At 60.5% G+C, this 57,671-nt stretch carries 44 protein-coding genes (2 of these 44 cut by a window edge); 23 read left to right on the top strand and 21 right to left on the bottom strand.

Annotated elements, in window-relative coordinates:
* A protein-coding gene (locus tag HXS66_RS13645) for a thioesterase family protein (protein WP_176503832.1) crosses the window boundary here: on the top strand, window positions 1–261 show its 3' portion. 207 nt of this gene lie to the left of the window's left edge; 261 of the gene's 468 nt are visible here — the last part of the coding sequence; its start codon lies off the left edge, out of view; the stop codon is at window positions 259–261.
* Window positions 262–379: 118 nt separating this feature from the next.
* Entirely contained in the window at window positions 380–1,300 is a 921-nt protein-coding gene (locus HXS66_RS13640; RefSeq protein WP_176503831.1) for an alpha/beta hydrolase fold domain-containing protein, read from the top strand.
* A gap of 168 nt (window positions 1,301–1,468) precedes the next feature.
* Here the strand turns inward: HXS66_RS13640 and HXS66_RS13635 are convergent, their stop codons facing one another.
* The 10 genes from HXS66_RS13635 to HXS66_RS13590 form a co-directional block, all read right to left on the bottom strand.
* Window positions 1,469–2,377: a hypothetical protein gene (locus tag HXS66_RS13635; RefSeq protein WP_176503830.1), complete on the bottom strand. Its 909-nt coding sequence runs from the start codon at window positions 2,375–2,377 to the stop codon at window positions 1,469–1,471.
* 100 nt (window positions 2,378–2,477) lie between these two features.
* Complete coding sequence (locus HXS66_RS13630) at window positions 2,478–3,176, bottom strand: PEBP family protein (protein WP_176503829.1); 699 nt, start codon at window positions 3,174–3,176, stop codon at window positions 2,478–2,480.
* A 75-nt stretch (window positions 3,177–3,251) separates the two neighbouring features.
* On the bottom strand, window positions 3,252–3,878 hold the full coding sequence (locus HXS66_RS13625) for a YbhB/YbcL family Raf kinase inhibitor-like protein (protein WP_176503828.1): 627 nt from the start codon (window positions 3,876–3,878) through the stop codon (window positions 3,252–3,254).
* Window positions 3,875–4,996 (bottom strand): YHYH protein, encoded by a 1,122-nt coding sequence (locus HXS66_RS13620; protein ID WP_218015187.1) that lies wholly within the window; start codon window positions 4,994–4,996, stop codon window positions 3,875–3,877. Before HXS66_RS13620 ends, HXS66_RS13625 begins: the two co-directional genes overlap by 4 nt.
* Before the next feature lie 135 nt (window positions 4,997–5,131).
* Window positions 5,132–5,683 carry a hypothetical protein gene (locus HXS66_RS13615; RefSeq protein WP_176503826.1) on the bottom strand — a complete coding sequence of 184 codons (552 nt, stop codon included), beginning with the start codon at window positions 5,681–5,683 and terminating at the stop codon, window positions 5,132–5,134.
* Window positions 5,680–6,270, bottom strand: coding sequence for a HupE/UreJ family protein (locus HXS66_RS13610; protein ID WP_084208408.1), 591 nt, complete (start codon window positions 6,268–6,270; stop codon window positions 5,680–5,682). The genes HXS66_RS13615 and HXS66_RS13610 overlap by 4 nt, the downstream gene beginning before the upstream one ends.
* 268 nt (window positions 6,271–6,538) lie before the next feature.
* A complete protein-coding gene (locus HXS66_RS13605; RefSeq protein WP_176503825.1) occupies window positions 6,539–7,561 on the bottom strand; it encodes a YHYH protein in 1,023 nt (340 codons plus the stop codon).
* A 171-nt stretch (window positions 7,562–7,732) separates the two neighbouring features.
* Window positions 7,733–8,023, bottom strand: a complete 291-nt coding sequence (locus HXS66_RS13600; protein ID WP_176503824.1) for a hypothetical protein — start codon at window positions 8,021–8,023, stop codon at window positions 7,733–7,735.
* A 100-nt stretch (window positions 8,024–8,123) separates the two neighbouring features.
* Window positions 8,124–9,170 (bottom strand): YHYH protein, encoded by a 1,047-nt coding sequence (locus HXS66_RS13595; protein WP_176503823.1) that lies wholly within the window; start codon window positions 9,168–9,170, stop codon window positions 8,124–8,126.
* A gap of 215 nt (window positions 9,171–9,385) precedes the next feature.
* Window positions 9,386–10,342, bottom strand: a complete 957-nt coding sequence (locus HXS66_RS13590) for a GlxA family transcriptional regulator (protein WP_176503822.1) — start codon at window positions 10,340–10,342, stop codon at window positions 9,386–9,388.
* Between the two features lie 483 nt (window positions 10,343–10,825).
* On the opposite strand from HXS66_RS13590, the gene HXS66_RS13585 reads away from it, so the two are divergent.
* From HXS66_RS13585 to tdh, 9 genes are all read left to right on the top strand, one after another.
* Complete coding sequence (locus HXS66_RS13585; protein WP_255303263.1) at window positions 10,826–12,532, top strand: BCCT family transporter; 1,707 nt, start codon at window positions 10,826–10,828, stop codon at window positions 12,530–12,532.
* A gap of 369 nt (window positions 12,533–12,901) precedes the next feature.
* Window positions 12,902–14,587, top strand: a complete 1,686-nt coding sequence (locus HXS66_RS13580; RefSeq protein ID WP_176503821.1) for a BCCT family transporter — start codon at window positions 12,902–12,904, stop codon at window positions 14,585–14,587.
* A 280-nt stretch (window positions 14,588–14,867) separates the two neighbouring features.
* Window positions 14,868–16,340: a BCCT family transporter gene (locus HXS66_RS13575; RefSeq protein ID WP_176503820.1), complete on the top strand. Its 1,473-nt coding sequence runs from the start codon at window positions 14,868–14,870 to the stop codon at window positions 16,338–16,340.
* Window positions 16,341–16,994: 654 nt separating this feature from the next.
* Window positions 16,995–22,478, top strand: a complete 5,484-nt coding sequence (gene hhe / locus HXS66_RS13570) for a DUF4011 domain-containing anti-phage protein Hhe (RefSeq protein WP_176503819.1) — start codon at window positions 16,995–16,997, stop codon at window positions 22,476–22,478.
* A 142-nt stretch (window positions 22,479–22,620) separates the two neighbouring features.
* A complete protein-coding gene (gene hsdR, locus HXS66_RS13565; protein ID WP_176503818.1) occupies window positions 22,621–26,124 on the top strand; it encodes a type I restriction-modification system endonuclease in 3,504 nt (1,167 codons plus the stop codon).
* 34 nt (window positions 26,125–26,158) lie between these two features.
* Window positions 26,159–27,754 (top strand): N-6 DNA methylase, encoded by a 1,596-nt coding sequence (locus HXS66_RS13560; protein ID WP_176503817.1) that lies wholly within the window; start codon window positions 26,159–26,161, stop codon window positions 27,752–27,754.
* Complete coding sequence (locus HXS66_RS13555; RefSeq protein WP_176503816.1) at window positions 27,751–29,100, top strand: restriction endonuclease subunit S; 1,350 nt, start codon at window positions 27,751–27,753, stop codon at window positions 29,098–29,100. Before HXS66_RS13560 ends, HXS66_RS13555 begins: the two co-directional genes overlap by 4 nt.
* 326 nt (window positions 29,101–29,426) lie before the next feature.
* On the top strand, window positions 29,427–30,665 hold the full coding sequence (locus HXS66_RS13550; protein ID WP_176503815.1) for a glycine C-acetyltransferase: 1,239 nt from the start codon (window positions 29,427–29,429) through the stop codon (window positions 30,663–30,665).
* Window positions 30,662–31,687 (top strand): L-threonine 3-dehydrogenase, encoded by a 1,026-nt coding sequence (gene tdh, locus HXS66_RS13545; RefSeq protein WP_176503814.1) that lies wholly within the window; start codon window positions 30,662–30,664, stop codon window positions 31,685–31,687. Before HXS66_RS13550 ends, tdh begins: the two co-directional genes overlap by 4 nt.
* Window positions 31,688–31,746: 59 nt before the next feature.
* Here tdh and HXS66_RS13540 read toward each other — a convergent pair whose 3' ends face one another.
* The gene (locus HXS66_RS13540) at window positions 31,747–32,688 is read right to left on the bottom strand and encodes a LysR family transcriptional regulator (protein ID WP_176503813.1); all 942 of its coding nucleotides are present in this window, start codon (window positions 32,686–32,688) and stop codon (window positions 31,747–31,749) included.
* A gap of 131 nt (window positions 32,689–32,819) precedes the next feature.
* Here HXS66_RS13540 and HXS66_RS13535 point away from each other — a divergent pair, with 131 nt between their 5' ends.
* From HXS66_RS13535 to HXS66_RS13520, 4 genes are all read left to right on the top strand, one after another.
* Window positions 32,820–33,281 (top strand): DoxX family protein, encoded by a 462-nt coding sequence (locus tag HXS66_RS13535; RefSeq protein ID WP_176503812.1) that lies wholly within the window; start codon window positions 32,820–32,822, stop codon window positions 33,279–33,281.
* Window positions 33,282–33,330: 49 nt separating this feature from the next.
* The gene (locus HXS66_RS13530; protein ID WP_176503811.1) at window positions 33,331–34,056 is read left to right on the top strand and encodes a pirin family protein; all 726 of its coding nucleotides are present in this window, start codon (window positions 33,331–33,333) and stop codon (window positions 34,054–34,056) included.
* A gap of 219 nt (window positions 34,057–34,275) precedes the next feature.
* Window positions 34,276–34,680 (top strand): YkvA family protein, encoded by a 405-nt coding sequence (locus HXS66_RS13525; protein WP_077377519.1) that lies wholly within the window; start codon window positions 34,276–34,278, stop codon window positions 34,678–34,680.
* 196 nt (window positions 34,681–34,876) lie between these two features.
* A complete protein-coding gene (locus HXS66_RS13520) occupies window positions 34,877–35,566 on the top strand; it encodes a hypothetical protein (protein ID WP_176494151.1) in 690 nt (229 codons plus the stop codon).
* 144 nt (window positions 35,567–35,710) lie between these two features.
* Here HXS66_RS13520 and HXS66_RS13515 read toward each other — a convergent pair whose 3' ends face one another.
* Complete coding sequence (locus tag HXS66_RS13515; RefSeq protein ID WP_176503810.1) at window positions 35,711–36,691, bottom strand: DMT family transporter; 981 nt, start codon at window positions 36,689–36,691, stop codon at window positions 35,711–35,713.
* Window positions 36,692–37,082: 391 nt separating this feature from the next.
* Between HXS66_RS13515 and HXS66_RS13510 the strand changes: the two genes are divergently transcribed.
* Window positions 37,083–38,777 (top strand): L-lactate permease, encoded by a 1,695-nt coding sequence (locus tag HXS66_RS13510; RefSeq protein ID WP_176503809.1) that lies wholly within the window; start codon window positions 37,083–37,085, stop codon window positions 38,775–38,777.
* A 122-nt stretch (window positions 38,778–38,899) separates the two neighbouring features.
* Here HXS66_RS13510 and HXS66_RS17550 read toward each other — a convergent pair whose 3' ends face one another.
* The 3 genes from HXS66_RS17550 to HXS66_RS13495 form a co-directional block, all read right to left on the bottom strand.
* Entirely contained in the window at window positions 38,900–39,520 is a 621-nt protein-coding gene (locus HXS66_RS17550) for a cold shock and DUF1294 domain-containing protein (protein ID WP_304363346.1), read from the bottom strand.
* Between the two features lie 44 nt (window positions 39,521–39,564).
* Complete coding sequence (locus tag HXS66_RS13500) at window positions 39,565–40,101, bottom strand: DUF2628 domain-containing protein (protein WP_176503808.1); 537 nt, start codon at window positions 40,099–40,101, stop codon at window positions 39,565–39,567.
* 201 nt (window positions 40,102–40,302) lie between these two features.
* Entirely contained in the window at window positions 40,303–41,235 is a 933-nt protein-coding gene (locus tag HXS66_RS13495; RefSeq protein WP_218015186.1) for a LysR family transcriptional regulator, read from the bottom strand.
* 137 nt (window positions 41,236–41,372) lie between these two features.
* Between HXS66_RS13495 and HXS66_RS13490 the strand changes: the two genes are divergently transcribed.
* Together HXS66_RS13490 and HXS66_RS13485 are read left to right on the top strand one after the other, a co-directional pair.
* Window positions 41,373–42,293: an NAD(P)-dependent oxidoreductase gene (locus HXS66_RS13490; protein ID WP_176503806.1), complete on the top strand. Its 921-nt coding sequence runs from the start codon at window positions 41,373–41,375 to the stop codon at window positions 42,291–42,293.
* Between the two features lie 3 nt (window positions 42,294–42,296).
* Entirely contained in the window at window positions 42,297–43,862 is a 1,566-nt protein-coding gene (locus HXS66_RS13485; protein ID WP_255303262.1) for an aldehyde dehydrogenase family protein, read from the top strand.
* Window positions 43,863–44,025: 163 nt separating this feature from the next.
* Here the strand turns inward: HXS66_RS13485 and HXS66_RS13480 are convergent, their stop codons facing one another.
* Window positions 44,026–44,997 carry a LysR family transcriptional regulator gene (locus tag HXS66_RS13480; protein ID WP_176503805.1) on the bottom strand — a complete coding sequence of 324 codons (972 nt, stop codon included), beginning with the start codon at window positions 44,995–44,997 and terminating at the stop codon, window positions 44,026–44,028.
* Between the two features lie 246 nt (window positions 44,998–45,243).
* Between HXS66_RS13480 and HXS66_RS13475 the strand changes: the two genes are divergently transcribed.
* Entirely contained in the window at window positions 45,244–46,653 is a 1,410-nt protein-coding gene (locus HXS66_RS13475) for a sodium:solute symporter (RefSeq protein ID WP_176503804.1), read from the top strand.
* A gap of 244 nt (window positions 46,654–46,897) precedes the next feature.
* Window positions 46,898–48,184 carry an FAD-dependent oxidoreductase gene (locus HXS66_RS13470; RefSeq protein WP_176503803.1) on the top strand — a complete coding sequence of 429 codons (1,287 nt, stop codon included), beginning with the start codon at window positions 46,898–46,900 and terminating at the stop codon, window positions 48,182–48,184.
* A 175-nt stretch (window positions 48,185–48,359) separates the two neighbouring features.
* On the opposite strand, the gene HXS66_RS13465 is transcribed toward HXS66_RS13470, so the two are convergent.
* Window positions 48,360–48,548, bottom strand: coding sequence for a CopG family transcriptional regulator (locus HXS66_RS13465; protein ID WP_084208379.1), 189 nt, complete (start codon window positions 48,546–48,548; stop codon window positions 48,360–48,362).
* Between the two features lie 295 nt (window positions 48,549–48,843).
* Here HXS66_RS13465 and dauA point away from each other — a divergent pair, with 295 nt between their 5' ends.
* Window positions 48,844–50,646, top strand: a complete 1,803-nt coding sequence (gene dauA, locus HXS66_RS13460; protein ID WP_176503802.1) for a C4-dicarboxylic acid transporter DauA — start codon at window positions 48,844–48,846, stop codon at window positions 50,644–50,646.
* Window positions 50,647–50,767: 121 nt separating this feature from the next.
* On the opposite strand, the gene HXS66_RS13455 is transcribed toward dauA, so the two are convergent.
* The 4 genes from HXS66_RS13455 to HXS66_RS13440 form a co-directional block, all read right to left on the bottom strand.
* A complete protein-coding gene (locus HXS66_RS13455; protein ID WP_077377578.1) occupies window positions 50,768–51,469 on the bottom strand; it encodes a FadR/GntR family transcriptional regulator in 702 nt (233 codons plus the stop codon).
* A 161-nt stretch (window positions 51,470–51,630) separates the two neighbouring features.
* Window positions 51,631–53,151, bottom strand: a complete 1,521-nt coding sequence (locus HXS66_RS13450; protein WP_255303261.1) for a tripartite tricarboxylate transporter permease — start codon at window positions 53,149–53,151, stop codon at window positions 51,631–51,633.
* Window positions 53,151–53,621 (bottom strand): tripartite tricarboxylate transporter TctB family protein, encoded by a 471-nt coding sequence (locus HXS66_RS13445; protein WP_084208377.1) that lies wholly within the window; start codon window positions 53,619–53,621, stop codon window positions 53,151–53,153. Before HXS66_RS13445 ends, HXS66_RS13450 begins: the two co-directional genes overlap by 1 nt.
* 76 nt (window positions 53,622–53,697) lie before the next feature.
* Window positions 53,698–54,663 carry a tripartite tricarboxylate transporter substrate binding protein gene (locus HXS66_RS13440; protein ID WP_176503801.1) on the bottom strand — a complete coding sequence of 322 codons (966 nt, stop codon included), beginning with the start codon at window positions 54,661–54,663 and terminating at the stop codon, window positions 53,698–53,700.
* 647 nt (window positions 54,664–55,310) lie between these two features.
* Between HXS66_RS13440 and HXS66_RS13435 the strand changes: the two genes are divergently transcribed.
* Together HXS66_RS13435 and HXS66_RS13430 are read left to right on the top strand one after the other, a co-directional pair.
* Window positions 55,311–56,087 (top strand): SDR family NAD(P)-dependent oxidoreductase, encoded by a 777-nt coding sequence (locus HXS66_RS13435; RefSeq protein ID WP_054557138.1) that lies wholly within the window; start codon window positions 55,311–55,313, stop codon window positions 56,085–56,087.
* Between the two features lie 222 nt (window positions 56,088–56,309).
* A protein-coding gene (locus HXS66_RS13430) for an aldehyde dehydrogenase (NADP(+)) (RefSeq protein ID WP_176503800.1) crosses the window boundary here: on the top strand, window positions 56,310–57,671 show its 5' portion. Its footprint extends 234 nt past the window's final position; only the first 1,362 of its 1,596 coding nucleotides appear in the window; the start codon lies at window positions 56,310–56,312; its stop codon lies beyond the right edge, outside the window.

Below are 57,671 nucleotides of genomic sequence, written 5' to 3'. Positions count from 1 at the left end.
CAGACACTCAAGGTCAAGGTCCTGCTGCTGGATCACGACCCCAAGCGTCAGCACGTGCTGTTCACTCTGACCGATGCCGACGGCGGCGAGATTGCCACCAGCGAGCAGATGTTGATGGCGATGAGCCTCAGTGGCGGTCGTCCGACCCCCTGCCCGGAAGCGGTGGCGGAGCGCATCGCCGCCCTACCCCAGCCGGCAGGCGACGATGACTGGCCCAAGGCCGCCGGCCGGCGTATCGGTATCCGTCGCAAGACGGCCTGATACGCGCACCGACAGCGTCAAGAGGTAGCCCGTCCTTTCGAAGGATGGACCGACACCCCGTCAGTTTCTGGCGGGGTGTTATCGTATGCATGACATTTTTCCTTTCGGGCCAGACACCATGACACACGAGACATCTTCACCGCTGCGTTGCCAGGCGTTCATCGACGCCTTCGCCGACGGCATGGCCGAATTGGCAGGCCTGTCAGTCGCCGAGAGCCGGCCTCAGTGCGAAGCCCTCTACGCGCGCCTGGCCGCACCACTCGCAGACGGCGTCACGCCAAGCGACGAGACACTGCATTCCGATGATGGCCACGTCATTGCCCTGCGACGTTTCCGCCCGACGCGTGAGGCGCCACGCAAGGACGGCTGTGTCGTCTATCTGCACGGCGGCAGCTGGCAGGTCGGCTCGCTGGATAGCCATCAGGGCGTGGCCTCAAGCCTGGCGTCACGGCTCAATCGTGAGGTCATCAGCGTGGATTACCGGCTGTTGCCAGAAGCGTCCTATCAACAGGCGCTGATGGACTGTGAGGTTGCCGTGCGTGAACTGACCCCTGTCGCAGTCGTCGGCGACAGTGCTGGCGGTCGCCTGGTCATGGATGTCTCACGCCTGCATCACGAGACACACTCCCCCTATGTGCTGGGCCTCATCTACCCGCCGATGGACCCGGTACTGAGCCTCGACAATGAAGACCTCGCCACACTGGGGCCGACGGCGCCACTGCTGAGCCGTGAAGAAATCGTCGCCATGTGGCAGCTGGTGGCCGAGGGTGACCCCTCGCACAGTTACGCCATGACGCCACCCCATTCACGGCAGGCACCGGCGCAGGTCATTGAAGTGCTCTCGGTCGAACATGACCCTCTCACGGCGCCGCTGGAGGCGGCCGTCGCCACCTGGAAGGCCCAGGGGACGGAAGTCGGCTATCACTGCGCGACGGGGATGGTCCACGCCGCCCTGCACGCTCATCATGAATTGCCTGAGATGGGCATCGCCTGGCGTGATTTCTGTGACGCCTTGACGCGCCGTCTTGGCGAGGCATGATGCCGCCCCGGGCGGTCGTGCCATGAAAAGAGGCCCGTACCAATGGCATCGGTACGGGCCTCTTATCGTCGTGATCCACCTCAAGCACTGGCCGGCCCGAGGTGCACCCTCATCTGCCGTGTCTGGACGAGACATTCTCATGGCTACGGTGGATCACGCTTAAGCACATCACGCTGCCTCACAGCGCACGTCATCGCGTCGAAGGACACGCAATTCGACATCCGCCGGGCAGTGTGAGACCCGCGGCTGCCAGCGGGACTGTAGTCGCTCACGCAGGTCCGCGTCGCCGTAGATCACGACCACGACCACCAGACGAAAATCATCCTCCAGCGCCCGCTGTGCGATGAGAGCTTCATAGAGAATGCTGTCGAGAATACGCTCGGCCCTGGCGTGATGCTTGAGCACTCTGACATCCACGAAGGTAGTCGTGGAGGCCTTGCCGGCAAACACCGCATCGAAGCATGCCCGCGTATCCCCTACCTGGACATCATGACGTACCTCGCCGGACGGCTCTGCCCCGGACTCGCGGACGATCTGTCCTACCAGTGCGGTCTTCAATGCGCGCAGCTCATGGCGATGCTCTCGCGTCATCTTCTCCCGCGACATCTCATGCGGTGTCACCGCCCCACCGGCGGGTGACGCCATCGACGTATCGTCACTGTCGTCGTGGAGCAGTTGCGCCACGTCGGCATCATCCACGGGTGGCTGGGCAGACGACGCCTTGGCTGGCGGCATCTCGATGCCAGGCTCTCCGTCCAGTGAGTCCTGTACCTCGGCCGTCAGGCGCTCCTCCTGCTCGGCGGGCGACAGGGTGCGCATGAAGGAGCGGTCCTTGTGGTAATCGCCGGGGGCATAGAGCTTGCCATGATGCCTGGTCACCAGACGATAGAACACGCCCAGCACCAATAGCGGAAAGATGACGATGAAGGCGATCAGCGGCCAACGCTCGACCTCTGTCAGCTTGTCTGCGGATGAATTCAGCAACAGGCTCGCGAAGCCGTAGATCAACGAGATGAACAGCGCGATGATGCCGAGCGGATTGCGCGCCAGTTCCTTGGCATTCTTCATGAACTGCATAAGTGCTCCATTCCTTGAGATCTCCCTGCCCCTCCCTCAGGGATGGGGGAGGAACGGGCACAATGCAATGTCATGGCGCTCACGCCTTTCGCGTGTCTTCTCAGCCGTCGAGGGTCATGCGGCACAGCAGGGTGTTGTCCTGCTTGAGGCTTTTCCCCCACACGAACCTGGCACTGTCATCCCAGTCGATATCGTCGTAGCCGTCCTTCGGGCTGACATCGCTGTACTGATGCTCGATGGCAGCCGGCCAGGCGCTGTCATCGAAGTCCGGGGCCGTCCAGTCACCGTCCACCGTGGTTTCCTCGAAGTCACAGGCGCCCTCGCCTGCCTGAGGGTCGCTCTCATCGGCACAGGAAGCCTCGACAGGCGCGTGTTGCACCACCAGGCAATGCATGTCGCGGTTGGTGACCCCGATGACCTCGCCTGTTCTGGCATCACGGAACTGGGCAATCATGCCGCCATCGCCCATCTGCTGCCGGTCCGTGCCGATGTACTCAAGGCCTGTGTCATTTTCCTTGAAGTCCTTGGCCTTGATGGCAATCGTCACCGGGAATCGCGTCTCGATGATGGCGGTTTCTGAATTGAAGGAACGCTCCGTGGTGATCGGCACGCTGTCTTGCATCGCCTTCTCGCCATTGACGTACATCTCGAACCAGTTATCGACCCAGACCTCGGCCTTGAGCCTGGTGCCACTCTGGGGGCCGGCCTTGGGCTTGACCGCATGCTCATCCTTGGCATGTGAATCGGCAAAGGCAGGTGCGGCAGCCAGAATGAGGGCGGCGGTCAGCAATGTGCGCATGGAAAAAATCCTTTCGTGGTGAATGGCGATCGCACTTCCTGGCTTGCAGGGGGGTGTCTTGCGTCCATCATCTGCTCAGTTACGGAAAGTGATGGAGGAGGAATCCAGCACCTTGCCCTGCAGTGCCTCGGTCATCGTGTCCCAGTTCACGCTCATGTCGTCATGATCCGGCAACGCCTCCAGCGGTGCCTTCAAGGCATACAGCGTGATCGTGTAGTCGTGATATGAGCCCTCAGGACCGGGAGGTGAACAAGGTGGCGTATACCCGATACGTTTCTTGTCCTTGTCGGCGCCCTCATCCCCCAGCGACGCCGGGTTGCCGCGCGGCAGTGCCCGGGTGTCTGCCGGAAGATTCCACAGCAACCAATACTGGCTGGGTGCGTCACGACCTTCGACGGTGCCTTTGGGATAGTGATGCATGATGAGGGCGAGGCTCTGTGTGCCGTCAGGCACATCACCCCATGTCAGCGGCGGCGTGACGCCATCGCCGCCGTCACGAGTGCATTTCAGGTCATCCGGCAACCAGCCATCATCATTGAAGGCAGGGCTGGTGAGCGTGAAGTCGCCTTGTGCCAGCGCCGGTGTGGCCAGGGCCATCGCACCAAGCCCGACGACCAAGCCACGTGCTAGACGCGCCTGCCATGCACTTGAGAACTTGCCCGCCAGATTGCTCGATAACTTGCTCGACCATGCCCGAATCATCGGCAGTACTCCCCGGTCTTGACGTCGCCACCATCCGTCACGGTACGCGTCTCGAAGTCATAGCAATTGGGCGTATCGGTGGGCGTATAGCGAATGTAATAGGCTTCACCGTGATAGGTGTAATCCATGCTGCGCTTGCCGTCTGCCTGCTGGGTAAAGACCAGGTCTTCCACGCCCCCTTGCGGCGGAGTGCCGGCAGGCCGCCCACGACTGTCGGCCTGCGTATCGCCACTCGCGGCCTTCAGCGGCGGAACACGCGGCAGGTCTTTCGCCTCTGGCACCTCGCCCATCAGACACTGAATGATGTAGGGCGCCTGTTCGGAGGTGTGATAGCGATACCCGAAGGTGTCATCAGGCTGTCCGTTGCAGACATCCAGCACATCCATCGCGATAGGGGAGCCATCCGGGTTGTCATCGCCATAGATGGGGTAACCATCGAAAGCCCAGCCAATGATGGGGTTGTCATCGGCATTCTTCATCTTGTCGATCATGCACACGGGTTTGACATGATAGTGGTAATCATCGCCGCGTCCGGCGTGCCCACCACAGGCATCCAGCTGTTTGGTGGCCAGGGTGTCATTCTTGGCCTGATAACTTGAGAGGTCATCCTGAGACATCTCCCCGCCGCCGGTGTAGTCATAGATGGGCACACCATTGACGGCGACGCCCAAGGCCGCGTCTCGCGTCTGGGGGGTGTCTCCCAGCGTGGGTTCGAGCATGACGGGCGAGGTGTAGTGACTGGCGGGCACCGGCACCTGCTCATTGGTGCCCACGATACCGGTCATCATCTCGTGATCCGGGTAGGTATCCGAGGTGATCAGCGCCTTGCCGTCCTGGCAGGTGACAGACACCGAGTCGGCGAAACCGGCATCTTGCACGGAAGCCTTCACGGCGGCGCAATGCGCCTCGGCGGCGGACCTGCCCGTACGCTGCGCCGCTGCCTCCGACGTGGACTCATCTGAGCCGAACTGGGCCTTCGCGAGCGAGGGTTGATCATTGGCGACTGACTGCGCGACATGGAAGAACACTGGCACCATGAGAACGGATACCACCGTCAGTGCCACGATGGGCTTCACGATACGAGGTCGTCCCCGAGACGTCAGGGAATGTGGGCGCATGGGCTTTCCTGTATGTCGGACGATGAATTCATGAGGCATTCGCGCATGGCCGGGTGGCCTGAGGTGTCAGCCAGTCAGATGCGGACGCAGGAAGGCCGACAGGGTCTCCGAGTTCTTCTCGTCATGCCGGGACGGCTACCACTGCATCACGATGAAGGTCAGTGACATGGCACCGATCGCGACCATCCAGGCGCCCAGCACTCGCTGCGCGATCACGAAGGCCGCACGAGGCAGAAGGCGACCGATCAACGCGAATATCGCCCAGCAAAGCAGGACACCCCACATCACCGTCATCATGACACCGAGAAGGATGGCAAAGGGTGTCGAGGCCACCTCGTGGCCCAGAAACAGCAGCGCTACCACCAGCCCGGCCAGCAGCGCCGGCACCCGCTGGAAGATGCCCTGACCGAAGGCATGGCGCAGCGGTACGTGAATCGCGACGAGCAACGACACCAGCATGGCCAGTCCCATCACGGCCATTACCAGCCTCTGTGGCGCAAAGAGTGACAGGGTGATCCCGAGCAGCAGGCCATTGATGAGCCGCAGCAGAATTCGCCCGCCCGCCTTCCAGGTGAGCGTGTCCTGACTGGCGACTCCGACAAGACCCGCCGTGACGATGAGATACAGGATCACCGGGCTGCCACAGACGGCGCGAACGCCGATCATCCACTGTTCCGGCCACATCATGACAATGCCTCGACCAGGAAGTAGACACCCAGCAGTGCCGTCAGAATCCCCAATCCGCGCAGCAGCATACCCTGACGGAAGCGCTCCGCCATGATGCCAACGCCGATACCCGCGGCATGCAGACTGCCGGTGGCCACCATGAAGCCCATCGCAAAGGCAAAGGGATCAGACGCCAGGGGCAACTCCGCCCCATGGGCGTAGCCATGACAGACGGCAAAGACGGAGATCACCGCACAGGCCATCCACAGCGGCAGGCGCACGCGCCCCGCGATGAAGCCGCCGAGCACCAAAGCCGACAAGGCAATGCCGATCTCGATTCCGGGCAATGTCACCCCCACGATGCCCACCACACTGCCCAGCGCCATGATCATCGGGAATACCACCGGCAACAGCCAGGAAGCAGGACGCCCCAGAATCACCCCCCACAGCCCCACGGCTGCCATGGCGGTAAAGTGATCCAGGCCCGTGAGGGGGTGCAGGAAGCCCGCGGCAAAGCCGCCGACGCTATCCGTATCGACATGCGCGCTGGCTGTCTGGGTGAAGAGCACCGTCAACATGCCGACAATGACAGCCGTCAGACGGGGCATGCGGCAAGGCCGCGAGTCACGACGCCGAGCGGAGTGAGCCGCGAGAGGCGCAATGCGAGAAGAGGTGTGAGATGTGGTGCGAGATGAGGTGCATGAAGAGGTGCGAGAAAGCGACATGAAGGCAAATCCAGTGAAGAGATCTCTCGGTTGGGGGGAGACGGCAGCAGTGTGAAACACGCACCGAGACGCGAAAGTCTTGGAAAAGACCATGACATTCGTGCAGACAGCAGGGTATGGCATGGCACGCAGCGCCGGACGCCGGCGCTGTTCAAGTCGCCCCGACCCCGGCGCTGTCATCATCATTTCCCGGCATTGGCCCGCCCGGATGTCCGTCGCCTGCATGGCCGGGCATGGGGCCCTGACCCGGCTTGCGTGGAGAGCCGATCCCCATCCTGGCATTGGTAGTGAAGTTGTCCTTCGCCACCACACCCGTCAGACATGCGGGCAGGTTGGGGAATTCCTGAGTGGCGTGATAGTGATACTCGCCTTCCGGGTGACGCTCGGTCGGGCCGAAGTGACCATTGCAACTGTCGAGATCGGTCGGCACCTCGCCCGTCGGGTCTTCACTGCCGAACATCGGATAGCCATCGAAGGCATAGGCGAACTGGGCGCTCTTGCTCTGCGGTTGCTGACAATGGGCATCCACGCCTTGCGTGTCATAGACGCTATCGATATCCGTGGCCGTCGCGTGCCAGTGATACCAGCCACCCGGGTCCACATGACCGCCGCAGGTATCCAATGCCGGAAGATTGCCGGTATCCAGCACCGAGGGAGCATCGGCGAAGATGGGCACGCCATCCAGTGCCAGGCCTACCTTGGCGACAGTGCCAAGCGACGTCGGCGAGTCGGCCGGCACCGGGACGACAGGCAGCAGAATGCTCATCTCGACGCTGTCATCTTCCGCCACGTTGAGGCAGTTGTTGGCCTCTTCCTGACGCTTGCTCAGGTCCGTCATGATGTGAAGCGTCTCGTCCTCATCATGAAAATGAAACCCGAGCGTATCGAGCATCTCGAAGAAGGCACGATCCAGCCGATATAGACCGGGGTGCTGGCCATCCCACTGCCAGATACCGCCTTGATCATCCAGCGTCGGTGGGCAGAAAGGGCCGATCTCCAGGTCATCAGGCTGGTACTTCACGACAAGTCGGGTGCACTGGGCAGCGCTGCCATTCTCCAGCGTACAGCTGACGGTCTCCGGCGCCTTGACCAGCGCGGCCGTGGAGAATTGGCCCGGCACCACTTCGGCATGGGCCACCCCTGCCATCAACAGGGAGGCCGGCAACCAGGCCATGATCGATGCGGTCTTTCGCACAAGGCGTGCCGTCTTCATGAGTAGGCTCCAAAGAGAGAACACCCGCCACGCTGTTGCTCTCTCGAGTGATCAGCGTGGCGGGTGTCGATGGGCGGGACAGCCGTGAGGGTCAAGCTCGGCCTGGACTCAGGCTTGGCTCAGGCCCTGACCTCAGTGCTTGGGCCCCTGCTTGGCATCATCCGGCAAGCAGGCCGTCTCGCCACCCTGGGGCGGAGCGACACAATGTCCCGGCACCAGCGAGTCTGCCTCAGGCACCGCGATCTGGCACTGGTCTCCCACCTGCTTGCTGGCACAGGCATCGAAGGCTTCCTGCGGCGGCTTGCCACCCGGAGGCTGCGCCATGCTCATCCCGCTGATGGCCAGCAGTGCGCCCGCCATCAAGGCCAGGCTGCCACGACGACGAAAGGTCACGCGAGCGGAGGGAGTTTCAGAGGCTTTCATGTCAGTATTTCCTTGTGTCATCACTCAATGACGACAAGCTTGCTGACGCAATGTGCAACGAATATGTCAGAAAACGACAGGTGTTCAGGTGCCTGCAGGCTCACTCCTTCCCGGACGGCGGACGGTCTTCCTCACCGGGAGGTGGCCCGCGATGTCCCATGTCATCTGCGGTGCAGACGGCATCCGGTGAGTCGAGTGCGCAGCCTATCTCGCCATGGAAACATCCCAGAATCTCGTTCTTTTCGGCGCTGTTGCCATGATAATGGTATCCGATGCCTGCACCGACATGGCCACTGCAGGCGTCGAGTTCTGCCTTCTCGGCCTCGTCACCGGTCAATCTGGCCAGGATCGGATAACCATCCATGGCAAAGCCGATCATCGGGGCATCCGCCGCGACGTTCTCCTTCGCGGGACTGCAGCCATTGGCACCGTGATAGTGATAGCCGACATGCAGATTCACATGCCCTCCGCAGTCATCGAAAGGCGCCAGGGTATGGGCGGCAAGAATCGCATCCTGAGGCGCTGCCGCATCGAATCTGACGCCATTGAAGGCGATTCCCCGCGGAATTGGCGGAGTGCGCCCTGATGCCGCTTCCTGACGGGCAACGGGAACCAGTGGCAGCACATAGGTGGTCTCGACGACCTCATCCATGTATTCCGTGCGGCATTCCACGCAGTAGTTGTGGTACGCCTCGGCCACATCCGGCCGCGCCGCCTGATCACAGGCCGTCCTGGTATCCGTGACGTGAACCTTGCCGGTGGCCTCGTCGAACAGCTGCCACTCGGGGTCATCATAGAAGGTGGCCAGATTCTCGATGAAGGCACCATCCACGTCGTACTGCTTGCCGTCACGCACCCAGATACCCCCCTCGTCGGCACCGTCCGAGAGCTTGCCGGGACACCAGGGGCCCATCTCGCTGGACTCCAGCGAGTTCTTCAGCGTGATGCTGAAGCACTGGGTCTCGGTCCCACCAGACAGCGTGCAATCCACTACCTCAGGGCCAGCCACGATGCTCCGGGCATCGAACAGGGAGGCGATCTGCGCCAGTCGCTCCGAGACATCCCCCTCGTGGGCCATCGCGGACACGGGGATCAGGCTGGCGACCCCCGCGCTGAGCAACGAGGCCAGTGCCATTCGCTTCATCATGTTTCCTCTTGTGATCACCAGGGCATCAGCACGTCATCTGCACTTCACCTGAACGGCCCACCCATCGCGAGGCCAAGCCTATGGAAAACACGTCCCATAAGGAAAGACGCGCCGCTCATTTGCACAAAGCTGCCTTTTTCACGAGAACTGACTTTTTCACAAGAACTGAGTTTTCACGAGTGCTGTCATTTCACAAAGACGGCTCCACGGTAGCCCTAGCGCTCGGCTCGCGGGGAATGCCCGAAGTGATTGCGATAGGCCCGCGAGAAGCTTGAGCTCGACGTGAAGCCGCTGGACAGTCCGATGGAGAGAATATCGAGATCCGTCTCCTTGAGCAGATGCCGAGCACGCTCCAGCCGCAGCCTCAGGTACCAGGCTCGCGGCGACGTGGCGAGTTCCTGCTCGAACAGACGCTGCAACTGTCTGAGCGAGATGCGACAGCGTCGGGCCAGCTCCTCCAGCGACAGGGGGGTGTCCAGATGCTGCTCCATCAAGGCGACGGCATCGACCAGCTGGCGCTTGTGAGTGCCGAGTCGCCGCGCCAGCGTCATGCGCTGCTGATCGGTACGCGTCCGCATGCGGTCATGGACAAGCTGCTCGGAGACATCGACTGCCAGGGCCGTGCCGTGCCGCCGGGCAATCACGTCCAATGCCATGTCCATCGCCGCCGCTCCCCCGGCACACGAGAAACGACGTGCGCCCAGCTCGAACAATTCATCCGAGGTGCTGATGGCAGGGAAACGCTCGCGAAACGCCGGCAGACTCTCCCAGTGCAGCGTGACGCGTTCACCATTGAGCAGCCCGGCCGCGGCGAGCAGGAAGCACCCGGTATCCAGCCCGCCCAGCACACAGCCACCGGCATCGAGGCGATTCAGCCAGCCAGCGAGAGCGCGATTCAGGTGAGCTTCCGGCTCGAAGCCACTGCATACCGCAAGCGAAGGCAGCGAGCGGATATCCAGAATGCTGTGATCCGCCACCAGCGTCATGCCACTCGATGCCGTGACCGGCTGGCCATCCTCACTGATCAGCAACCAGCGAAACAGCGGCTTGCCGCTGATGCGATTCGCGATGCGCAACGGCTCCACCGCCGCGAAGAAGGCCATCATCGAAAAACGCGGCAGCAGCAGAAATCCGATCGTTTCGGGCAAGGGGCCGGAATAGTCGAGACGCATGACGCGAGAGCCTCCGTGACAGGGAAAGAGAGGTGTCATGGGTCATCACCCGAGAGCGTGACATGACGACGACCGTCAAAAATGACGCATTACGTTAACAATAATTCGCCTTACGACAAAATAGCCTGTTGAAATTTACCTGTCGTCGAGACTTCACCATGCCGCCTCCCGGGCATCCCCGGGGCCTCAGTACGAGCGCCTGGTGATCATGTCGTGGTGATTCGCGTCCCGCTTGCCCGACCCGCTTCTGGCGTAGCGTGATTTTTCCAGAAGCTGTAGCCATCAAAAACAATTCCATCCATAATATATCGTAATGTTTTTAGGCAGTTAGCCAAGAACTGCTCTTTCCAAAATGCGTTCCTCATCTCTTCTCGTTGCCAACACGACAACAATAATGGTGCCGGATGAGCGGTCGATATCCCCGATGCCTCGACCGAGACAGGGATCGCTGGCCCTTTGACCAGCTCGAACAGGAGTTACTGCGTGACCCCTTCCCAATCCGACCCCGCGTCCTCTCCCGATTCCACGAATACCGCCCCTCTGCCCTATCCCGACGCCAGTTCCAGCGCGCAGGTCGAGACCTCAGGCTGGCTGACCGGCATGCACAAGGGCATGACCCTGACCTCAGCGGGCCTGCTGCTGCTCTTCGTCCTGGCCACGGGCCTGGCACCCGACATGTCCGCGAGTCTGTTCGGCGCCGCCCGCGCCTGGATCGAGTCCACCTTCGGCACCTATTATCTCGTCACCATCGTCGGACTGATCGGGCTGTGCATCGCCCTGGTGTTCTCTCCCTGGGGCAACCTGCGCCTCGGCGCACCGGACAGCCGTCCCGAATTCTCTCGCTTCACCTGGGTCTCGATGCTGCTCTCGGCAGGCGTCGGCATCGGCATCCTGTTCTTCGGGGTCGCCGAGCCGCTGTTCTACTTCGATGACTCCGGCGGCTTCGGCTACCCGAACAACCCGCACGCGGACCTCGCCGGCCACACCGCCATGACCCATGCGCGCGCCGTGGATGCGCTCAAGCTGGCCTTCTTCCACTGGGGCCTGCATGGCTGGGCGGTCTATGTGATCGTCGGCATGACCCTGGCCTACTTCGCCTATCGCCGCGGCCTGCCGCTGGCCCTGCGCTCCGCGCTGTATCCGCTGATCGGCAATCGCATCTATGGTCCCATCGGCCACGCCGTCGACATCATGGGGGTACTGGGCTGCGTGTTCGGTATCGCCACCTCGCTGGGCCTGGGCGTCAGCCAGATCGCCGTCGGCCTCAATCGTCTGACCGGGCTGGATTCCGGCATCTACACCCAGGTGGTGCTGATTGCCGTGATCTGCGCCATCTCCATCGCGTCTGCCGTCTCGGGGGTCAGCCGGGGTATCCGCATCATCTCCGAACTCAACGTCGGCGTCTCCGTCATCGTGGTGGGCAGCTTCCTGATCGGGGGGCCGACACTGTGGTTGATCAGCATGTTCGGCGAGACGCTGGTCTCCTATGTGCGTGACGTCATTCCCATGGGTCTGTGGGTGGCGGGCACGCCGCTGGAACGCGACTGGCAGGATGCCTGGACCATCTTCTACTGGGCCTGGTGGCTGGCATGGGCGCCGTTCATCGGCCTGTTCATCGCCCGTATCTCCAAGGGCCGCACCGTGCGTGAATTCGTGCTGGGCGTGCTGATCGCACCGCCGCTGATCATCTTCATCTGGCAGGCGCTGTTCGGTGGCACCGCGTTGCACCAGGAACTGACCGCAGCCATGGGCCCGGGAACCGGCGAACTGATGGGCATGATCCGCGACTGGAACCTGCCGGAGGCGCTGTTCGCCACGGCGGATACACTGGTGGCCAATGACACCCTGAGCGTCATCCTGTCCTCACTGCTGATCTTCCTGCTGATCAGCTGGTTCGTGACCAGCTCCGACTCCAGCACCCTGGTCATCACCACCATCCTGTCGATGGGCGATGAGGAGCCGCTGGCGCGCCACCGGATCTTCTGGGGCGTCTGCATCGGCTCGGTCGCTGCCGTCCTGTTGATGGCCGGCGGCCTGAAAGCCCTTCAGACCGTGCTGATGGCGGCGGCATTGCCGGTCAGCCTGGTCATTCTGCTCATGACACTGGGTCTTCTGATCGCCCTGATCGAGGAATCGCGCATGGCGCTCAAGGCACGTCGCCGCGCCTCCCCCGACACGGGCCTGAATTGATCCGCCGGTCAGTCTGACCGATGCCGGTCACGGCTCCTGCCATGACCTGATGCCGGCACCCGCATGACACCAATCCCCGCTTGAGGCCACAAGGCCCGGCGGGGATTGGCGTTTCTGGCTCCCGGACATCCTCTTCCAGCCTCTCTCGGAGGGCCCCTGAGCGCCGAGGCACTGCAGGCTTCCAGCGAGAAAATATCCGAAAAGCCGGCCTGACGCTTGCCGCATGACGCGTTCAGCTAACTGGACTTCGTTTGGGGAGAAAATGATCGGGGACGACGCTCTAGCCTTAGAACGTGTCGATGTCTGATGTCCAGAACGTTCCACACAGGTAGTGCGAGACAACAATCACAACAATAAAGGAGTGTTCCCATGACACCCGCCCAACAGGACTCGCAAGAGCCCGCTCACCGCGGCATCCCCCCTGATTTGACGCAGCGCCTTGAGACCCGCGGCCCGCTCAAGGGCATGCACAAGGGCATGACACTCACCGCTGCCGGCCTGCTGCTGGCCTTCGTGGTCGGTGCCGGCCTGAGTCCGCAGGCCTCTTCTGCCCTGTTCGGCGCCGCCCGCGCCTGGATCGAGAACACCTTCGGCACCTACTACCTCATCCTGGTCGTGGGCATGATCGCCCTGTCACTGGTCATGGTGGTGTCTCCCTGGGGCAGCCTGCGACTCGGCCCCAGGGACAGCAGACCCGAGTTCTCGCGTTTCACCTGGATCTCGATGCTACTCTCGGCAGGCGTCGGGATCGGCATCCTGTTCTTCGGGGTCGCCGAGCCACTGTTCTACTTCGACGACTCCGGTGGCTTCGGGTACCCCAACAACCCGCACGCGGATCTGGCCGGCGCTACCAACATGGACCATGCCCGCGCCGTCGAGGCCCTCAAGGTGGCCTTCTTCCATTGGGGCCTGCATGGCTGGGCGGTGTATGGCGTCGTCGGCATGACACTCGCCTACTTCGCCTACCGCCATCACCTGCCCCTGGCGCTGCGCTCGGCGCTCTATCCGCTGATCGGCGAGCGCATCTACGGCCCCATCGGTCACGCCGTGGATATCATGGGCGTACTGGGCTGTGTCTTCGGAATCGCGACCTCGCTGGGTCTCGGCGTCAGCCAGATCGCCGTCGGGCTCAACCGCCTCACCGAACTGGATGCCGGGCTCAGCACTCAGCTGGCGTTGATCGCCCTCATCAGCGCGATCTCCATCGCGTCAGCCGTCTCCGGCGTGAAGCGCGGCATCCGCTTCATCTCCGAGCTCAACATCGGCGTCTCGGTGCTCGTGGTCGGCAGCTTCCTGATCGGCGGCCCCACCCTGTGGTTGATCTCGCTGTTCGGCGAGACGCTGCTGGCCTATCTGCGCGACGTGGTGCCGATGGGACTCTGGGTCGCCCAGACCCCGGGCGAGAGCAGCTGGCAGGAAGGCTGGACCATCTTCTACTGGGCCTGGTGGCTGGCCTGGGCCCCGTTCATCGGCCTGTTCATCGCGCGCATCTCCAAGGGACGCACCCTGCGCGAGTTCATCCTCGGCGTGCTGATCGCCCCACCGCTGATCATCTTCCTCTGGCAGGCGCTGTTCGGCGGTACCGGTCTGCATCAGGAGCTGACGGCCGCCATGGGCCCGGGGACCGGCGAGCTGATGACGCTGGTGCGCAACTGGAACCTGCCGGAAGCCCTGTTCGCCACCGCCGATGCCCTGGCCGGCAACGGCGTGCTGGGAGTCATCCTTTCCTCGCTGTTGATCTTCCTGCTGATCAGCTGGTTCGTGACCAGCTCCGACTCCAGCACCCTGGTGGTCACCACCATCCTGTCGCTGGGCGATGAGGAGCCGCTGGCGCGTCACCGCATCTTCTGGGGCATCTGCATCGGACTGGTGGCCGGTACCTTGCTGATGGCAGGCGGCCTCAAGGCACTGCAGACCATCCTGATGGCCGCCGCCTTGCCGATGAGCTTCGTGATCGTGGCAATGACGATGGGCCTTTTGGTGGCGCTCTATCAGGAATCCGGCAACGCACTGAAAAGGTTCAAGAAACCCGCCCAGCATCACACAGGCCCCTGAGCCCGCTCTAAGCCCCTCACTCGACCCGGGCCCGTCGTGCCAACAGGCAACGGCGGGCCTTGAAGCATGTCTTTCACGTCAGGCGTTCCACGAGACACATAATGTCGTGTTATGGCAAATACTGGTCGCCAATAACCAAAAATTAACCAGAGGGCAAGATAGGCTTATGAGGTCCTTGCCACCCACAGGAGTCAGCCATCGTTATCTGCCCTCTCTTGACGACTTCTTGCTGCCGTCAGCTTGCCAGTTCGACAACAACAACTTCAGGAATCGCGCTCTCATGACGACCGACACTTCCTCCTCCCGCCAGCCCGAGGCCACCACGGATTCCGTCTGCGGCCTGGGGGACACAGACTCCGCCAAGGGCAAGTACCTGACCTCGATCGCCACCGTCGCGGTCATCATGCTGCTGATCGGCGCCGCCGCCCTCTTCCCGACGGGATTCCTCGCGGCCCTCGACACCGTCAAGACCTCGGTGATCGGCAATCTCGGCTTCATCTTCACCTGGCCGGCCTTCGCCATCTCGCTGGTGATGGTCGCGGTGTGCTTCACGCCGCTGGGCAAGCTGCGCTTCGGTGAAGGCGAACCGGAATTCCACACCCTGAGCTGGATGGGCATGCTGTTTGCCACAGGCATGGGCATCGGCCTGCTCACCTGGGGCGTGCTGGAACCCAAGTACCATACCGATGCCGGACAGAGCACCGACATGGCACTGCTCAATGCCTTCAATCATTGGGGCCTGCTTGCCTGGGCGGGCTATCTGGCCATCGGCGCGCTGTTCGCGCATGCCATGTACAACATGAAGATGACCAAGCCCGCCGAAGAACTGCTGGGCAATGGCCTGTGGAGCAAGCTCAACCTGGTCAGCCTCGTCGTTTCCACCGTCATCGGCCTGTCGCTGTCCTTCACCTACGCGACCACCCCGATCCAGCAGGGACTGGTCAAGCTGGTCGGCATCGAGTTCAGCCCGACCCTGATCATCTGCGTGCTGGCCGTATGCGCCATCATCTCCTCCGCCTCTGGCCTCAAGCGCGGCATCAAGTGGCTGAGCAACTACAACACCCTGTTCGCCATCATTCTGATGATCGGCGTGCTGGTGCTGACCGTCCCCGGCGACATCCTTTCCACCTTTGTGCGTCTGGTGCCGGAATACCTGCTCAAGTACCCGGCGATGGCCACCGACATCGGCCTGGGTGATCCGGAGCGCAAGGCGTGGCTGGCCGACTGGCTGTATGCCTTCGAGGCTGCCTGGTACGGCTGGTTCATCTTCACCGGCGTCTTCGTGGCGCGCATCTCCAAGGGCCGTACCCTGCGTGGCATGGTGCTGGGGGTGATGCTGGTGCCGACCCTGTTCTCGTGCCTGTGGTTCGTGGTGTTCGGTCTCGGCAGCCTCAGCCTGGGCGTCGAGGACGTGTTCAAGCTGATCGATACCATCGATACCACCGGCATCCTCTCGGTGATACTGACGCTCAACATCCTGCTGTTCTTCATCACCAGTGCCGACTCGGCAGGACTGGTCTGCGAGATGCTGACCGTCAAGCGCTCACGCGCCTTCTGGATCATCGCCATGGCCGCCCTGGCCATCGTGGTCAGCTGGCTGGGCGGCGATGTCTACAAGACTCTGCTGAGCCTGATCTCGGTCGCCGCCATCCCGGTCGCCTTCGGTATCTTCGCCCTGGTGATCGCCTTCGTGATCCGCGTACGCCGTGATCGCGCCTCCCAGGCCATCCCGACATCGGCGCCACTTACCTAGCGCTGAACCGCCCTGGTGTGTGATGCGCCGCAGCGCGTGCCGACGCAATCCGGGACAACGATCTGGCGCGACGCAATCTGTCGCAACGCAATCTGTCCAGCACAACGGCCCTGCCCTCTAACGAGGTGCAGGGCCGTTGTGTATTACGAAGTAGCGAAGAATGATTGTGCCCTACCCGCCTCCGCTTCCTTCTGCACTCTCCTCTTACGTTACAAGCTCTGGAAGGGCTTGCAGCAAGGCAGCTATCCCAGCTGCGTACGAAGTGAAATCGGCGCCAGGCGGCTGAGCTATGTCACTCAGCAAGCGAGTCCGGTGCTGGCGCTCCCAAGGAATAATTTACGCCTCCTGGGAACCGCTACTACTGCGCTCACTGTATTAGCTCAGAAGTTTCAGCCAAACATACTCAAATTATAATATATGCTAGTATTGCTCCAATTTGTCATGCGCAGACAGGCCTGCTGCCTAATCCAGCGACATCGTCAGCCAACTATCAACCATCGCTAACCATTCCCAATAGTGTTCAGAATCATATGGTTATCCCCACTTCAAGCTAGCTCGCAGAAGCCGGCGGTCGACAAGACGCATATCCAGCCATTAAGAAGATGGCTGCCAACCGTGGTAAGCGAGCGCGGTTAACTACTTATGGTAGAGCAGATGACAATGACTCAATTCGAGAAATTCTCACAAGACGTCGATCCTTTTGTTCTCGAGTCGCTCGAGAATATGCGCAGAAAGCTGCTAGACATTACCAGCAGAAATCGACTACTTAACTTTCCAATTGATCAAAAAGGTAGCTCACTTCGTATCGTGAATGAGCTGCCAGATCAATTGTATCAGAACTTGATTGATGAAAAGGGTATGCAGTTTGCTGCCGTACCCGACCCACAATATAAACAGCTGCTCAAACATGGATACCTCACGACTGAGGAAGATGGCAGCGAGAAGCGATTGAAGCCGGACCCGACTGCACGCGAGTGGGCAAAGGTATTGGGCATTGATAACAGTTACGACCTGCCCCACCCAGACAAGCATCACACCAAGCCCGAACATTGTGATAGTGACATCCAGGTCCTGTTGTTTCCTCAGGAAATGGAATCCAGACTACGTGGAATCCGAAACAAGTCCCAAACTGCAATTGAAGAAACCGGTACGGGTGTGCTGTATCTTGCGCTGGGTTTCCTGGAATGGTTTGAATCACCGAATTCAGACAAGAGTCGACTCGCTCCGTTGTTTACCATTCCAGTGATGCTGGAAAAAGGCAAGCTGAATGCCAACGCTGGAGTGTACCGGTACCAGATCAAATATACCGGCGAAGACATCATTCCCAACTTGTCATTACAGGTAAAGCTAGCCAATGACTTTGGTATTGATTTGCCAGATCTTGAAGAAAATATGTCACCCGAGAAATATCTTTCATGGGTAGAAGACATTATCTCGAAAACTCATCCTAGGTGGTCAGTCAAGCGCTATGCCTCCTTGGCTTTACTCAACTTTGGCAAGATGCTGATGTACCTGGATCTTGATCCGGCACGCTGGCCTCTGGACGGTCGCAATATCACTCAACATCCAGTGGTAACCCGGTTCTTTACCAGCGTAGAGACAAGTGCCAACGAGGGTGGAGGTGGCACTGGACTGGAGCATGAAATAGATGAGCTTGGTGACATTCATCAGCGTTTCCCGCTTATTGATGATGCTGACAGCTCACAACATAGTGCTTTGATCGATGCTGTGGACGGTCATAACCTGGTGATTGAAGGCCCACCGGGCACCGGTAAATCGCAGACCATTACCAATCTGATTGCTGCCGCCATGCTAAGCGGCAAGAAAGTATTATTCGTTGCCGAAAAACTGGCGGCACTGGAAGTCGTCAAGCGTCGACTCGACAAAGCCGGCTTGGGCGATTTTTGTCTGGAGCTTCACAGCCACAAGTCGCAGAAGCGGAAAGTCCTTGAAGAGATAAATTCCCGCATCGTGGGTCAGTCAAAGCTACAGAGTCCCCAAAAAATTGATGCCGAAGTAGCTCGCTATGAAGAACTGAAAAATCAACTCAATGATTATGCCAAAGAAATAAACGGGATCTGGGGTGCCACAAACAAGAGCATCCATGATATTTTCAGCGGGGCTTCACGCTACCGCCGCCAGCTGACTATTGATCCTACACGCTTACATGTGACTGGCCTTTCTGGGAAAAGCCTTGATGAGGTGAAGCTACTCAGACTACGCGATCAGATAAAAACATTCACGGGGATTTATGCTGAAGTTCGCCAACAAGTCAGTGAAAATGCAGCTATATATGATCACCCTTGGAGTGGCGTGACCAATACCGACATTCAGATCTTTGATAGCGAGAGAATAGTCCTGTTACTGAGTAGCTGGCAGAAAACGCTGGGTCAGCTTATCGACACCACTGAACACTTGGTATCACGCTGGCAGCTTGACTCGAATACACTACAAACGCTGCCAGAAATTGACTGTCTTAATCAAGATTTTTCAATATTGCCGGAACTGAAAGGCCAAGAGTGCTTCCCGGCCTTGAGAAGACTGAATCAAGAAACCATAGATGATGTTGAGCGCAATATAAATGACTTCATCACTCTCCAAACCCTGTATAAAGAGTTAGATCCAGAACTGGTTCGGGATAAACTGACTTTGCTTATGAACGGGGAGATACCACCGGCATTCACTGACCCTGTAACTGCTTTCGGAGCATCAACGCAGTTATTGCTATCGGATATAGTGAAGTCCGTAATCCACCTAACCAAAGTCTCAAACGAGCTAGATGAATATCTCGTCAAGCAACAAGAGTTGAAGACTGCGCTGCCGGAGCCACTTGCTGCTCTCCTAACCAACAGCAAGGAAGGACTGTCTGCTTTCATCGAACTGATAGAGCTTACCGATGAACTTCCAGGCGAGCTTGTCAAACTTCGGTCAAGTCGTTTCGACGATGATGAAATGGATGCGATTCTTGCAAATTTGAAGCAGCAACTGCAGGAGCTCCTCCCACTACGAGCTACATTGCGCAACACTTATCGTCTAGACGCTCTGCTCCCGCAGGAAGATTTGCAAAACATGCAACATCATCTTGCCAATGCAGGCATGTTCAAATGGTTCAATAGTGACTGGCGTACTGCTCGAAAAAACCTAAAGAGCATGGCGAAGAGTCCTGACACAAAAATAGCGGAATTGGTCGAAAAGCTGGATACCTTGATCAAATATTCTGAGCAGGTCGGGCATCTGGAAAGAAGCAATTTCAGCAAGCTTCTAGGAGAGCTCTATGCCAGCCTGGATACAGATATTGAATCACTGCTGATACTCAGAAGTTGGTATCGCCAAGTTCGAGAGGTTTATGGCATTGGCTTTGGCCCAAGAGTCATAGCAGGGACTGCTTTGCTCGACCTTGACGCTCAATTGATCAAGGGCATCCAGCAACTTCATAAACAAGATGTCGTCACTTCCATTCGTGACACCATGACCGGCCTCGAGCAGACATTGGGACTCTACTCAAAACTGCAACAATCATTCAGTGACAGGGAACAGCTGACAGGTGCCTCGGGGCAAATTCAACAGGTCATCATGTCTCTTTCGACAGTGCTGGAAACGACTCTGGCCTGGGTGTTGAAACAGGATATTTCTTTACTAGAGCTGCAGCAGAGAGTGTCGCAGCTAAAGCAATTATCCTCGCTGCAACAGCACCTCAGCCATGACCCGCTGGTCTCCTCTCTATTTGGAGACGTAGCCCCATTGTACTGGGGGGCGAGCAAGGACAATCAGGCTGCTCTCACCACGATTCAAAGCACATTGTCCTTTGCCAGAAAACTGCAACATCTCTCGGCAAGCTCGCTGGTTCATGCCATTAAAGAGATGACATCAACTGAAGAATTCCAGCAATTACAGCGCGATGCGCTTGACTATCAACAACAATGGCAACAGCAGGAGTCGGCCTATCATAATTTTGCAGAGGCCACTCAACTTGATAACAAGCTCTGGCTTGAATCATCCGACTCTACCCTCATTGGCATTACGAAACGTAACGATAGAGCCATCTCAAATCCTCGCTGGCTGAATGGCTGGGTCAACTTTGTTCGCTCAGAGCATGAGATGTTCGCTAATGGCCTGGAGAAAATCTGGAAGGAAGTCATGGCAGGCAATCTCCTCATCGATCAGGTCGATGAAGGTCTGTCGCTGGCAATCCATGATCAGTTGGCCAGAGAGATCATTGCGGCCAAACCGCACCTGGCAAGAATCTCCGGTCTCAGCAAAAATCAGGATCAGAAAACATTCCGTCATTACGACAAGAAGCTTCAAAAGCTCCAGCGAAAGCGTATTGCCAGCATCATCGCCCATAGAAAGATTCCCGAAGGAGTATCTGGTGGACGAAAGTCGGAGTATACCGAGCTTGCATTGATCAAGCATGAGCTGGGCAAGAAGGCGCGGCATATTCCTATCCGGCAATTGATCAACCGTGCTGGTAGAGCTCTGCAGGAGCTCAAACCTTGCTTCATGATGGGACCCATGTCTGCAGCGCACTATTTGCAACCGGGTGAAATACAATTTGATCTGGTAGTGATGGATGAAGCCTCTCAGGTAAAACCTGAAGACGCCCTGGGTGTCATTACTCGAGGCAGTCAGTTGGTGGTCGTGGGAGATCCCAAACAGTTACCGCCTACCAGTTTCTTCGACCGCTCCGATGTATCAGGTGAAGAGGAGGATGTGGCGGCAATGGTGCAGACTGACAGTATTCTGGATGCTGCTCTCCCCTTGTTCCCCATGCGGCGCTTACGCTGGCATTACCGCTCGCAGCATGAGCACCTGATTGCTTACTCCAACCGCCACTTTTACGACAGTGACCTGGTGGTATTCCCATCACCACATGCACAGTCGGAAGAGTTCGGCGTCAAGTTTACGCTTGTCAAGCAGGGGCGATTTGTCAACCAGCACAATATCGAAGAAGCCCGAGTCGTGGCAGAAGCCGTTGCCCGGCATGCGGTGCACAATGCACATGAATCACTGGGCATCGTCGCCATGAATTCCAAGCAGCGCGAGCAGGTTGAGCGAGCGGTGGATGAACTCTGCAAGACAAGCTCAGAGATCAGCAACGCCATTGATGCTCTGCGCAATCAGGAGGATGGGCTATTCATCAAGAACCTGGAAAACGTTCAGGGGGATGAGCGGGATGTCATCTTCATCTCCTTCACCTATGGCCCGGGTGAAGTCGGGGGGCGAGTCTATCAACGCTTTGGCCCGATCAACTCCGATGTTGGCTGGCGTCGACTGAATGTCTTGTTCACTCGCTCGAAAAAGCGCATGCATGTGTTCAGCTCCATGAAGTCTGAAGACATTCTAGTGAGTGAAACCACCAAAAGCGGTGTACGTGCCTTGAGTGGTTTTCTGCATTTCGCTGAAAAGGGGAATATGGAAGGCATCAGCTATTCCACCGGCAAGGCACCTGACAGTGATTTCGAGGTTGCAGTCATGGAGTCACTGCAAGCAGCCGGCTTCCAGTGTGAGCCTCAAGTGGGCGTAGCGGGATTCTTTGTGGATATCGCGGTCAGAGACCCAGGCAACCCGGGGCGCTATCTCATGGGCATCGAATGCGACGGCGCGACTTACCACTCAGCGAAGTCAGCCAGAGACCGAGACCGTCTGCGCCAGGAGGTGCTGGAACGCCTGGGATGGCGCATTCGACGCATCTGGTCCACCGACTGGTTCAGTAACCCAGATGGCGAGCTGGGACCGATCATTCGTGAGCTTGACCAACTGAAAACCGCAATTGAACAGCGGCCATTTACTACTGAAGCGGTTGCTGTCGAAGTGAATGAGCAGCTCGAATCAGTTGCTCAGAGTCCAGGGTCGCAAGCGGTTGATTCAGGAGATCAGCCCTTGAGCCTGCGCCTTAAACGCTTCGCCGAACAAGTGATTGAAGAGGCTTTCCCAGATACACCGGCCGAGCGCCGGCTATTGAGACCAGCAATGATAGAAGCGCTGGCCGAGCACCAGCCCTGCTCACGTTCAGAGTTTGTCGAGATGATCCCCAAGTATCTGCGTGATGCTACCGAGCCCAAGGAAGCACATCGTTTTCTCGATAATATTCTGGAGATACTGGAAGGTAGCGAAGCAAGCACGAAGCTACTGCAATAACCCTACGCGACGGGCCTGTCATTGGCAGGCCTGCAATGGTATTGCTGGCGCTTCACCCTTCTCTGACAATCCGGATGATTGATTTTCACACGCGTTTTAGCCAATAAATCAACGTTAAAACGCCAAGCCTCGCAGGGAGCCCATGGAACACGACTCCAACTTCTATTTTCTCAGCGAACATGATCCGCTGTTCTTTCAACTGGCTCGAGCCGCCGAGCAGACCTTTGCCGGGGACCCCAACACCACACTCATCAAGCTGCGTCAGCTGGGCGAGGCGTTGGCCCAGCATATGGCCGCCCGCATTGGCCTGGAGCTGGAAGAACGCACCACCCAGGCCGACTTGCTGCACCGGCTCAGTCGGGAGCTGGGACTGGATCAGTCGGTGCGGCAGATGTTCCATGTGCTGCGTATTGAAGGTAACCGCGCCACCCACGAGTTTCAGACCAGCCACAAAGAGGCGATGGATGCACTCAAGCTGGCCCGTGAACTGGCCGTCTGGTTCCATCGCGCATTTGGCACCGAAGGCGAAGAATTCAAGCCCGGTGCCTTTGTACCGCCCAAGGACCCCAGCGCCGAGCTGCGCCAGCTAACAGTGCAGATTGCTCAGTTGAACAGCCAGCTTGAAGGCACCAGCGAACAGCTGGAGCATCAGCAGCAGGAAACGGAAAAGCAGCAACAGCTGGCTGAGCTGAAGGCCCAGGAAAGCGCCGAATACGCTGAGCTTGCCAACCTGATGGACCAGGAAGCCAGATCCATGGCGGAGCTGGCCCAGCATCACGAGCAAGAACTGGCACGCCAGCAGGCGGCCTTTGAGACTAGGCTCAAGGCCGAGCTGCAACAACAGGCCGAGCAGCACAAGGCTGTGGCAGAAGTTTCCCGCCGCACCCAGCAAGCCAGCAAGCAGCTCAACCTGAGCGAAGAAGAAACCCGCATTCTGATCGATATGCAATTGATCGAGGCCGGCTGGGAAGCCGACACCGAGCTTTTGACCTGGGGCAACGGCACTCGCCCGGAAAAGGGCAAGAACCTGGCCATTGCCGAATGGCCTACTCAGGGCAAGCAGGCTGCCGACTATGTGCTGTTTGCGGGCTTGACCCCGATTGCAGTGGTGGAAGCCAAGCGCAAGAACGCCGATGTGGCCGGGAAGATCCACCAGGCTGAGCGTTATTCCCGTGGCCTATCCATGCATCAGGGCTGGGAGTCTCCCTGGGCGATCGCGAAGTTGCTCAAGCCTTGGGATGACGGCAAGGGAGGCACTTTCCAGGTGCCTTTCGTGTATTCCTGCAATGGCCGCCCTTTCGTCAAGCAGTTGGCAGAAAAGTCCGGCACCTGGTTTCGTGATGTACGCGCCGTGGCCAATCTGGCCCGCCCTCTGCAGCAATTCCACAGTCCAGAAGGGTTGCTCGACAATATTACCCGCAGCAAGGGCGATGCCGAGGCCCGACTGGAGCAGGAGCCCTATGGCTACCTCAAGCTGCGCGACTATCAGCAAAAAGCCATTGAATCAGTAGAGCATGCTCTGTCACACGGCCAGCGCCAGTGTCTGCTGGCCATGGCGACCGGTACCGGCAAGACCCGCACCATCATTGGCTTGATGTATCGCTTCCTGAAGGCAGAGCGTTTCAAGCGAATTCTGTTCCTGGTGGATCGCACCGCCCTGGGCGAGCAGGCGCAAAACGCCTTTGACGATATGCCGCTAGAGCAGAACTTCCCCCTGAACAAGATCTATAACGTTGCCGAACTGGGCGACATGGCCGCCGCAAGCGAAACCCGCATTCAGGTTGCCACGGTGCAAGCCATGGTGAAGCGGGTATTTCAGTCCGACACTCCCCCGGCCATCGATGACTTTGACTGCATCATCATCGACGAAGCCCACCGCGGCTATACCCTGGACCAGGAAATGAGCGAAGGCGAGCTGGCCACTCGAGATGCCAGCCAGTATCTGTCCAGCTATCGACGGGTGCTCGATTACTTCGACTCGGTACGCATCGGCCTGACTGCCACCCCGGCCAAGCACACCTCTGACATCTTCGGTCGCCCGGTATACACCTATTCCTATCGGGAAGCGGTGGCCGATGATTGGCTGATCGACCATGAGCCCCCCATTCGCTATGAAACCTTGCTCAGCCAGCAAGGCATTCATATCGGCAAGGGCGAGCAAGTGGAGGTCATCAACACCCACACCGGTGAGGTGGAGCTGGCCGAACTGGAAGATGAGCAACACTTTGACGTGGAGGCCTTCAACCGCCGGGTCATCACGGAAGATTTCAATCGCGTGATCTGCCAGCAGCTGGCCAAGGAGCTGGACCCCCTGGGCGACGAGAAGACGATGATCTTCTGTGCCACCGACCTGCATGCCGACATGGTCAAGCGTCTGCTTGATGAGGCCTTCAAGGAGCAGTACGACGATGCCTACCACGAGGCCGCCGTTCGCAAGATCACCGGCCAGAGCGACAAGGTCAGCACTCTGATCCGCCAATACAAGAATGAGCGTTTTCCCAACATTGCCATCACCGTGGACCTGCTCACGACCGGCATCGATGTGCCGCCCATCTGCCATCTGGTGTTCCTGCGCCGGGTGAAAAGCCGCATTCTGTTCGAGCAGATGATGGGACGGGCCACCCGCCGCTGCGATGATATCGGCAAGACGGTATTCAAGATCTACGATCCGGTAGACATCTACGCCACCCTGCAAGACGTGAATTCCATGACGCCCCTGGTCAAGAATCCCAATGTCAGCCTGGAGCAGCTGGTGATGGAACTGACGGATGATGAGGTCATGGAACACGCCATGAGCGCCCCCGGCACCCTGGCCGACCAGTCTCATGCCGATGACCTGCTCAACACCCTCTGTCAGAAGGTGATGCGCATTACTCGCAAGGCGACCAGCAAGGCCGAAACCCAGCCCGAACTCAAGCAAAAGCTCATGGAACTGGGTGACGAGTGGGGTACCCAACCTGATAAACTTCACCAGCATCTCCATGAGCTGGGCCCGACCGGTGCTGCAGGTTTCATACGTCGTCACGTCGGCCTGCTCAATAGCCTGGCCGAAGTCAAGATACTGCTGGGCTCAGAGCGCAGTCCGATTGTCTACTCAGGCGCTGATGAATTCAGATCCCGCACTCAGAGTTATGGCTTGCATGAAAAGCCCGCCGATTATCTGGACAGCTTTGACGACTTCATTCGCCAGCAGCTCAACCAGTCGGCCGCCCTGGGCGTGGTGGTGAACCGGCCAAAGGATCTGACCCGCGAGCAACTCAAGGAAGTGCGACTGCTGCTCGACGAGAACGGCTTCAGCGAGGCCAGCCTCAATAGTGCCTGGAGCAACAACAGCAACCAGGACATTGCCGCCAGTATCATCGGCCATATTCGCCGAGCGGCCATGCGCGAAGCGCTGGTGCCCTTCGCCGAACGCGTGAACCAGGCCATGGCGCATATCTATAGCACCCACGACTGGACCCCGAAGCAGCGCAAGTGGCTTGACCGGCTGGCCAAGCAGCTCACTCACGAGGTGGTGATTGATGAGCAGTTCATCAATCAGGCCTTTGCCCGTGATGGGGGGGCCAAGGTGCTTGACAAGCAGCTCGACAATCAGCTGACGAGCGTGCTCGATGAGCTGTCCGAGCAGCTGTGGAAAGTGGCCTGAGCGTCAACATGAATCATTCAAGACAGAGAACTCGATGACCAACAACGAAATTGTCCAGAAGCTGTGGAATCTGTGTGATGTGCTGCGCGATGACGGCATCAACTACAGCGACTATGTCACCGAGCTGGTGCTACTGCTGTTCATCAAGATGGAACACGAAAACACCGAGGCTGGCCTGCTCAGCAAGCATGCCCTGCCGGAATACTGCCGCTGGCCGGACCTCACCAGTCAGAGCGGCCTGCCTCTGCTCAACGATTACAAGCAGATATTGCTGGATCTCTCCAAGAGCCGTGACAGCCTGATCGCCGCCATTTACGCCGATGCCCAGACTCGGCTGCGCGAGCCTCGCCATCTGGAGCAGATGATCACCACCCTGGATGCCATCGACTGGTTCAGCGCCCGCGCCGATGGTCTGGGGGATCTCTATGAAGGCCTGCTGGAAAAGAACGCGGGTGAAACCAAGTCCGGTGCCGGACAGTATTTTACCCCCCGCGCCCTGATCGACAGCATGGTGCGTTGCCTCAAGCCCCAGCCCGGTGAAGTGATTCAGGATCCCGCTGCGGGGACCGGCGGTTTCCTGATTGCCGCCGACCGCTACATCAAGGACCAGACCGACGATCATTACGACCTGAATGCCAAGGCCCAGGCATTTCAGCGCAATCAGGCTTTTGTTGGCGTCGAGCTGGTGCCGAGCACCCGTCGATTGGCGCTGATGAACTGCCTGCTGCACGGCATGGAAGGCGATGACGAAGGCGTGGTGCATCTGGGCAACAGCCTGGGACAGGTGGGCATGCAGCTGCCCAAGGCCGATATCATGCTGGCCAACCCGCCGTTCGGCACCGCCAAGGGTGGCGAGGCCAGCATCAGTCGAGATGACCTCACCTACCCCACCAGCAACAAGCAGCTGGCCTTCCTGCAGCATATCTATCGTGGGCTCAAGCCCGGTGGCCGCGCCGCCGTGGTACTGCCCGACAACGTGCTGTTCGAGGCTGGTGCCGGCACCGATATCCGTCGCGACCTGATGGACAAGTGCAACCTGCACACCATCCTGCGCCTGCCCACCGGTATCTTCTACGCCCAGGGGGTAAAGACCAACGTACTGTTCTTTACCAAAGGCAGCGCCACTGACCCGCGCCAGCAGGACAACTGTACGCAGAATGTCTGGGTGTATGACCTGCGCACCAATATGCCGAGCTTCGGCAAGCGCAGCCCCTTCACTGCCAAGCACCTGCAGCCGTTTGAAGACGTGTATGGCGAGCAGCCCGATGGCACCAGCTCCCGCACGGAAGGCGACTGGAGCTTTGGTGCTAAGCAGATTGAAGTCACCGAGACAGAAGAAAACCAGGATGTCGCGCAAGACCTCGCCACCAGCCGCTGGCGCTGCTTCAGCCGTGACTGGATTCGCGATACCAAGGGCGATTCGCTGGATATCAGCTGGCTGAAAGACAACGACAGCGTCGATGCCGCCAACCTGCCCGCGCCGGATGTACTGGCCGCCGAGGCCATGAGCGAACTGACTGAAGCCCTGCGCGAGCTGGATCAACTGTTGCAAACGCTGGGTGCGGGGGATGAGGCGAATAGTCAGAAGCGCCTGCTGGGTGATGCATTGGGGTTGGAGGCCAAGGTATGACTTATGCAACGACCCCTGGCGGTTGGATAACCACCAAGCTTGGTACTGTTTTAGATTTTAAATACGGGAAGTCTTTACCAGCGAAAACTCGTGATGGTGTTGGCTTCCCCGTATATGGCTCAAATGGAGTTATTGGATTCCATTCTGCACCATTAATACCACATGCGGGTATTATTGTGGGTCGTAAAGGAAGCTTTGGTGAGGTGCATTTATCACTACAACCTTTTTCCCCAATCGATACCACCTACTTCATCGATGAGTTTGGACCACAGATAATAAAGTTTTGGTTCTATCACTTAAAACATCTACCGCTCACTCAACTAAATCGAGCGTCTGCTATTCCTGGTTTAAACCGAGAAGATGCTTATGGCCTTGAGGTACCGCTTCCCCCCCTCGCCGAACAGCGAGAAATCGCTGACCGCCTGGATACCCTGCTGGCACAGGTGGACACGCTCAAGGGCCGCCTCGACGCCCTTCCGGCCATCCTGAAGCGCTTCCGCCAGTCCGTGCTGGCTGCTGCCGTTAGCGGCAAGCTGACGGAAGAGTGGCGAGGCACATCTTCAACAACATTCTATCAGTCTCCAGTAACAATTGGACTTGAAACAGACGCGGCGCCAAAGGGTTGGATATGGAGTAAGCTCGACGAACTAGCGACCCTTGAGTCTGGACATACACCGCGTAAATCAATCCCAGAATATTGGGATGATGGCGATATACACTGGATCAGCCTGCAGGATATCAGATCCTCACACGGGACTGTTATCCAAGATACTAAATACAAACCTACCATGCTTGGGATTGAAAATTCTAGCGCTCGTCTACTTCCGGCCGGGACGGTTTGCTTCTCTCGAGACATATCTGTAGGTTATACTACGATAATGGGACATGAGATGTCTACAACTCAACACTTTGCAAATTGGATTTGTGGTGAAGAGTTAATTAACAATTATTTGATGTATGCTTTAATGGCTGCAAAAGATCATTTAACTACTTCAGGGCAAGGCTCAACAGTTAAAACCATCTACATGCCTGCACTCAAGAAGTTTCATATACTTCTGCCACCAAAAGTTGAGCAAACTGAAATAGTGCGCCGAGTTGAACAACTCTTTGCCTTTGCCGATCAGGTCGAGCAGCGGGTGAAGGAGGCGCAAGGCCGGGTAAACAATCTGACCCAGTCGATTCTGGCCAAGGCATTTCGCGGCGAGCTGACCGCCGAGTGGCGTGAGCAGCACCCGGAGTTGATCAGTGGTGAGAATTCGGCCTCTGCCCTGCTGGCGCGCATTCAGGCTGAGCGCGCGGCTCAGGCACCGGTCAAGCGCACTCGCAAGAAGAAGGCGAGCGCATAAGGCCTGTGCGCATCACTGGCGCTTGACGTGAGGACAGCATCACTTCCGACGCTCGCCATGCGTGATAGCAAGCCAAGACACCGGTATTCATGTCTCTAGACCCCACGGCCCTGCCCTCTAACGAGGTGCAGGGCCGTGTCACGTCTGATGCCCGCCTTTTTTCGCCACCGGCCAGGAATGGAATGGCGGGTATTGCGCCCTCGACGCCGACAGAGCCCTGCTGTGCTGACAACGAGCTACTAGGCTGAAGTGTGTGTCACCACGTTTCCCCAAGGCGTACAGCGTCCATCGGAAGCGAACAGGATCACGACAGACAGGAGCGACGCATGCCAGCCAGTTTCCACGACCACCTCAGCCGTCAGATCAATACGCTGCATGAAGAAGGCCTCTACAAGCAGGAGCGCGAGATCACCTCGCCCCAGCGTGCCAGCATCCAGGTTTCCGCCAGCGATAAGGACGAGGGACAAGGCGCCCAGGTCATCAACTTCTGCGCCAACAACTATCTGGGCCTGGCCGATAGCCCCGAATTGATTGCGGCCGCGCAACAGGCGCTGGAGCGTGATGGCTTCGGCATGGCCTCGGTACGCTTCATCTGCGGCACCCACCATCAGCATCGCGTGCTGGAAAAGCGCCTCGCGGCCTTTCTCGGCATGGACGATGCCATCCTCTATTCCTCGTGCTTCGATGCCAATGGTGGCCTGTTCGAGACACTCTTCGGCCCTGAAGACGCCATCATTTCCGATGCGCTCAACCACGCCTCCATCATCGATGGCGTGCGGCTGTGCAAGGCAAGCCGCTATCGCTATGCCAACAATGACATGAGTGAACTCGAGGCCCGTCTAAAGGAGGCGGACGCGGCTGGCGCACGCTTCAAGCTGATCGCCACCGACGGTGTCTTCTCGATGGATGGCGTGATCGCCAATCTCAAGGGCATCTGTGCACTCGCCCGCCGCTACGACGCGCTGGTGATGGTGGATGACTCCCACGCCACCGGCTTTGTCGGCGACAACGGGCGTGGCAGCCACGAATATCATGACGTGATGGACCAGATCGACATCATCACCACCACCTTCGGCAAGGCGCTGGGCGGTGCCTCGGGCGGTGTGACGGCCGCGCGCGGGCCCATCGTCGAGTGGTTGCGCCAGCGCTCACGCCCCTATCTATTCTCCAACTCGCTGGCGCCGCCCATCGTGGCGGCGACCCTCAAGGCGCTGGACAGAATCGAGGACAGCGCCGAGGCGCGCCGTAAGCTGTGGGAGAACGTCGAACGCTTTCGCACCGGCATGCAGGCCGCCGGCTTCACCCTCGCGGGCGCCGGCCACGCCATCATTCCGGTGATGATCGGCGATGCACGCCTGGCGAGCGACTTCGCCAATCGGCTGCTGGAGGCCGGCATCTACGTGATCGGGTTTTCCTATCCGGTGGTGCCCAGGGGACAGGCGCGCATTCGCACCCAGCTCTCGGCGGCGCATACCCCGGAGCAGATCGACACGGCCGTCTCGGCCTTCGCGCGCATCGGCCGCGAGATGGGCGTGATCGGGTCTGCGACGGGAGGTGATGCATGAAGGCGCTGGTCAAGCTCAAGCCCGAACCCGGGATCTGGATGACCGAGACGGCCGTGCCGGAAATCGGCCACAACGATGTGCTGATCAAGATCCGCAAGACCGCGATCTGCGGCACGGACATGCACATCTATCAGTGGGATGAGTGGTCACAGGCGACCGTGCCGGTGCCGATGGTCACCGGTCATGAGTATGCGGGGGAAATCGTCGCACTGGGCAGCGAGGTGCGCGGCTACGAGATCGGCGACCGTGTCTCCGGCGAAGGGCACATCACCTGTGGCCATTGCCGCAACTGCCGCGCGGGGCGTCGCCATCTGTGTCGCAATACCGAGGGCGTGGGCGTCAACCGTCCGGGCGCCTTCGCCGAATATCTCGCCCTGCCCGCCTACAACCTCTTCAAGCTGCCGGATGAGATCAGCGATGACCTGGCGGCCATCTTCGACCCCTTCGGCAATGCCGTGCATACGGCGCTGGCCTTCGATGTGGTCGGCGAGGACGTGTTGATCACCGGTGCCGGGCCCATCGGCATCATGGCGGCGGCGGTCATCCGCCATATTGGCGCCCGCCACGTGGTGATCACCGACGTGAATGACTATCGACTGGCACTGGCCGAGCGGATGGGCGCGACCCGCACCGTCAATGTCAGCCGCGAATCCCTGAAGGAGGTGATGGCGGAGCTCGACATGCATGAGGGCTTCGATGTAGTGCTGGAGATGTCCGGCGTGCCATCAGCCGTGAGTCAGATGCTCGATGTCATCAACCATGGCGGCAAGATCGCCATGCTGGGCATTCCCCCCGGCGAGATGGCCATCGACTGGACCAAGGTCATCTTCAAGGGGCTGACCATCAAGGGCATCTATGGCCGTGAGATGTTCGAGACCTGGTACAAGATGGCCAGCCTGATCCAGTCAGGGCTGGATCTCTCGCCCATCATCACGCATCGATTTCCCGTCGATGACTTCCAGCAGGGCTTCGAGATCATGGGCTCCGGTCAGTCGGGCAAGGTGGTGCTCGACTGGGGCTGAGGGCTTTTACTCGATTGCTCCCCCACGCCTGTCAGCTCCCGATCGTCTGCCCCCGATCGTCAGAGCGCGTACCGGTCAGTCGTCGCCTCGCGGGGTAACAGCCCGAAGGCCTCGCCCATGCCGGGAGCCGAGAGACGCTGGAGAATCCATTTGAGCGCCTTGCCCTGACGGCCACTGCGCCAGGCAAGGGAGAGATCGATCGGCGCACGATCCGTCTCCAGTGGCAGCACCGTGAGACTGCCGTCTTCCAGTGATTGACGAATCCGGTGCAACGGCAGATAGCCGACGCCAAGCCCCCTGCGCTGAACGTCTATCTTCTGCGCCGTGGTCTTGACGATGATCTGACTGCGACCATCCAGCAGCCCCGAAGAGCGCCCGGGCAAGCTGCGCGAACTGTCGGCCACGATGACGGTGGGATAGTCACGCAGGGCGTCGGCGGACAGCGGCTGTGGCAGATGCGTCAGCGGATGGCCGGCCGCCACGGCGAAGACCGGCTCGATCGCCCCGAACACTCGGCTCGACAACCCCGACACCGGTGCCTCGCCGGGCGCTCCGATCACCAGATCACAACGGTTGTCATGCAACGCTTCCCAGGCGCCCCCCATCACCTCCTCACCGAGTACCACCCGGGTACGCGGTTGGATGGCCTGAAACTCCTCCAACAGCGGATAGAGCGCGTCCGGTTCAAGAATGGAATCGACGCAGATACGCAGCTCGACCTCCCAGCCCGCCCCCGCCTGACGCGCCAGCGCCGTCATCTCATCGGTGGCCAGCAGAATGCGTCGCCCATGCTCCAGCACCAGGCGTCCGGCATCGGTCAGTTCGGCCTTGCGGCGCGAACGGTCGAACAGCGGCACGCCCAGCTCTTCCTCCAGCTTCTGCACCGAGTAGGAAATCGCCGAGGGCACGCGGTGCAGTGTCTCGGCGGCCGCGGCGAAACTGCCACGTCGGTCAATGGCATCCAGTACGCGCAGCGCGTCCAGCGTGATGGGTGAGACCATGGTTCAAAAATTCTGATCAATCAGACCAGAATCCTCCGTTATTTTTCTGTGACACCACATTTTATAGTAGCGCCATCGATCAGACACACTGATTGGAAAATCCACCCCTTACCTGATCACTGGAGCCACTCATGTTCAAGTCCGCCCTCTCTCGCCTGATGTCCACTGACACGAGCCTCGCAAGCATGGTGCTGCGCGTGCCCACCGGCATCATCTTCATGGCCCACGGGTCACAGAAACTGTTCGGCGCCTTCGGCGGCTACGGTCTGGAAGGCACGGGGCAGTGGATGGCCTCCATGGGCATCGAGCCCGGCTACCTGATGGCACTGTTGTCCGGCAGCGGTGAATTCTTCGGCGGACTGGCCATTCTCATCGGCCTGCTGACGCGCCCGGCAGCTGCCGTGCTGCTCTTCACGATGCTGATCGCCATCCTGACCGTGCATATCGGCAATGGCCTGTTCATGAGCAACAACGGCTTCGAGTACGCGCTGGCCCTGTTGACCATCGCGGCCAGCCTCATGATCACCGGCGGCGGCAAGCTGTCCCTTGATCGGGTACTGCAACCGGGCAGCAACGCCGTGCGCGAAGACTGAAGCCTGCTTCACTCACCGGCAGACACCACGACACTCTGAGGAGGTTGCCATGTTCACGTTACGTCCAGCGGCAGAACGCGGTCATGCTCGATTTGGCTGGCTGGAGAGCCGCCACAGCTTTTCCTTCGCCAGCTACTATGACCCGAATCACATGGGCGTCTCCGTACTGCGCGTGCTCAATGATGACACCGTGGCACCCGGCGCAGGCTTCGAGACGCATCCGCACCGTGACATGGAAATCATCAGCTATGTGCTGCAAGGCAGCATCGAGCATCGTGACACCATGGGCTCACATCGCACCCTGGGAGTGGGCGAAGTCCAGCTGATGAGTGCCGGCAGCGGCATCGAGCACAGCGAGTACAATCCCTCGACTCGCCAGCCACTGCATTTCCTGCAGATCTGGATCACCCCGGATGCCAGGGGCCTGACGCCGCGCTATCAGCAGCAACCCTTCACGGCACGCGAGGGACTCGACCTGTTGATCGCCCCGCCACAAGAGGCCGTGGACGGCATCCTGTCCATCAATCAGGATGCCCGGATGTATCGCATCGGCCTGCAAGGCGCGGAACACACGGATACCTCGCTGGCATTGCCCTTCGCGCCCCAGCGTCGCTACTACCTGCACGTCATCGACGGGACGGCAACACTGAAGGGCAAGGATCAGCAGAGCCTGCCCCTGTCCGCGGGAGATGCCGTCACGCTGGATCATGAACCCGAGGCCACTCTCGCTGAGGCGCGAGGTCTGCATGCGCTGCTGTTCGACCTGCCCGCTTGAGCTGGCCTCCGATGGCCTCTGGCCATGAGTGGCCTCTAGACCCACGACGCCTCCCCGCCCACATCACTGTCGGCGGGGAGGCGTCGTTATGGCACGTCCGCATGGGAGGACACCTGGCAGGGAACGTGGCTGGGCGACATCTGTCATAGGGAGGCATGATACGATCAAGCGCGAGGCTGGTCGTCATCGACATCCTCGTGAGCTGACGGAGGAAACCCCATGAGCAAGGACACGACCATCACGTCCACTCCACCCGAGACACCCAGATTGCCGGCACCGGATGCACAGCCCCTCACGGCCCACGCCTCCGAGTACAGCGAGGAAGGTTTCTGGCACAAGGTCTCGTCGGTCGCCCGCAAGGCCGGCCAGACAGCACTCAATCCCGCCCTGCGCATGTACTTCGCGGCGCAGGATTCCGATACCCCTGTCTGGGCCAGAACCACCATCTATGGCGCGCTGGGCTACTTCATTTCCCCCATCGATGCCCTGCCGGACTTCACCCCCCTGCTGGGTTACACCGACGACATCACCTTGATGGCGGGCGCGGTGGCCATCGTGGCGGCCCATATCAAGCCGGAACATCGCGCACGCGCGGACAAGGTGCTCAAGCGCTGGTTCGATTGACGGCAGACGACGCGCCTGGCAGCGCCTCCCCCTCGTGGCGGCACACGGCCCACTGGCCACGACCTCCCCGCCATGAACAGGGTGTCAACAGTGTTGAATGCCGTGTAGAGCGCTCGTTTAGCGGGTGACACCGTGCGTGTTACCGTGAAGTCATATCTTCATGCCCACGAGCCCCCCGAAAGCGCAGGATGCCTCCATGACAATGTTGAAATTCGCCACGGCAGGTCTCGCGCTGCTGCTGATGACCGGTTGCGCCTCGCGTGCCGAAATCGATATGCCCAACATTCAGCCGGTGCAGTCTCTGGCCTATGAACACAAGACGTTCTACCCCGACATCTATTACAGCCAGCCTCAGGCCAATCTGTTCTCGGGTGCCGCGACCCAGGCCATGCGCCCACTGGGCAGCGTGAAACTGCCGCGCGCCTCTTCACCGCCCATGAAGAATTTCGACCTGCTGCTGCGCGAACAGTTACCCAGCACCTCGGTGATCACGCATGATGCCCGCGAGAAGGACTATCGCCTCAAGGTCGAGATTCAGGCCCACGAGAACCGTGGCCCCGTCTATCTCGACTATCTGATGGCAAAGAATCTGCCGATGAATCTGCTCACCTTCGGCATCGCCAATGAAGACTTCGATGTGATTGCCGATTTCGAGGTGGTGTACTGCCTCTATGACAAGGATGAGCAACTCCTCTATCGCAAGGATTACACGGTCAAGGACTCCGTACCTCATCAGACCGGCAACTTTGACCTCGGGGATCGCATGCTGATGCCTGCCCGCGACATGATGAAGAAATACCTTCAGCTGACGATGAATGACTTCTTCATCCAGGCCAGCCAACCCTCACTGAGGCACGTCGCGGTCGTTTCTCCACCCGCCATCTGACGCCTGCCGTCCGCCCCTAGTACAAGAACGCCTCGACCACATGGTGGTCGAGGCGTTCTTGCATGGCCATGCCATTCGTTGCTTCTTTCAGGTCATTTCATCCTGGCAACCGACATCGTCGGGCCAGGCCAGTCGTCTGCAGCCTCATCCCTTGCTGGCCTGAGTACCGCCACCTTCCTCACGGGTGGAGGCTGTCATGTTGCGCGGCTTTCCGCCCCGCAGACCCAACGGCAGGCGAAGCAATACCTCAGGGCCATTCTGCGCCAGGCTCAGGGTCGTGATCGCCACGAGAATCAGTGCCATCCCTGCCAGTTGCATCATGTCCATGCCTTCTCCCAACACGAACACCCCGAACAAGGTGGCCGTGATCGGTTCTATCATGGCGATGATGGAAGCCACCGACGGCAAGGTATTCTTCAGGCCGATCACATAGCAATAGAAGGAGAACCCTCCCCCCACCAGGCCGAATACCAGAATCAGCCACAGTTCATCGGCGAAGGGGACCGCCACTGCCTGTGAAAGATTCGTCAACGGCAACATCACCAGACTGCTCACGCCCAACGCGATGGCCAATACCCCAGGGGTGCTGCCATGACGCGTGGCTGACTTGAAGGCAAAGATGAAGATGGCGTATGACACACCCGCCAGAAGTCCGAACAGGACACCCAGGGGAGTCACCTTGCCACTCCCGGATTGCAGCACCCCCGTCAGCAGTACGATGCCGATCATCACACCGACGATGGAAATCAGCTTCACTGGTGTCGGGCGTTCCACCCGGGCCAGGAATGACGTGATATAGACGAAAATCGGCGCGCTATACATGAGAGTCGCGGCAACGGCGACACCACTCATGCTGACACTCGTGAAATAGAACATGAAGTTGCCGGCGACCCCTACCCCCGCCAGCAGCGACCACCCCATCAACGCGAGCGGTTTCCTGGCCGGCACCTTGTGGTAGCCCAGCAATACCATCCAGGCCAGCATGCAGATGAACCCGACAAGGGCACGCCAGAAGGAAATGACTTCAGCCTCCCAGCCCCAGGACATCAGCAAGCTGCCAATCCCACCTGTCAGCCCCCATTGAAAAGCGGCCAATACGACCAACACACTACCCAGTTTTGCCATTCATGCTCCCTTGTCTCAGGAAAAATCAGATCTTCGATGATTTATCAGCCGCAATCGCAGCGTAACAAGAGTCCTCAAGACACATAAACCCATCCCTCATTGGTCGTAACCAGAGTCTCTGAAACTTCATGACTGCCTATCCAGGGCTTTCATAACCTCATGAAAAACTTCGAATATTCGCGTCTTCAAAACGGTGTTTGACACTGGTATTACCAGTCAATATGACGTCGCCAAGAATGTTTTCCTCGCTTACCTTGATCTGGTGAGCCCTACGGTGATTTCCCGCAGTGTGGATGAAAACTCAACGCCAAACTCTGGATCAACCTTCACATTGCAGTGACAAAAACCAACAAAAAGACAATCACCCTTTCATGCGAAGGAGAGTATTGACATGAATGCATCATGGATGGCGCTTCTGGCGTTCACGCCATTGATACTGGCTGGTATCTTGCTGATAGGGTTCAGAATCCCTGCCCGCATTGCCATGCCCATCGTCTTCGTGGTCACGGCCCTGATCGCCCTGCTTGCCTGGGACATGACCTTCACACGTGTCATGGCCTCATCGTTGCAGGGCTTGATACTGACGGTGGCGATCCTGTGGATCATCTTCGGTGCCCTGCTGCTGCTCAATACGCTCAAGCACTCCGGCGGCATTGCCGCGATCCGCAATGGCTTCTCCGGCATCAGCCCGGACCGGCGAGTACAGGCCATCATCGTCGCCTGGCTGTTCGGTTGCTTCATCGAGGGTGCCTCAGGCTTCGGCACACCCGCTGCCGTCGCTGCCCCCTTGATGGTGGCACTGGGCTTCCCGGCACTGGCCGCCGTCGTGGTCGGCATGATGGTGCAGTCCACTCCGGTCTCCTTCGGTGCTGTCGGCACCCCCATCGTCGTCGGTGTCTCGGGAGGACTCGACAAGGCTGGCGTCAGTGACGCTCTGGCCGCGAACGGGTCAAGCTGGGACAGCTACTTCCAGTTGATCACCTCGGAAGTCGCCATTACCCACGGCATCATCGGTATCTGCATGCCACTCATCATGGTGGCGGTGATGGTCCGCTACTTCGGGGCCAATCGCTCCTGGCGCGAGGGGCTTGAAGTCGCTCCCTTCGCGCTGTTCGCGGGTATCTGCTTCGTGGTGCCCTATGTACTGGCCGGCCTGCTGCTCGGGCCGGAATTCCCTTCGATGATCGGCGCCATGGTAGGCCTCGCCATCGTGGTACCCGCGGCGCGCAAGGGCTTTCTGCTGCCCAGCAGGACCTGGGACTTCCCGAACGCTGACCACTGGCCCGAGGAATGGGTGGGCAAGCTGGACATGACGCTGGAGCCCGTCGAGGGCCGCACGCCGCTCTCGGTCGGCATGGGCTGGCTGCCCTACGTACTGCTGGCAGTGCTGCTGGTGATGTCCCGGGTCATCGAGCCGCTCAAGGAAGCACTGACCTCCTTGAGCTTCGGCTGGAGCGGTATCCTGGGCGAGAATGATATTTCCGGCAGTCTGCAACCACTGTATCTGCCCGGCGGTATCCTGGTGGTCGTGGTGCTGCTGACCGTCGTGCTGCACCGCATGCGCATGCAGGATGTCAGTGCCGCCGTCACGGAATCCAGCCGCACGATTCTGGGCGCAGGCTTCGTGCTGCTGTTCACGATCCCCATGGTGCGCATCCTGATCAACTCCGGCGTGAACGAGGCAGATCTGGTATCGATGCCGGTGGCCATGGCGCAGTTCATCGCTGACAGCGTGGGCGACATCTATCCGCTGTTCGCCCCCAGCGTCGGGGCCCTCGGGGCCTTCATCGCCGGCTCCAACACCGTCTCCAATCTGATGCTGGCGGATTTCCAGTTCAATGTGGCAGGCGCGCTGGGCATCTCCAGCGCCATGATGGTCGCCCTCCAGGCCGTCGGCGCGGCTGCCGGCAACATGATCGCCATCCACAACGTGGTCGCCGCCTCGGCGACCGTCGGACTACTGGGGCGTGAAGGCATCACGCTGCGCAAGACGATCCTGCCGACGCTCTACTACGTGATCTTCGCCGGCATCATCGGCATGATCGCCTTCCATGGCCTGGGCGTAGTGGATGGCTTGATGCGCTAGAACAGGCACTTCATCAGCTACCGTGGAGACGCAGACAACGGTGTGCTGGATGGGGGTGATCCACAACGACAAAGGGGCCTCGAAAGGCCCCTTTGTCGTTGATAGGTACTGACGATACCCGCTCATGACCAGCGGATCATAGCCTCTCCGGGAATGACAGGAAAGCCGAGCAAATCACGAATGGCCGCGGCATCCGGCGAGAGCGTCAGCCAGCTCACGGCCGCGATGTTGATCAATACCACACCCCAGAACACGAGCCGGTAGCTTGTCTTGCGCGTCTTGTGGCGCAGGCTCTGCTGGGCGATCAGCGCGCCCGGCCAGCCACACAGCAGCTCCATGAGGTGCAATTTCCCCTCGGACACACGCCACTCACCCTGTGTGGCTGCTTGTTTGTCGACTCGATAAGCCAGATACGCCACCAGACTCATGCCCAGATACGCTGCAGGCAACATCCATGGCAGACGCCCTTGCCACCACCCTGCCCCTAGCACGACCGCAACGACCAACACCACCAACCATGCAAGCCCCACTCCAGCAGAAGTAGTGGAAGCCCCTGCTCCATGCGTGCGAAAGCGTGTGGCTCGTGGGCGATCGTTCTCATCCATGCCCAACTGATACTGCACCTGCGCACTGGCTTTCGGCCGCCCGCGCCCCTTGTACGCACTGATGTGGGCAAAGACATCCTTGCCCCCCGACTCCGGCGTGATGAAGCCGAAGCCCTTGTCATCGTTCCAGCGCGTCAATCGTCCTTGAAGGTTCATCGTCTCATCTCTTCCTGGTCCGGCCCCTAGCCGATGAAGGTACCAGAGGTGTTGCCGCCCCCCTTGCCGCCTGCGCCACCATCACCGTTATCCTCATCATCCCTGCCATCATTACGGTCGCGCCTGTTTTCCTGCTCATCCCGGTGATCCACGGGGAGATCCTGCTTGTGAGTGCCACGTTGTTCATGGTCGCGGATGTCGGCCGCAGACGCCTTCAGCGAGTTGGCATGCACGGCCAGTGCATCATCGGGATTGCGCGCCGAGACCTGTGCCTGCTCTTGATAGCCCTGGGTTTCCAGCAGGCTCGCGTACCACTGATTGCCCTTCATGCTGATGGTCAGGTTCAGACCCAGGAACAGGACATTGGAAATCAGCTGCCCTTCCATCGTCGCGGGAATGAAGACCGAGCTGAGCACGATGAAGCCGAACAGGCTCGCCGCCAGCAACCACATGCGCTTGTAGAGTGCCCAGAACAGGCCGAAGAAGAAGGCCGGCCAGGACCAGCCGATCTTGACGGCACGCGTCCCGTGTTCGGGGTGCGTCAGAATACGAAATGAAGCCATCGAGGGAATCCTTGTCTGTGATGCCGAGCAGGCCGCGGGCTGCACGAGGCTCGGGACAAATGACACAAGCCTCGCACTATACCGCTGACCACTTGTCAGGACCATGAACCTCGCTGGCGCTATCTCATTGTTTCCCATCAGGCTTGTCAGCCACGCTGCGCGACCTCAACTGACCCGCACTGCTTGCCGACGCCCGTGGATTCAGGCGCCATCTGTGAGCCCTGTATCCGCAAAGGCCGTCATGTCCTCGCGCAGCAGGCCAAGCAGTCGATCGGCACCGACGCTCAGTTGCCGGCCCAGTCGACTGATCAGTTGCACATGCGGCGTGATGAAAGGCGCTTCCTGAAGCGACAGTCGACATAGCCTGCCCGCTGCCACTTCTTCACTGACCACGAAATCCGGCAGCAGGGTCACGCCGCCCTGCAGCGCGAACTGCTTGAGCATCGCCAGCGCGTTGCAGGTGAGCGTCGGGCTCAGCATCACCCCGGCCTGATGCTCCGCCTGCGCGACGATCTGGCGAATGCCGAACGACACCTCCGGCAGCGCCAGGGCATATCCGTCGAGCGCCGCCAGCGACAATGGCTCGGACACAGCCGCCGTCGCCTGACGCGCCAGAGGATGCGCCGGATTGACCACCGCGCACACCGGCTGAGGGCGCGAGATGTGCGCGCGAATCCTTGGATCGCTTGCCGGATGGAACACCAGCCCCAGATGCGCCTCGTCCTCGACGACCTGACGGATCACCTCGTTGCTGCCACATAGATTCACCTTGAGCTCGATGCCCGGATAACGCGCGGAAAAACGGCTCAAGGGCCCTGCCAGTCCCTCGATGAAGCCCTCGCCGATGGCCAATACCAATGAGCCACTCTGCAGCCCCTTCAATGACTGCAACGACTCGAGCAGCACCTCCTGCTGCGCCAGACGCTGACGGTAGTACTCCAGCACCCGCTCGCCGGCTTCCGTCGGCTTGACCCCACGTCGATGACGCTCAAGCAGCGGCATGCCCAGCTCATGCTCCAGCTGGGTGATCTGTCGGCTGACCGCAGACGGTGCCACATTCAGGAAATCCGCCGCTGCCCGCACGCTGCCCAGTCTGGCGGCCTCGTGGAAATGACTGATACGTCGTTCCTGCATCAGACTCATCACGCCCCCAGCATTGCCTTGAAGGCAACATTAAAGTGAATTTCGGATTATTGCTGGAACACAGAAGCGCTGTCCATACTCGAGTCACCGGATGACCATTCCCCTTTCACCACGACAGGAATCACACAATGACAACAACCGTCGGTGTCATCGGACTGGGCAACATGGGTGGCGGCATGGCCGCAACGCTTGCTCGCCATGACTTCCCCGTCTTCGGATTCGATCTCTCACAGGCTGCGCGTGACAAGGCTGCCGCGGCAGGTGTCACGCCGGTCAGCTCGCTTGCAGAACTGTTGGACAGGATCGACATCGTGATCCTCTCGCTGCCCAAGGCAGAGCATGTAGAGCAGCTATGTCTGGGCATGGAAGGCGCACAGGAAGAGAATCAAGACGCCACCCGTCTCCTGACGCTGGGCAAGTCGGGCCTGATCGTGATCGACACCACCACCTCGACTCCCGAGACCAGCCGCAAGGTGGCGGCGGCGCTGGCGACACGCGACATCGACTTCATCGACGCCCCGGTATCCGGCGGCCCCAAGGGCGCGGCGAGTGGCAGCATGTCGATGGTGATCGGTGCCGAGGAGGAAGTGCTGGCACGCGCCATGCCGGTGCTGGAAGCCATGAGCGGCAGCCGCGTGCACGTCGGCGGTTGCGGGGCGGGCAACGTCGCCAAGATTGCCAACAACATGCTGGCGGCCTGCCATCTGATCAGCACGGCGGAGGCCGTCTCCATGGCCGCCAGGGCGGGTGTCTCCCCAGAGAAATTGCTGGAAGGCGTGAATGCGGGCTCGGGACGCAGTGGTGCAAGCCAGGTGATGTTCCCCAGCTGGGTGATCAACAAGGCCTACGATTCCGGCTTCACCATGGGCCTGATGCGCAAGGATGTCGGGTTGGCCAGTGATCTGGCAGCAGCGCTTGGACTGGAGCTCCCCCTTGCCGACGCCGTGGCGCAGCTCTGGGACCAGAGCCGCGCGAGCCTGGATGACAGCGAAGACTTCTGCGCCATCGTGCAACGCACCGACCTGACCCTCTTTGGCCACGGAGCATAAGCCATGCTGACCCAGGACATGACCCCGACCTCCCCGATTGCTAAGCGCATCACCGAATTGATGCAGGCGTTTCAGAACACCAGCCAATCTCATGACGACAGTTTTGTCGTCAGCAGCCTGATCGGCGGCGAGTTCGTCACCGGCACGGGTGACGCCATCGAGGTACGCAACGCCCACGATGACAGTTTGATGCTGTCCTTCCCGGATGCCGATGCGTCTCAGGTCGCGCTGGCCAATGCCGCCACGCGCCAGGCGCAACCGCAGTGGGCTGCCATGACCGCCCAGGCGCGTGGGCGCGTCATCTATCAGATAGGCAGCCTGATTCGTGAGCAGGCCGAGACACTGGCTGAACTCGAGGCGCTGAGCGCCAACAAGCCGATTCGCGATGCGCGTGTCGAGGTGGCCAAGGTCGCCGAGATGTTCGAGTACTACGCGGGCTGGGCAGACAAGCTGCACGGCGAGGTGATTCCGGTCCCGACCTCACACCTCAACTACGTGACCTACGAGCCGTTGGGCACCGTGCTGCAGATCACGCCGTGGAATGCGCCCATCTTCACTGCGGGCTGGCAGATCGCCCCGGCCATCACCGCCGGCAATGCAGTGATTCTCAAGCCTTCGGAGCTGACGGCGCTGTCCTCGCTGGCACTCGGTGTGTTGATCGAGCGCGCCGGCGTGCCGCGTGGGCTGGTCAACGTCATCGCAGGCTACGGTCATACCATTGGCCAGGCGTTCATCGCCGAGGGCGATATCCGCAAGGTGGTATTCGTCGGCTCCCCCGCGACTGGCCGCCATATCGCCACCGCCGCGGCGCAGCGCTGCATCCCCAGTGTGCTGGAGCTGGGTGGCAAGTCGGCCAATATCGTCTTCGAGGATGCCGATCTCGAGGTGGCACTGCGCGGCGCTCAGGCGGCCATCTTCTCCGGTGCCGGCCAGAGCTGCGTGTCGGGTTCGCGCCTGCTGGTACAGGCCTCTATCTACGAGAAGTTCACCAGCGCGCTGGCCGAGGCCGCCACGCAATTCACCCTTGGTGATCCGCAGGACCCGGCGACCCAGATCGGCCCGATCAACAACGCCAAGCAATACCAGCATGTGACGTCGATGCTTGCCGGGGCCATCGAAGACGGCGCGCGCCTGGCGGATGGCTCAGCAGACCCCATCCCGGACACCGGCGGCTATCATGTCGCGCCGACGGTGCTGCTGGGCGACAACGCCATGAGCTGCGCGCAGGAGGAGATCTTCGGCCCGGTCGTGGTCGCCATACCGTTCGAGGAGGAAGCCGACGCCATCCGCATCGCCAATGACAGTCGCTTCGGGCTGGCCGGTGCCGTCTGGACGCGTGATGTCGGGCGCGCCCACCGCGTGGCGCGTCAGGTGCGCGCGGGTACCTTCTGGGTCAATGGCTACAAGACCATTCACGTCAGCTCCCCCTTCGGGGGCTACGGCGAGAGTGGCTATGGCCGCTCCTCCGGGCTGGATGCGCTGCGCGAATACAGCGAAGTGAAGAGCGTGTGGGTCGAGACCGCCGCCGAACCAGCCGCCAGTTTCGGCTATGGGGCGAGTCTGGAATGAGGGCTCTGCGACCCTGACCCTTCGGTCACGCCTGAAACGGCAACCAAGGCCCCACCGCCCATCAGCGGTGGGGCCTTGGTGCTTATTTGGCGAGGGTATTGTTGTCGGCAGTATCGCCGAGGGAGATGACCAGGTCCGTGACGGTGACCCATCATGAGTGGCTTCACACCATGGGGGCGGCATCCTCGCCATCCTCCGGCATCGTCACGGCATAACGCTCCTTCGAGCGCTGCTGCCAGGCAGCAAGCTCCGCCGTCAGATAGGGCATGAAGCGCTGCCCCTGACGCGAGACGGGATGAAAACGCGAGGTGACCAGCGCGACATCCAGGTTGATGGTCGGCGCGAATGGCACCACGCGCAGCTGGCAATCGCGCCGCGCCAGCATCGCCTCCGCCGTCACCGGATCGATCAAGGCAATGCCTATCCCTTCATTGACAAGCATCGCGACCGAGGGAAACAGATGGGTCTCGATGCTTGCCTGCAGCGTCATGCCTGCCTGCTGAAAGGCACGCGCTAGCTTCAAGGTACTCTGATGGTGCTGATCCAGCGTGATGATGGTTTCCCCGGCCAGATCCTGTGGGAACAAGACCTCGCGTTGCGCCAGCGGATGCATGACAGGCACGGCCAGTGCCATGCAGAGCTGATACTCCTCCAGCACCAGCTCCTCGACCGCGGCGTCTGCCTCGATGACCCCGAGGTCAAACTGGCCCTCGGCGACCCACTCGGCGATCTTGCGTGAACTGAACGTCTGCAGCGACAGACGACTCCTGGGGAAGTCGGCAAGATAGCGTGACATCACTCGAGGCATCACCGTCGGCGAAAGCCCCGGCATCGAGGCCACGGTGAGCTTGCCGGCGTGACCATCACGCAGACCATCCGTCAGTTCATCCAGATGCCCCACCGATGCCAGCACCTTGTCGACACCCTCCGCCAGATGGACGGCTTCCGGTGTCAACTGGGTGCCATAGTGGTTGCGGCGAAAGAGCAGAAACCCGACGTCACTCTCCAGATTGGCGATCGCCGTGCTCACCGCCGGTTGCGTCAAGCCAAGCCGACGCGCTGCCTGGGAGAGACTGCCCGTGCGCACCACTTCCTGGAAGATCTGCAACTGACGCAGGTTATGTCTGAGTTTCATGACAACTGGGCTCTTGTGGCGGGGCTCTCGTGACGGGACTCTCGTGGCAAGGCCCTCGTGCCTGGCGTTCGAGAATGGACGCTTGGGACTGGATGCTCAAGACTAGCCTCTCGTGAATAGGCTCTAAATTGTTCTTATGACTTAATAGACAGCCTTTAGTTGTGCTTATACCCCCAGCGGGAGGAAGCTGACCAGACCCTCATAACCAACAACAAAGGGCCACAGACAATGCACACGATCGACCTCATGGGGCTACTGCTGTATTTCGCCATCTTGCTGTATATCGGCTATCGCAGTGCCAGGAAGACATCCAGCAGTGCCGACTTCGCTGTCGCCGGCAACAAGATCATCTGGCCGGTGCTGTTCGCCACGCTCGCCGCTTCCTTCCTCGGCGGGGGTGCCTCGATGGGTCGCGCCGGCAAGGCCTTCGACGAAGGCTACGCCTTCATGTTCGCGGCCTCCGCCTTCCCCATCGCCACCATCATCGCGGGCCTCTACATCGCGCCACGCCTCAAGCGTTATGCAGGGGCACAGACGGTCGGCGACATCATGGCGCATCACTATGGTCGCAGCGCTCGCCTATTGACCGGCATCTTCTCGCTGATCTTCTGCATCGGCATCCTCGGCGCCCAGGCGCTGGCCATCGGCACCGTCTTCAATGCCATCCTGGGCATCGAGATCAGCACCGGCATCCTGATTGGCATGGCAGTGGTACTGGTGTACTCCACGGCCGGCGGCATGTGGGCCGTGATCCAGACTGACGTGGTGCAGTTCGTGATGCTAGCGGTCTTCCTGCCCATCACCATGATCGTCGGGCTCGACAAGATCGGTGGCCCCGAGGCCCTGATCGCCGCGCTCCCCAGCGAACACTTCAGCCTCATGGGCGATTACACGCCGCTGATGTTCATCAGCATCTTCATCGCCTTCCTGCTCGGCGAGACCCTCGTCCCGCCCTACACCCAGCGCGCCCTGTCCGCACCGGATTCCCGCCATGCCAGGATCGGCTACTCGCTGGCCGGTGGCTTCGGTCTGCTGTTCTATGCCGTCAGCTCCACCATCGGCTTGATCGCGCTGGTGCTCTATCCGCAGATCTCGCCGGATCAGGCCATGCCGGAACTGATTCGCGACGCCCTGCCGCTGGGGCTGACCGGGCTGGTGCTGGCCTCACTACTGGCGGTGGTGATGTCAACGGCGGATTCCTATCTGAACTCGGCAGCGGTCATCTTCGTCACCGACATCTACAAGCCCTTCATCAACCCCGCCATGTCCGGCAAGCAACAGCTGTGGATCGAGCGCGGCGTCAATCTGGCCATCGGCCTGGGCGCCATCGTGTTCGCGCTTTACGCCACCTCGATCATCGATGCGCTGCTGCTGAGCTACGCCCTGTGGGCGCCGACCATCCTGCTGCCTTTCATCTTCGCCGTGCTGTTCAGGATTCGCTGCAAGCGTGCTGGTGTGGCCGCGATGATCGCCGGCGCCCTGGCCACCAGCATGTGGAAATGGAGTAGCCTGGAACTGGAAGCCCTCACCGGGCTCACCCCACTGATTGCTGGCGCCATCGTCAATATCGTGGTCTTCACCCTCGTCTACCAGTTCTTGAACGCGGCGCCAGACCACAACGGCAAGAACGCCCCGATCCAGCACACCCACTCCTGAGGACCTGACCATGTTCGGACTGACCCTGTATGTGATCTGCCTGCTGAGCATCCTCACCGCCGTGGGCATCGCCATCGCCTCCTGGAAGTTCTACCGCGACAACTGAGCCATCGGCAGGGTCTGCGCCGCTCGACCAAGGCTTTCCAAGCTCTGTCATGGTCCTGTCACGGCCCTGCCACCGACTTCATCACGCCGATCATGTCGGGCTGCCCGCCCGGCATGACCGGCAAAGAGAGTACGCGCGATGACCCCGCAATCCCCCGCCGCACGAGCGGCGAGCCACGACAGCATTGCCGTCATCGGCGCCGGCATCATCGGCCTGGCGACCTGCCGCGCCTTGCAGGCACGTGGCTATCACGTTCATTTGTATGACCCGAATCCCATCGGCGAAGGCACCTCCTTCGGCAACGCCGGCCTCATCGCCAACTACGCCACCTCACCGATGGCCAGCGGCGATACCCTGCGTCAGCTGCCGGGCCACCTGCTGAGCAGGCAGCCCTCCCTTGGCATCGCCCTGCGCCACACGCCGGCCCTGGCGGACTTCGGCTGGCGCTTCCTCAAGGCGGCAACGCCCACCAATTTCCAGCGCCACAAGGCAGATCTAATCGCCTTGCTGGCCAATGCCGTCGAACGACAGCATGCCCTGATCGATGATCTTCAGACCCACACATCCGCGCCGCTTTTCCAGCAGCATGGCTGCCTGCAGATCCAGCGCGACACCGCCATCACCCCGCCGGCGCTGGAGAAGATGGCCCAGGCCAAGCGCCGTGACGGGGTCGAATGTCAGGCGCTGGGCGCGAGCCAGCTGCGGGACATGGAACCGTCGCTCAACCCGAAGGGGCTGGCAGGCGGCCTGTTCTTCCCTGACACCCGCCACCTCACCAGCCCGCTGTCACTCAGCCACCAACTCTTCGTACAGCTGGAAGAAGGTGGCCTTGAGTGGACGGCGCAGCAGGTCGACGCCCTCACGCCGCTGACCAGTGGTGGTTGGCGCATCGACACCGCCACCACCTCCCACGAGGTCCCGCATGTCGTGGTCTGTGCCGGTATCGCGAGCAACACACTACTGGCGGGACTCGGCAAGCGTCTGCCGGTGGTCAGTGAGCGCGGCTATCACATCGAACTTGCCACCCAGCTGCCACTCTCACGCCCGGTAGGCTGGCTGGCGCATCACTTCTACGCCTCGCCAATGGCGGAAGGCATTCGCCTGGCGGGCACCACCGAGTTCTGTGCGCCGTCGCGCCCCGCCTCGCCACAGCGCTGGCAAGCCCTCACACAATGGGGCGAGACACTCTTCGGTCAGCCCCTCGACGTCGCCCGCCACTGGATGGGGGTGCGCCACTCCACCCCCGATGGCCTGCCGGTAGTGGGCGAAATGCCTGGCAGCCCCGGCCTGCTTCTCGCTTACGGGCACGGCCATCTGGGCCTGACACTCTCGGCCGAGACAGGGGATATCGTGGCCCGGATGGTGGCAGGCGAGCCCCTGCCGGGCTACGCGCGCAGCCTGTCACCGGTCAGGTTCTGCCAATGATCTCGCCTATCTGAGAGAGCTGGGTGAATGGCCTGGCCCATGAACGTGAAAGCCCCTGACAGGTTCGCCTGTCAGGGGCTTCTTGTCTCTTGCGTCAGCGCAGAGCTTGTCAGCGCAGGCCACTTCAGCGAAGACCAAGTCACGGCTTGCCAGAACGCCCTTCACACCCGTTCTTTCAGGAAGATGGCGGTTGCGGACGCCCGGGCTGGGAGGCGTACTCGACACCATGTGCCTGCAGATACTCGCGGATCAACTGACGAACGACCTGAGAGGGCGTCTGGTCCTGCGTGGCACACAGTTGCTCGAAGGCCTGCTTCTTGTGGGGGTCAATCATCAGGGTCAGACGTGCGGTCTTCTTTTCCATCCTCGGCTCTCCCGAAACCATTAACATCTGATGGTAATACCGAGGGTCCGGTACAGACAAGCCAATCCCGACAGGCCAGCCCTCTGACACTGGGGGGCGGATGACGACCATGCCAATGACATGTTAATGTTTTTACCATCTCTTTATCATGAAATCGTCATGACAGGGCAGACAGTCCAGGACGACCGCCCTGCTGCTGCCTGATGCATTCGTCGTGTTCGGACATGTCACGCCATGCCCTGACACGCCAGCACCAGAGTCAGCGTAGCGTCTCCCTCCGCGAGGACCCACCACCATGACCCCCAACCGCTCTCCCATGCGCCTCCCCCGCATCGCCACCGGCCTGCGCTCCGCCTGGCACTCAGGCTACGGCCTCACCGATCTCCGCCAGGATATCCTGGCCGGGCTGACCATCGGCACCGTGGCGGTGCCGCTGTCCATGGCACTGGCCATCGCCGCCGGCGTCGCACCACAGCATGGCTTGTACACGGCCATCGTCGCGGGGGCGATCATTGCCATCACGGGCGGCTCACGCGTCAACGTCTCCGGCCCGACAGCGGCCTTCGTGGTGATCCTTTTCCCCATCGTTCAGCAGTACGGGCTCGGTGGCCTGCTGATCGCCACCATGATGGCAGGCGCCATACTGGTCATGCTGGGGCTGGCGCGCATGGGGCGACTCATCCAGTTCGTGCCCTATCCCGTTGTGCTGGGTTTTACCGCGGGTATCGCCGTCGTGATCGCTGTCTTGCAGGTGCCTGACTTCCTGGGGCTGAGTGTCGGTCAGCTCGGCGAGCACTTCGTGGAGAACGTCGGTCAGATTCTGGCCGCCCTGCCGACACTGAATCCTTTCGAACTGTCCATCGGGGTCTTTTCGCTGGTGGTCATGCTGCTATGGCCGCGACTTCACCTCCCGATTCCCGCGCCGCTGGTGGGCCTGTTCGTCGGGGCACTTGCCGCCTACGCCGTCAATCACGGCCTGGGCGATGACTCACATGAAATGCTGGTGCAGACCATTGCCTCACGCTTCAGCTGGGAAACGCTGAACGACAGTGGCAATGGCATCCCTCCGATTGCCCCGGCATTTCTGGCCCCCTGGCACCTGCCCGGAGCGGACGGATATCCACTGCCACTGGATTTCACCCTGATCCGCGCATTGCTGGGGCCTGCCATCGCCATCGCCATGCTGGGCGCCATCGAATCCCTGCTGTGCTCGGTCGTGTCTGATGGACTGACCAGGACACGCCATGATCCGGATGCCGAACTGATCGGCCAGGGGCTGGGCAACCTGGTGGCGCCGCTGTTCGGAGGCATCACCGCCACCGCCGCCATCGCTCGCACGGCCACCAACATCCGGTGTGGTGCCCGCTCACCGCTGGCCGCCGTGGTGCATTCCGCGGTGGTGCTGCTGGCGGTGATCGCGCTGGCGGAACTGCTGGGAAAAGTGCCGATGGCCACACTGGCCGCCTTGCTGTTCATCGTCGCCTGGAACATGAGCGAGGCTCGTCACTTCGTGCATACCTTGCGCTCTGCCCCCGGCGGTGACGTGGCGATCCTGTTGATCTGCTTCGGCCTTACCGTGCTGTTCAACATGGTACTGGCGGTGGCGGTTGGCGTCGGCCTGGCGGCGGCGCTGTTCATCCGCCGCATGATGCAGCTTACGCAGACCCGTCAGATCATTGACATGCCGGAGACAGACACGCCAGAGAACGATGCGCCAGAGAGCGATCCTCCACGCCAGACGCATGCCCAGGGAGAAGACACCCGAGCGATTGCGCTCTATGACATCGACGGCCCCCTGTTCTTCGGCGTGGCGGAAAAGGCACTGACCTCGCTGCGCCTGGTCGATGACAAGGTCCAGATCGTGATTCTCGACATGGCCGATGTACCCAGCATGGACGGCACGGCCATCGTCGCTCTGCAGTCACTGATCGATGACATGCGCCACCAGCACGTGGCGCTGGTCCTGTCGGGGCTCCCCAGCCATCTGATCGTCAAGCTGCGCCGGGCCGGCATTCGCAAGCGCACGGGAGAGCTGACCTGGTGCCGCAACCTGCCACGCGCCTTCGCGGTCGCACGGCGCTGGCTGGCAGACGAGTGACGAGCGCAGCCATCACGGGGACAGCATTGCGCTCCAGAGACGACAATGCCTCTGACCGGGAATGATCAGAGGCATTGTCGTGGAGCTGAAATGGCAGGTGGAGCGCCCGCCCCCTGTGAGACTAGGGCGTGTGCACCCCCTCGAACATACGCCGACGCGCCCCCTCGAGATGGGCACGCATGGCGCTTTCCGCGGCGGGTGAATCCTTGCCGGCGATCGCATCGATGATCGCCTGATGCTCATCCTGGACGATCCGCAGGCGCTCCTCGGAGGCACGCAGTGACAGACCGCGCGTCAAGTTCATGCCTTCCTTGATGCTCTGATTCAGCGAACGCAGCACGGTGGCGTAGTAGTGATTGCTGGCGGCTTCGGTAATCGCGAGGTGGAACTCGAAGTCTTCCTCGGAGGCGCGATCATGATTGAGGTTGGCCTGATTGATGGCCTCGAAACGCTGACGTATGTGCTCCAGCTGCTCTGGCGTGCGCCGCTGCGCGGCGAGGCCCGCCGCACTGGCCTCGACATTGGTGCGAAACTCGAAGCAGCGTTGTATGTCGGCGATGCTGGAGATCCGAGCGAACTCGAGCACGGCACTGTCAGGCCGATTGATGACGAAACTGCCAGACCCTCGCCGCGACACGACGAGATTGTCCTCGCGCAGACGCGCCAGGGCATCCCGCAGTACCGGGCGGGATACCTCATACAGCTCGCAGAGGCGCGCCTCGGTCGGCAGCTTCTTGTTGACGGGATAGTCACCGCTGATGATAGCGGCGAGTATCTTCTCGTAGACCACCAACGACAGTGAATGCTTGGCTGCGTCACTCATCGTGTCATGTCGCCCTTTCTCATCACTCTTGGTCCACCTTCAGGCATGTCAGATGGTGTGCGATTCTACCGGAAACCCTGCCGCATGAGGAAAGGCTACGGGGCAGCCCCCTCAATGGGTGCTCCCCCGCAAGTCCCTCTCGGTCCGACGCGTCATCTCACTCAGGCATCCTGAGGGAGTTTTGATGCCGGTGTCTGCGGTACTCGACGCCCTGCTTTCACCCCGTTGACGATGATCATGGTCCAGACCGCCACTGCGGCAATCGCCAGCACCATGGCGATGGGACGATCCACGAAGGCCGTCAGATCCCCATTGGACTTGAGAATCGAGCGCATGAAGTTGCTCTCGACGATCGGCCCCAGAATCACCGCCAGAATCATCGGCCCGACCGGGAAGTCGTTCTCGGCCATGAAGAAGCCCACCAGGCCGATACCGAGCATGATCCAGATATCGAACATCGCATTGTTGGCCGCGAACGCCCCGACGATGCAGAACATCAGGATCAGCGGGAACAGGATACCGGTGGGAATCGACAGGATGTGTCGCGCCCCACGGATCGCCATGAAGCCCAGCGGCAACAGCAGCAGATTGGCCAGCACGAAGACCATGAAGATGGCATTGACCAACGGTGCCTGGTCGACGAAGACGTCAGGACCCGGCGTGATGCCCTTGGTCATCAGGACGCCGATGATGATCGCCGTGACCGTATCCCCCGGGATCCCGAAGACCAGTGCCGGAATATAGGCCCCGGACAACGAGGCATTGTTGGCGGAACTGGCCGAGACCAGGCCTTCCGGATGCCCCTTGCCGAACTTCTCCGGAGTCCTGGAGAGCTTGCGACTCACGGCATAGCTGATCCAGGACGCGATATCGGCACCGGCGCCCGGCAAGGCCCCGATCACGGTCCCCAGGGCACCGCCGCGAACGACACCGCCCTTGTATTTCCAGAGCGCTGCGCCAACGCCTTCGAAGGGACGCTTGATGACGGGCGGCACCAGCGGCGCGGCATTGCGGGTTTCCGGCATACGACGGATCAGCTCGGAAATCGCGAACAGTCCGATCAGCACCGGCAGAATGGAGATACCGGCCAGCAGGTCATAGTTGCCGAAGGTGAAACGCATCTGACCCGAGACGCTGTCCATGCCCACCATCGCGATGACCAGCCCCGCCAGCATCGAGATTCCGCCCTTGAGCGGGTCACTGCCGGAGACGAGGATCGCGCAGGAAAGCCCCAGCAGCGCCAGCCAGAAATATTCGTCACTGGTGAACTGGATGGCGAACTCGGCAATGCGCGGCGCGAAGAAGGCCAGGATCAGCACCCCGATCACCCCACCGATCATCGAGCAGGTCACGTTCAGCCCCAGTGCCAGCCCGACCTTGCCCTGCTTGCCCATCGCATAGGCTTCCTCGGTATAAACCGCCGAGGCCGGTGTGCCGGGAATCCTCAATAACGCCCCGGGAATGTCGCCGGCCACGATGGCCATGGCAGTCGCGGACACGATGGCGGCGATGGCCGGCAGCGGCTCCATGAAGAAGGTGACCGGCACCAGCAGTGCCGTGGCCATGGTGGCCGTCAGGCCAGGGATGGCGCCCATGAAGAGCCCGAAGAGGGAGGCGGCCAGAATGATCAGCATCACTTCCCACGTGAACACCATCGTGGCGGCTTGCAGTAAGTCACTCATCAGTAGATCACCTTTTCCAGCAGGCCCAGCTCAAGCGGAACGTGCAGCAATTGGCCGAAGACTTCCCAGATCACTCCCGTGGCCACCAGCGCGATACCACCGGCAGGCAACCAGCGACGATGATGGAAGGCATAGAGCAACAACGTGAGCAGCACGAAGGACACCACCGGGAAACCGATGACTGGCGTCAGGTAGATATAGGCCACGATGGAGGCGCAGATGGCCGCCAATGTCATGATGAAGGTGATCAGCGGCACAGGGTGCTGCCAGGCAAACCAGACTTCACGATTGCGCAGCCCACGGACGAGCAGGATGGCTCCGAACAGCATCAGCAGTGCGCCGATGACCGTGGGAAAGGTACCGGCCCCATATTCCTGGCGCGGCAGGTTCTTCAAGTCGAGGGAGGCATATATGACGGCAGCCCCGAAGGCTGCCGTCACCACACCCGTGACCTTGTCGTTGGTACGCATGTGCGGTTACTCATGAAGACTCAGGAAGAAACGGTCGAACACGCTGAATGGCAGACGCTCACGGCGACCCGCGCGTTCAGTTGGCCAGGCCCAGCTTTTCGATGGTGGCTGCGTTCTTCTCATCCTGATCTTTCATGAAGGCACGGAAACCTTCGGCATCTTCCCAGACGGTGCCGTAACCGCGACCGGACATGAAGTCCTGGAACTGCTTGGACTTCCAGACCTTCTCGGTGGCTTCCGACAGGCGTGCGGTCACCTCTTCCGGCAGCCCCTTGGGCCCGACCAGGCCACGCCAGGAGCCCTGGCTCCACTCGGAGCCGGTCAGCTCCTTGGCAGAAGGCACATCCTCAAAGGAATCGACGCGATCATTGGCCAGCACCGCCAGCGCCTTGACGCGTCCGGACTTGCGCATGGACTCGATTTCCGGAAGCGAGGAGAACACGATATCCACACCACCGGCTGCCAGCTCCTGCAGACCCGGCGCGGCGCCTTCACTGGGCACCAGTGTCACGTCATTCGGATTGATGCCCTGCTGATCCAGGAAGCCGGCGAAGGAAAGATGATAGGCAGCCCCGGGCGCGGAGCCGGAGACGGTGTAATCGCTCGGATTGGCCTTCAGCGCCGACAGCGCATCATCCAGGGTCTTCCACTCGGAATCGGCGTTCACCGTGAAGGAGGCGTAATCCAGATTCAGCAGCGCGATGGGCGTGAAGTCCTCATAGGACAGCTGCGCGGTACCAATATGCTGGTAGGTGGCAATCTCTGCGGTGCCAAGCCCCAAGGTGTAACCGTCGGGGCGCGCCATCTTCATGGACATGTGACCCACCACCCCGGAACCGCCGGTCTTGTTGACCACATTGACAGGCTGACCGAGCTCTTCCTGAAGACCCGCCGCCAGCTGACGGCCGACCGCATCGCTGCCACCACCGGCAGACCATGGCACGATCAGCGTGATGGGCTTGTAGGGATAGTCGGCTGCCATCACCGCGGAAGCGGACAGGGTCAGCACGGAGGCGCAGAGGACTTGTGACAATTTACGCATGGCGAAGACTCTCTCGTTGTCTTGTTATGGAGGCGTTGCGTGGCTATGTCTGTTGCGGCATTGCAGCGTGGGACAGCGTCATGAAGGTTGGCGTTGGCTGCCCCAGGCACTGAGATCAGTGTCAGCGGGATGCACGAATTTTACAAGTTATGACAACTTGAACTTTAGACCAATCCAAAAATGAGCATCAGGAGGGAGGTAAGGGTTGGCTGTCGTGGGGGTCTGACGGGATCTACCTCTAGGATAGCCGAACCGGGCTAGCGAGACCCTTATCCAATGGCCGCAATCCACGGCGTATCCTGCGCATGGCTGACTACGATAAACCTGAATAACTTATTGATTTTACTTATTTATCTGTCAATTCACGACAAATCACCCTTTCCTTCATTCCAGGAAAGCTCGCCTGCCCTGTCCCGAAACCAGCCCGCGTCCTGCCAGGTGCCATTGGCGGGTGATCCAGAGATACCCAACGGCGAACTGCACTAAAGCACTACTCGCCAGTTGTCATTATTTGTTTGTCGATCGTGTCTGCCTGGGCTAAGGTGACTCGTGCCGAGAGGGAGCCAATGCTCGCCGCAACTTCCTCCACCTTTCATTCGCCATGCCGCCTCCAAGAGCGTACGGCTTTCCACCGTCAGGAATCCCACATGTTCACCGATCTCAAGCAGAAGAAAGTCCTCATCACCGGCTCCACCAAGGGTATTGGTCTGGCAGCCGCCGTGGCCTTCGCCCGTGAAGGGGCAGTGGTCGGCATCAACAGCCGCCAGCAGGATGACGCCGCTCGCGACGCCATCGCCCAGATGGAAGCCACCGGTGCCCGCTTTGAATATTTCGCACGCGACCTGTCCACCAGCGAAGGCTGCGCCGCCCTGGTCGAGGACTTCACCAAGGCCTTCGGCGGCATGGACGTGCTCGTCAACAACGCTGGTGGCCTGGGCGTGCGTGCCGGACTCGAGAGCCTGGATGATGCCGCCTTCGACCTGGTGATGGACCTGAACCTGCGCTCCGCGATCATGACGACCAAATATGCCATGCCGCATCTGAAGGCCTCCGCCAAGGATTCCGGCACCACCGCCAGCGTCATCAGCACCGGCTCCATCGCGGGTCGCGAGGGCGGTGGTCTCGGCGCCTCCCTGTACGGCGGCACCAAGGCCATGCTGCACAACCTGCACCGCAACTGGGTGAAGGAATTCACCAAGGACAACGTGCGCTTCAACATCGTGTCGCCGGGCACCATCGATACCGTCTTCCACGCCGACAAGAGCGAAGAGCTGCGTGCCAAGATCGCCGGCAGCATCGCCATGGGCCGCTTCGGCACCTCCGAGGAATGTGCACCGACCTTCCTGTTCCTCGCCTCCCACGCCACCAGTGGCTACATCACGGGCCAGGTGATCGACATCAATGGCGGCCAGATGTGCCCGTGAGGCATACCGCCCACGACGGCATCGCGCCCATGAGACGCGCCCCAGCAGCCTGAATGTCTCGCCCTCGGCCTCATGACATGTCGGCACGCAACAGTCCCGCCATGCACCGTCAGTCGAGACGAGCATTCCCTTGTCCCGCGTCGCGCCCCATGAGGGCGATGGAGGCGGGACATTCCGGACTGTGCCCACGAAAAGAACGCCCCACGAAAAGAGAGACGCCTTATGTCACCTTCCGATCAGACGACACTGCGCGGCCACCAGATCATCGGACAGCAGAGTCTGCTGGCCGACGGCAAGCCGGTACACGCCATCAATCCTGCCAACGGTGAGCGCCTGGCGCCGGGCTATCCGGCCGGTGGTGCCCGTGAGGTGGAGCTGGCCTGCCAGCTGGCACACGACGCCTTTGACAGCTTCCGGGAAACGGATGCTGAAACCCGCGCCGGCTTCCTCGAGACCATCGCCGAGGAAATCGAGGCCATCGGCGAGCAGATCACCGAGCGCGCCCTTCAGGAAACTGGCCTGCCGCGGGCTCGTCTGGAAGGGGAACGTGGCCGTACCTGCGGTCAGCTGCGCCTGTTCGCCGGCGTCGTGCGCGCTGGTGAGTGGCTGGATGTGCGCATCGACCCGGCCATGCCGGAACGCAGCCCGATGCCGCGCGCCGACCTGCGCCAGCGTCGCATCGGCCTCGGCCCTGTCGCCGTCTTCGGGGCCAGCAACTTCCCGCTGGCCTTCTCGGTGGCCGGTGGCGATACCGCCTCGGCACTGGCGGCTGGCTGCCCGGTCATCGTCAAGGCACACTCCGCTCACCCGGGGACGTCCGAGCTGGTCGGCGGCGCCATCCAGCGCGCCGTGACACGTTGCAACCTGCCGGAAGGCGTCTTCTCGCTGCTCTACGGCAGCGGCAACACCCTGGGTCAGGCACTGGTCAATGATCCGCGCATTCAGGCCGTGGGCTTCACCGGGTCACGCAGTGGCGGTACCGCACTGCTCAAGACGGCCCAGGCACGTCCTCAGCCGATCCCGGTCTACGCCGAGATGAGCAGCATCAACCCGGTACTGCTGATGCCGGCCGCGCTGGAAGCCCGTGCCGAAGGGCTGGGACAGGCCTTCATCGCCTCGCTCAACATGGGCGCCGGCCAGTTCTGCACCAACCCGGGACTGGTGCTGGCCCTCGAAGGCGAAGCGCTGGAGCGTTTCCTCAAGACCGCCGCCGACAATGTCGCGGCCAGTGCCTGCCAGACGATGCTGACGCCGGGCATCCACGACGCCTACCGGGGTGGCGTGGAGAAGCTCTCCGCCCTGCCCCAGGTACAGGAAGTCGCGCGCGGCGCACTGGATGGCGACAACGCAAGTCCGTGTCAGACCGCACTGTTCCGCACCACCGGCAGCGACTTCCTGAGTGAAGCCGCATTGCAGGAAGAAGTCTTCGGTGCCAGCTCGCTGGTCATCGCCTGTCGCGATCTGGACGAGATGCGTGCGGTCTGCGAGCACCTGGAAGGCCAGCTGACCGCCACCCTGCACCTGGACGATGCCGATATCGACGCCGCCCGCACCCTGATGCCGGTGCTCGAGCGTCGCGCCGGT

It is taken from the genome of Cobetia sp. 5-11-6-3 (assembly GCF_013374055.1).
Classification (GTDB): domain Bacteria; phylum Pseudomonadota; class Gammaproteobacteria; order Pseudomonadales; family Halomonadaceae; genus Cobetia; species Cobetia marina.
Note: the sequence above shows the minus strand (reverse complement) of the source record. Positions and strands in the feature narration are given on the sequence as shown.

What these genes read in the sequence shown, in the direction of transcription:
- HXS66_RS13640 (WP_176503831.1), top strand. Translation starts at nt 380, where the DNA reads ATGACACACGAGACATCTTCACCGCTGCGTTGCCAGGCGTTCATCGAC.
- HXS66_RS13635 (WP_176503830.1), bottom strand. Translation starts at nt 2,377, where the DNA reads ATGCAGTTCATGAAGAATGCCAAGGAACTGGCGCGCAATCCGCTCGGC.
- HXS66_RS13630 (WP_176503829.1), bottom strand. Translation starts at nt 3,176, where the DNA reads ATGCGCACATTGCTGACCGCCGCCCTCATTCTGGCTGCCGCACCTGCC.
- HXS66_RS13625 (WP_176503828.1), bottom strand. Translation starts at nt 3,878, where the DNA reads ATGATTCGGGCATGGTCGAGCAAGTTATCGAGCAATCTGGCGGGCAAG.
- HXS66_RS13620 (WP_218015187.1), bottom strand. Translation starts at nt 4,996, where the DNA reads ATGCGCCCACATTCCCTGACGTCTCGGGGACGACCTCGTATCGTGAAG.
- HXS66_RS13615 (WP_176503826.1), bottom strand. Translation starts at nt 5,683, where the DNA reads ATGATGTGGCCGGAACAGTGGATGATCGGCGTTCGCGCCGTCTGTGGC.
- HXS66_RS13610 (WP_084208408.1), bottom strand. Translation starts at nt 6,270, where the DNA reads ATGCCCCGTCTGACGGCTGTCATTGTCGGCATGTTGACGGTGCTCTTC.
- HXS66_RS13605 (WP_176503825.1), bottom strand. Translation starts at nt 7,561, where the DNA reads ATGGCCTGGTTGCCGGCCTCCCTGTTGATGGCAGGGGTGGCCCATGCC.
- HXS66_RS13600 (WP_176503824.1), bottom strand. Translation starts at nt 8,023, where the DNA reads ATGAAAGCCTCTGAAACTCCCTCCGCTCGCGTGACCTTTCGTCGTCGT.
- HXS66_RS13595 (WP_176503823.1), bottom strand. Translation starts at nt 9,170, where the DNA reads ATGATGAAGCGAATGGCACTGGCCTCGTTGCTCAGCGCGGGGGTCGCC.
- HXS66_RS13590 (WP_176503822.1), bottom strand. Translation starts at nt 10,342, where the DNA reads ATGCGTCTCGACTATTCCGGCCCCTTGCCCGAAACGATCGGATTTCTG.
- HXS66_RS13580 (WP_176503821.1), top strand. Translation starts at nt 12,902, where the DNA reads ATGACACCCGCCCAACAGGACTCGCAAGAGCCCGCTCACCGCGGCATC.
- HXS66_RS13575 (WP_176503820.1), top strand. Translation starts at nt 14,868, where the DNA reads ATGACGACCGACACTTCCTCCTCCCGCCAGCCCGAGGCCACCACGGAT.
- hhe (WP_176503819.1), top strand. Translation starts at nt 16,995, where the DNA reads ATGACAATGACTCAATTCGAGAAATTCTCACAAGACGTCGATCCTTTT.
- hsdR (WP_176503818.1), top strand. Translation starts at nt 22,621, where the DNA reads ATGGAACACGACTCCAACTTCTATTTTCTCAGCGAACATGATCCGCTG.
- HXS66_RS13560 (WP_176503817.1), top strand. Translation starts at nt 26,159, where the DNA reads ATGACCAACAACGAAATTGTCCAGAAGCTGTGGAATCTGTGTGATGTG.
- HXS66_RS13555 (WP_176503816.1), top strand. Translation starts at nt 27,751, where the DNA reads ATGACTTATGCAACGACCCCTGGCGGTTGGATAACCACCAAGCTTGGT.
- HXS66_RS13550 (WP_176503815.1), top strand. Translation starts at nt 29,427, where the DNA reads ATGCCAGCCAGTTTCCACGACCACCTCAGCCGTCAGATCAATACGCTG.
- tdh (WP_176503814.1), top strand. Translation starts at nt 30,662, where the DNA reads ATGAAGGCGCTGGTCAAGCTCAAGCCCGAACCCGGGATCTGGATGACC.
- HXS66_RS13540 (WP_176503813.1), bottom strand. Translation starts at nt 32,688, where the DNA reads ATGGTCTCACCCATCACGCTGGACGCGCTGCGCGTACTGGATGCCATT.
- HXS66_RS13535 (WP_176503812.1), top strand. Translation starts at nt 32,820, where the DNA reads ATGTTCAAGTCCGCCCTCTCTCGCCTGATGTCCACTGACACGAGCCTC.
- HXS66_RS13530 (WP_176503811.1), top strand. Translation starts at nt 33,331, where the DNA reads ATGTTCACGTTACGTCCAGCGGCAGAACGCGGTCATGCTCGATTTGGC.
- HXS66_RS13525 (WP_077377519.1), top strand. Translation starts at nt 34,276, where the DNA reads ATGAGCAAGGACACGACCATCACGTCCACTCCACCCGAGACACCCAGA.
- HXS66_RS13520 (WP_176494151.1), top strand. Translation starts at nt 34,877, where the DNA reads ATGACAATGTTGAAATTCGCCACGGCAGGTCTCGCGCTGCTGCTGATG.
- HXS66_RS13515 (WP_176503810.1), bottom strand. Translation starts at nt 36,691, where the DNA reads ATGGCAAAACTGGGTAGTGTGTTGGTCGTATTGGCCGCTTTTCAATGG.
- HXS66_RS13510 (WP_176503809.1), top strand. Translation starts at nt 37,083, where the DNA reads ATGAATGCATCATGGATGGCGCTTCTGGCGTTCACGCCATTGATACTG.
- HXS66_RS13500 (WP_176503808.1), bottom strand. Translation starts at nt 40,101, where the DNA reads ATGGCTTCATTTCGTATTCTGACGCACCCCGAACACGGGACGCGTGCC.
- HXS66_RS13495 (WP_218015186.1), bottom strand. Translation starts at nt 41,235, where the DNA reads ATGCAGGAACGACGTATCAGTCATTTCCACGAGGCCGCCAGACTGGGC.
- HXS66_RS13490 (WP_176503806.1), top strand. Translation starts at nt 41,373, where the DNA reads ATGACAACAACCGTCGGTGTCATCGGACTGGGCAACATGGGTGGCGGC.
- HXS66_RS13485 (WP_255303262.1), top strand. Translation starts at nt 42,297, where the DNA reads ATGCTGACCCAGGACATGACCCCGACCTCCCCGATTGCTAAGCGCATC.
- HXS66_RS13480 (WP_176503805.1), bottom strand. Translation starts at nt 44,997, where the DNA reads ATGAAACTCAGACATAACCTGCGTCAGTTGCAGATCTTCCAGGAAGTG.
- HXS66_RS13475 (WP_176503804.1), top strand. Translation starts at nt 45,244, where the DNA reads ATGGGGCTACTGCTGTATTTCGCCATCTTGCTGTATATCGGCTATCGC.
- HXS66_RS13470 (WP_176503803.1), top strand. Translation starts at nt 46,898, where the DNA reads ATGACCCCGCAATCCCCCGCCGCACGAGCGGCGAGCCACGACAGCATT.
- HXS66_RS13465 (WP_084208379.1), bottom strand. Translation starts at nt 48,548, where the DNA reads ATGGAAAAGAAGACCGCACGTCTGACCCTGATGATTGACCCCCACAAG.
- dauA (WP_176503802.1), top strand. Translation starts at nt 48,844, where the DNA reads ATGACCCCCAACCGCTCTCCCATGCGCCTCCCCCGCATCGCCACCGGC.
- HXS66_RS13455 (WP_077377578.1), bottom strand. Translation starts at nt 51,469, where the DNA reads ATGAGTGACGCAGCCAAGCATTCACTGTCGTTGGTGGTCTACGAGAAG.
- HXS66_RS13450 (WP_255303261.1), bottom strand. Translation starts at nt 53,151, where the DNA reads ATGAGTGACTTACTGCAAGCCGCCACGATGGTGTTCACGTGGGAAGTG.
- HXS66_RS13445 (WP_084208377.1), bottom strand. Translation starts at nt 53,621, where the DNA reads ATGCGTACCAACGACAAGGTCACGGGTGTGGTGACGGCAGCCTTCGGG.
- HXS66_RS13440 (WP_176503801.1), bottom strand. Translation starts at nt 54,663, where the DNA reads ATGCGTAAATTGTCACAAGTCCTCTGCGCCTCCGTGCTGACCCTGTCC.
- HXS66_RS13435 (WP_054557138.1), top strand. Translation starts at nt 55,311, where the DNA reads ATGTTCACCGATCTCAAGCAGAAGAAAGTCCTCATCACCGGCTCCACC.